Raw genomic sequence first — 51,575 nt, 5'->3', positions numbered from 1 at the left:
CATTCTCTGGATGGCCGGCGTGGCCCTTGACCCACTGCCAGTCGACCTTATGCTGTTGTGAGGCGGCATCCAGGCGCTTCCACAGGTCGACATTTTTCACCGGGGTGCGGCTGGCCGTCATCCAGTTCTTCTTCTTCCAGCCATGGATCCACTGGGTGATGCCCTGGCGCATATACTGGCTGTCACTGGTGAGCACTATGTTGCATGGCTCTTTCAGGCTCTCCAGGGCGATGATGGGACCCAGAAGTTCCATGCGGTTATTGGTGGTGAGCGAGAAGCCGTCGGAAAGCTCCTTGGTATGATGTTTATATTTCATCACGATGCCATATCCGCCCGGGCCCGGATTGCCTAAACAAGATCCATCGGTGAAGATATGGATTAGTTTGAGTTCAGTGTTCAAGTTGTTACCATAGCCATGAATTTCGGCCGAGTATAACCAAAAATACCTTAAAGAAGCTGCAAAATATTATGAATATCATTTCCAACGCGAGCCGTCAGGTCATACTGGATACAGAAACCACGGGTATGAATCAGGGAAGCGGCGCGATTTACCTGGGGCATAGGATCATCGAAATAGGCTGTGTCGAGGTGATTAACCGCAAGCTGACCGGGCGACATTTTCATGAGTATATCAACCCTGAGCAGCTGATCGACGAGGAAGCCATCGCGGTCCACGGGATCACCAACGAGGCGGTGGCGGGCAAGCCCAAGTTTCGTGACATTGCCAGGAGCTTCATCGACTTCATCGACGGCGCCGAAATTGTCGCCCATAACGCCAACTTCGACGTCAGCTTCATGGATCACGAATTTTCCCTGTTGCAGCCCCAGGGGCCCAAGACGGCGGAGATCTGCCAGGTGCTGGATACCCTGGAGATCGCCAAGTTCTTGCACCCAGGGCAGAAGAATAACCTCGATGCCCTGTGTAAAAGGTATGGCATAGACAACTCCCGCCGCGAACTCCACGGCGCCTTGCTCGATGCCGAGATCCTCGCCGACGTCTATCTGATCATGACCGGCGGCCAGACCAAGTTCAACCTGTCCAATGAGCAGGCGGGTCAGGAGGGGGGAGGCATCCAAAGATTGGACCCACTGAAATCTAAGCTTAAAGTGATCTCTGCCTCGGCCGATGAACTCCTTATGCATGAACAGAGACTCGACTTGGTGGCCAAGTCGGGGAAATGCCTTTGGAGAGGATAGACCGAGCGTGATGACCCTGCCTATGCGGCTTTTTGCCTTGCTCCTGTGTTGCTGCCTGCCCAGTACGGCCCTGGCCGTGACCCAGGCGACCCAAGCGGCCGAACTCAAGAACCGTTTTCGCATAGATCACATGGTGGACAGCGTCACCCTGTTGATCAAACGCGATTATGGCTCGGCGCCCGTGATCCTGATATTGCCCGATGGCAGCAAATGGTACCCCAGCAGGCACCCGGACACGGTCAAATGGGTCGATGGCCTCTCGGGAGACATGATCACCATAGCCAATCCCATGCCTGGCCCATGGCAATTGCTCGGCAGAGTCACCCAGGGGTCGACCATAGACAAGATTTCCAAGCTGGAGATCCAGGTCGAGCCGCTGCCGCAGCCGCTGTTTCAGGGGGAAAGAGTCAAGCTGGTGGCCAAATTGATGGGCGATGCCCAGCGGCTGCGGATGCCGGGATTGGACTATCTGTTCGAATGGTCGGCCAGATTCATCAGCACCCACCAGGCGGGTGATGAGAATTTTGCCTCGGGCACCCTGATAGTAGGTTCCTACAGTGACGATGGTGAAGGGCTGGATGAAAGGCCCGACGACGGGGTGTTTACCGCCAAACTCAATCTCAATCAGCCATGGGGCGATTATGTCTTCGAGGTGAAGGCCCATAACAGTGTGTTCGATCGCCAGGTGAACCTGCCGTTCAGCCTGTCGCCCAGCCCGGTCACTGTGACCTTGATGCAGCTCGATGGCACCGACAAGGACAGGCGCAAATTGCACCTGGAGATAGATGATACCCAGCTGGTGTTGGCGCAGACCCATGTCAGGTTCGAACTCTTCGGCCCGGCGGGACTGAGACTGCCCATAGTGCAGCAGGGCTTCAGTGAGGCGAGCAGCGACCTGTTGTTGCCCCAGGCGACCGAGTTTGGCAGTTACAGAGTCACAGGTTTTCTCGCCAGCACCACGCCCGCCGGCCGTGAAGTGGTCATAGACTTACCCGAGCATTTCTTTAACCTGATCGCCCCGCCGGATCCGCCACCGAGCGCCGCCGAGCTCGCCAGGATCGCGGCCAAGAAGGCGCAGGCAGCCGAGGCCAAGGCCAAGGATGATGCCATTTTCTGGATAATCACCATCAACATCAGCCTGTTATTGCTCGGAGTGCTGGGGTTGGTCATCTGGCGCAAACGCCAGAATCTGGCCCAAGCCTTGGCGGCCGCCGAGCAGAAAGCGCAGGCATCGGCGGCGGTATCGAAAGCGCCGTTGGCGTCGCAGGAGATAGATCTGACCCTGCCGGACGAGGATGATCTCGACGATTAGCCCGGCTGCAGGGGGAAATTGTCAGCCATTTTAAGTCGTTGGTCATTTTTTGACTCATCGGCAGGGGGCGGTGAAAAAACGGTTGACGCTGCCCGAGGGCAACCGTATTATGCTTCGCATCTCGAGTGGAGCGGTAGTTCAGTTGGTTAGAATACCGGCCTGTCACGCCGGGGGTCGCGGGTTCGAGTCCCGTCCGCTCCGCCAATCGAGTTTGATTGTTATGCCAGAATTTTTGCTAGGTCAGCCAGCTGACCCAGCAGTGCTGAAAAGCCAAGCCAGTTAATGGAGCGGTAGTTCAGTTGGTTAGAATACCGGCCTGTCACGCCGGGGGTCGCGGGTTCGAGTCCCGTCCGCTCCGCCAACTCAAGAGAAAAGCCTCATCGAAAGATGGGGCTTTTTTCGTTGTGGATTCTCCCCGGCCCATCTTACCCTCAGCCCAATGCTGCTTAGCCCCATGCCAGAGCTTGCCTGTTATGCGGAGCACTATGTAAAGAATGATGCAGAGCACGGCGCAAAGAGCGACGCCGAGAATAAGTTGGTGGCCCGGCGGGGAAAACCGCTATGATACAGGGTGTCGGCGCCGTCGCTGCCCTTGGGCATATAGGCAAAGACAGGATTGCACTCACCTAAGGAGAGCTTATGCTGGAAAGGATCACCGGGATGTTGGCACTCATAGGTGTCTTGTCCTTATTCTGTCAGTGGCTGGGATGGCGCCTGCGCTTGCCTGCCATTTTGCCGCTGCTGCTCTGTGGTTTGCTGCTCGGCCCCGGCTTCGGGGTGCTGGATCCCGATACCCTCTTCGGCGATCTCTTATTTCCCATCATTTCACTCGGGGTTGCGGTGATCCTCTTCGAGGGCGCCCTGACGCTTAATTTCAAGGAAATCAAAGATCATGGCCGCATGGTCACCCATCTCATCACCATAGGCACTCTGCTCACCTGGGGCTGTGCCACTGTGGCCAGCCATTATCTGCTGGCATTCGACTGGTCATTGGCGCTCTTGTTCGGTGCCCTGGTGGTGGTGACTGGGCCGACTGTGATAGTGCCCATGCTGCGCAGTGTCAGGCCCAAGTCCCAGCTGGCGAGTATCTTGCGCTGGGAAGGCATAGTGATAGATCCCATAGGCGCCTTGCTGGCGGTCCTGGTGTTCGAATTCATCAGCGTCGCCGCCGCGCCCGCATCCCATGTCCTCTCTGCCCTGGGGTCCATGCTGTCGCTCGGGATAGGCCTGGGCGCGCTGGCAGGTTATCTGCTGGGCCAGGTATTGCGGCATAATCTGTTGCCGCATTATCTGCGCAATACCGCCGTGTTGACCCTGATGCTGGGGGTATTCGTCGGCTCCAACCTGCTGCAGGAGGAGTCGGGCCTCCTGAGCGTGACTCTGATGGGGGTGTGGCTGGCGAACATGCGCGGCGTCGACATAGCCGACATTCTCGAGTTCAAGGAGACGCTGACTGTGCTGTTGATCTCGGCGCTGTTCATCCTGTTGGCGGCCAGGCTGGACTCGGGTGCCCTCATGAGCCTGGGCTGGGGCGGCCTCGGGGTGCTGGCGGTGATCATGCTGCTCGCCAGGCCACTCAGTGTCTGGTGCTCCGGCATAGGCACCTCTCTGTCTGCGGCCGATAAGTGGTTTCTGTCCTGGGTGGCGCCGCGCGGCATAGTGGCTGCGGCGGTGTCTTCCCTGTTTGCCATCAAGCTGGAAGCTTTGGCCATTGCCGGCTCCGAGCTGATCGTGCCCCTGGTGTTTCTGGTCATCATAGGCACTGTGGTGATCCAGAGCCTGACGGCGGGGCGCTGGGCCGGCTTTCTAGGGGTCGAGGCGGGCTCGGCCCAGGGGCTGCTGATCTTCGGCGCCTCCAAGTTTTGCCGTGAGCTGGCGAAAGTCCTCCAGGCCAATGGGATCAAGGTCATCTTGTCCGACAGCAACTGGGACAATATTCGCCTGGCGCGGATGGACAATATCCCAGTGTATTTCGGCAACCCGGCTTCGGAGCATGCCGAAACCTATCTGGACTTGACCGGGATAGGCAGGGTGCTGATCATGTCGCCCTATCGTCAACTCAATCCGCTGGTGAACTTCCATTATCAGGACATGCTTGGGTCCACCAAGGTGTTTGGGTTGAACAATATCGACCCCGGCAGCGCCAGACATCAGCTGTCCGAAGCTTACCTCAAGCGCCTGTGCCTGTTCGGCGAGGCGGTATCCTACGCCAAGCTGGCCAGCCTGATGGCCAAGGGCGCAGTCATAAAGAGCACCCACCTGACGGAAAGCTTCGGCTTCAATGACTTCAAGCAGCGCTATGGCGAGGGGGCATTGCCACTGATCTATCTGAAGGATAACAAGCTGGTGGTGGTGACCGCCAATGAAGCCTTGCCCCTGCCTGACGACATAGAGCTAATCAGCCTGATCACAGTGGAAGCCCTGCAGGAGGCCAGGGAACAGGCCTTGCTGCAGCAGCAAGCACAGCAGCAAGCACAGCAGCAAGTGCAGCAACAAGAGGCCGAAGTCGCTGCCGGGGCAGAGGCGACAACCTGAGCGGTGCATGAGGCTCGGGCCCGACTCGGCGCGCTGCTGTGTTGGCATAGCAGGGGTGTTGGCAAAAAGCCCATAAAAAACGGATACCTCAGGTATCCGTTTTCAGTTGCAAGCGCTCGGCACTCGGTCTCTATTGGCTCAGCCAGAGACCATGCGCGGCGCGCTGATTAAGCGGCGAAGTTCTGGTTAACGAAGTCCCAGTTGACCAGCTGCCAGTAGTGCGCCAGGTACTCTGGACGCAGGTTACGGTAATCTATGTAGTAAGCGTGTTCCCACACGTCCACTGTCATGATAGGCGTAACAGACTCATCGGTCAGCGGGGTGCCGGCATTGCTGGTGTTGACTATGGCAACTGTGCCATCGGCCTTTTTCACCAACCAAGTCCAGGCGCTGCCGAAGTTGTTCACGGCAGAATCTGTGAACTGGGCCTTGAACGCGTCGAATGAACCGAAGGCGGCATCGATAGCGGCAGCAACGGCGCCTGTTGGTGCACCGCCACCGTTTGGTGACAGGCAGTTCCAGTAGAAGGTGTGGTTCCAAACCTGGGCCGCGTTGTTGAACACGCCACCGCTTGAAGTCTTGATGATCTCTTCCAGGCTCTTGCCTGCGAAATCAGTGCCTTCAATCAAACCATTTAATTTAACAACGTAAGTGTTGTGATGCTTACCATAGTGGTATTCGATGGTTTCTTGAGAAATGTGGGGTTCAAGTGCGTTCTTTGCATAAGGTAATGCGGGTAATTCGAAAGCCATTAGTATCTCTCCATGGACTTAGGTTATCGTTTTTTGACTTGCTCACTGCCAGCTATTGTACCGATAAAATCCCTTAAGTGAATCATTGTTTGGCTAATTGTCCAGATAGTCGGCGGTTAAAAATCAAATGCAGGCATAACCTTACAAACTGTGGGATTTTGTTCTCAGGTCAGCTGTCGTACAATATAGTCCATAAAGTCAATGTCGTCGTATTAGGAAAAGCAGATGGAAACAGTAGAGAAGATTAAACAGCAAATTGCCGAAAACCCTATCCTGGTGTACATGAAAGGTTCACCAAAACTGCCGAGCTGTGGTTTTTCATCTCAGGTAGCCCAGGTGATGATCAATTGCGGCGAACAGTTTGCCTTCGTCGATATTCTGCAGCATCCGGACATACGCGCCGAACTGCCTAAATTCGCCAACTGGCCAACCTTCCCACAGTTGTGGATCGAAGGTGAGCTGATCGGCGGCTGTGACATAGTGATGGAAATGTTCCAGAAGGGCGAGTTGCAACCTCTGATCAAAGAGACGGCCGCCAAGTATAAGACGGCCGAGTAAAGCCTCGCATCCGGCATACGCATGCGGGATAGAAAAAGCCCCGGCTCATTGAGCCGGGGCTTTTTTATGTCTGCGAACCTATGCCAGCGCCTGCGCCAGCGCCTGCGCCAGCGCCTGCGCCAGCGCCTGCGGCTGGTGGCCTAAGCCTGGGCCGCTGCCGCCAGCTTCTTGGGCTTAGGCAACAGGAGGTTCATCAGAATGGCGACTATGCCGCAGAGGCTGATGCCGGTCAGGCTGAATGAACCTATGCCGAATGCCATGCCGCCTATGCCGAACACCAGGGTGACGCCCACTATGCTGAGGTTGCGCGGCTCGTTCAGGTCGACCTGATTGCGGATCAGGGTATTGAGGCCGACGGCGGCGATGGAGCCGAACAACAGACACATGATGCCGCCCATCACAGGCACAGGGATGGTTTGCATCAGGGCACCCAACTTGCCGACGAAGGCCAGGGTGATGGCCGTGATGGCGGTCCAGGTCATGATACGGGGATCGAAGTTGCGGGTCAGGGTGACGGCGCCGGTGACTTCGGAGTAGGTGGTATTTGGCGGCCCCCCGAAGGCCGAGGCGGCTATGGTGGCTATGCCGTCACCGGCCAGGGTGCGATGCAAGCCGGGCTTCTTCATGAAATCTTTGCCGGTGACATTGGAGATCGCCAGTATGTCGCCTATATGTTCGACGGCGGGGGCGATGGCCACGGGGATCATGAAGGCGATGGCATGCCAGTTAAACTCCGGGGCGACGAAGTGCGGCATGGCAAGCCAATTGGCGTCAAGCACAGGGGCGAAGTCCACTATGCCATAGCCCAGACTCAGGCCGTAGCCGACCAAGATCCCACTCAGGATAGGCATCAGCCTCAACAGGCCCTTGGCGAAGATAGCCACGGCTATGGTGGTCATCAAAGATGCCAGCGAAATCACCAGCGCGGTATTGGCTTGTACCAGCACCAAGGTGCCATCGCCGCTCTTGCCCAGGGCCATGTTGACCGCAACCGGTGCCAGTCCCAGGCCTATGATGATGATCACCGGGCCCACGACCACGGGCGGCAACAAGTTGTGGATGAAGTGACTACCGCGCAATTTAACCAGCGTCGCCAGCCCCAGGTACACTGCGCCCGCGGCCATCAGGCCACCCATGGTCGCGGGTATGCCCCAGGTCTGGACGCCATAGAGGATAGGGGCGATGAAGGCGAAGGAGGAGGCGAGGAAGATGGGGACCTGACGTTTGGTCACCAGCTGAAACAGCAGGGTGCCTATGCCGGCGGTAAACAGGGCCACGCTGGTATCCAGCCCGGTCAACAGGGGCATCAGGACCAAGGCGCCGAAGGCGACGAACAACATCTGTGCGCCTTGTAGGGGTAAAGCCAATTTTTTCATTATGTTATGCTCATGCCAATATAAACCGGCCTATGTTAGCAGCTTGTGCCGCCAAGAACGAATGATCTCACTGGTTGGCGGATGTTATCCGGGATCTCCCGGCTTGACTGCCTGCGGGGGCGGCCTTAACCCAGGCTGACAGAAACACCTCTCAGGCTCGCTAACCCCGCCAACTATGATACACTTGGCGTCAATGTGTTCATTTTTCCTTTCCCAAAGATGCTGAAAATCTTATCAAAAGCCACCTTATTTCTGTGTGTGTATTCCTTGCTGTCGATTGGCAATGTCATGGCGATCGAAGTGTCACAATTGGCCGATGCCGAGGTGGCCGTCGCTTCCCGAGATGCGGGCGAACGGCATCAGGGGCTTAAAACGGCACTGCAACAGGTGATACTGAAAAACGCCGGCGATGAAGCCGTACTCGATAACGAGTTGATCCGGGCGCAGCTCAAGAGTCCGGAAGCCCTATTGAGCCAATACGGTTATGTCGAGCGTGACGCCAAGCTCTGGCTGCAGGCCAGTTACGATCGGAGCCGCATCATAGCCCTGCTGCGTCAGGCGAATCTGCCCGTGTGGGGCAGCCAGCGACCCTTGACCTTGGTCTGGCTGGCGATGGAAAACCAGGAAGAGCGTTTGGTGCTGGGGGATGCTTCTGCGCTCGCCGAGCGGCAGCAGTTCTCACAGTTTTCCGCCGAACGGGGCGTGCCCCTGTTATTCCCGTTGATGGATCTGGACGATGTGATGCGGGTCGGCGTGGCGGATGTGCGCGGCATGTTTACCGAGGTCGTCGCCTCGGCTTCGGCGCGTTACCAGGCAGATTTCTTCGCCATCGCGGCATTGGAACCTGTCGCGGGCAGCATCAAGTATCAACTCAGCCTGTTTCCCAAAGGCAGTGCCGGCGTAGGCACTCAGCCCGCCTTCTACCACCAGGGGGAAACCGCGGATTCGGCGGCGGCGATCAACGAGATGATGTCGGCGCTGAGCCGTTATTTCGTGGCCCAATATGCCATAGCAGATTCGGGGGAGAAGCAGCAGAGCAGCGTGACCTTCACCGGCATCAACCAGATGAAGCAACTGGTTGAAATTGAAAAGTACCTGCAGCAATTGAGCGTGGTGAATACCACCAAGCTGAGCCGAGTCCAGGGCGACACTGTGACCTTCAAGCTGGAGCTGTTCGGCTCCGAAGCCGATTTGCAGCGGCTGCTGAGCCTGGAGCCGAAGATCTCTGTGACCCAGGATGCGGCCCAGCATAACCCGCCGGCGCAGTTCTCTGCCGACGCCGCCCAGGTTTCGTCGGGTGCGCCCCTGCTCCTGTACCGCTGGCGCCTCCAGTGAGTTTTTAACATTCCAGGGGGCCTGTGTTACACTGGCCGCCGCAATTTTTTATTTTGATATCGAGACGTACCTGAGTGACACAAAACTCACCTCTGCAACTTTCCCTGCCGGTGCACTTGCCCGATGATGAGACCTTCAACAGTTACTACCCGGCCATGGGTAATGACGAGTTGATCCAGAAACTGCAGGCCAGTGCCCAAGGGCAAAGCGATGCGGCCATTTATCTCTGGGGGCCGGAAAAATCCGGGCGTACCCATCTGCTGCACGCCGCTTGTGCCCAAGCCAATGAGCGCGAGCGGCGCAGCTTTTATATTCCTCTGGGGATACATGCGAGCATCTCGACCGCCTTGTTGGAAGGCCTGGAAAACCTGGATCTCGTGTGTATCGACGATATTCATGCGATAGCCGGTCATCCTGTGTGGGAAGAAGCCCTGTTCGACCTCTACAATCGCGTTGCCGAGCATAAGCGTTGCGCCTTGGTGGTCAGTGCCAATTCTTCCCCCCTGGATGCGGGCTTCGGCTTGCCGGATCTGATCTCACGCATGCAATGGGGGCTCAATTACCAGCTGCAGCCCATGGCGGACGAAGAGAAATTGGCCGCCTTGCAGCGCAGGGCGGCGATGCGTGGCTTGCAGTTGCCCGAGGATGTCGGGCGCTTCCTGCTCAATCGCATGGCCAGGGATCTGCGTACCTTGTTCGATGTGCTGGATAAGCTGGATAAGGCCTCCATGGTGCATCAGCGTAAGCTGACCATACCCTTCGCCAAGGAAATGTTGCGCCTCTAGCCCTCTATCCCTCTAGTGCTGAGGTTGGCAGGTTAAACACAAAAAGCGCGGCCATTGGCCGCGCTTTTTGTTGTGTTTTCTCGTACTTTCCTCGAGTTTGCCCGGTGCTCATTGCCTACCTGCCCGAATACTGGGCTCATGAATGAGACTCAGGCATGAGACTCAGGAGCCGGCTTCAGTTGTTGAGCGGCTTATGCCTGTCGCCGCTTAACCTCAGTTCTGGGGTGGCATCCGGGGAGAGCCTGGATGCGACTCCCTGAGACTTGGGCTGGCTTGCCATGGGCGAGATGCCCAGGTTATCGCTCCAGGAGCGTCCCTGCGTCATGGCAAGCGGCTCGGGCAGGGCGGCTATGATGGCGGCGCCATTGAGTTCGGGCAGGATCCCATCTATGACGAGTGCGGCGCGGTCGGCAAGTTCGGGCGCGCCGATCCGCCCCCGCTGGCCCCAGTCGACCCTGATGCTGGATGCCGTGATCTGGGCAGGCTTATCCGTCACCGCCACATCCCTCAGTATGCCGTACCTGTGACTCATCATGGCTTCTTCGAACAACATGGCGGTATCTTCGCGGCTGCTGCTGTAAGCATAGAAGTCATTGGCCCTGTCATTCCGGAAAAATTGGCTGACATCGCCCGGAGTATAGGCCTTCTGGGTGGCGTTGGCGTCGGCGCCGAGGAAGTTGACCTCGGCCAGCGCCAGCATTTCGGCGCTGTTGAGGGGATACAGGTTGCTGACGCTATCCGAGAGCAGTGCCTTGGTGGCATCGCGGCGCCGATAGTCATCCACCAGGGTCGGTCCGCTCAGGCCGGCGTGGATGCTGCGGGGGAAGAAATCGTTGGCGTGGCCCAGTTCATGGTAGAGCAGGGAGGCCAGATCCGGCTGGAGCGCCGTCAGGGTGCGGGCGGCTCTCTGGCTGCGGTCGTAGAAACGTGAGACATAGGCGTTATCTTTGACATAACGCCATGGCATCAGGAAGGCGAGCTCGTTGCCGAAGCCGGCGCGATAGTCAGGGGCTTCGTTGATGCTGTCGCGCTGAGCGGCCGTCAGCCAAAGATCCTCGGGATCCAGGTAGATGGCCCCGGTAGCCACCCAATAGAAAGAAGGCCGTATGTCGCTGGAGATCACCACGGCGGTGACGGCTTGCAGCAACTTGGCAAAATCACTGTCCGGATCCATTTGGGTCAGGAAGGCCTCGAAGTTTTCCCCCATCCAGTCGTGGGATACCAGCAACCGGTCCAGTATCGCTTCCCTATCCGTCGCCTCGGCCTGCTGGCCTATGAGCGGCAGTTGCGCCAGGGGGCAGGGGTCGCTGAGCTGATTGGAGTAGACACAGGGGGCGAGCGTGGCCGCATAGGCAGAATCTGCCCTGTAGGCATGGGTACGGGCGACCGGGGTGTCGAAATAGTTGGAGCCGATGGCGGGTGCCTGGGTGATCAGCAGATAGGCATTTTCGGTCAGGACATTGCCCGCCACTGTGGCGCTGACACTCAACTGACTCAGGGTGTCCCGATCGACTTGCGGTGCCTTGAACAGCGGTCTTTCCTGGTTGCTGAGATCGACCGAGAGATCCGGTCCGGCGGCGACACACCAGTCGATATCGGCGGCGACGGCATTGTCGACTCGTCCCAGGCGCAGGCTGACATCATTGCCTTCGACGACCTGCTGATCCTGGCGCACATTCAGTGACGTGCCGGCGGCGGCGTCGACCTGGATCTCTACCTCCTCGCTCACGTCCACCCCGGCGCCGGTGACGGTCAGGCGGAAACCATAGGCGCCGTCGAGCTCAGGGGCTAGCGCCAGCAGCGGTCCATGGCTGTCGGTCAGGCTCAGCGCCGGCCCCGCCGTTTGCTGCCATAGATAATTCAACCCCTGGCTGTCTCTGCCGGCAATGCTGGCCATTATGGCTCCGGCCTGGCCGGCAAGGTAATGGTCCTCCAGCTGGAAAGAGAGCTCGGAGCCTGTGGTCACGGTTTGCAGCGAGGCGCGGCTGTCACAGCGTTGCAGCTGGGTCTGCGTCGACTGGGCCGGCGGCGTGGGCGTTGGGGTGCTGGCAGCGCTGCTCGAACCTCCGCAACCCGCCAGTGGCAGTGTCATGACGAATGCGAGGGGCAGGGCTGCGAGTGGCAGCTGTCGGGTATGTCGCATGCTAGGGCTCCGGTGGTGAGGTGACGCCATTGTTGGATTTTTGTGACTAATTAGCCGATAAGCCAATATAGCATGCTGATCTGAAATGAGAAATGCCCGAGCGGAAGCAAATGGCAGAAATGAAAAAGCGCCCGTGGGCGCTATGGACATAGGCTGGCGGCCTTGGCGAATGCCGGCGAAAACCCGTTACTCCTTGGTCTTTTCCTTGAGCTTCTTCAGTCCCAGCCCCAGCTCACGGCCACGGATTCTGGCATAGAAAGGGAAGGCGACGAGCAGCGCGGCTATCAGGCCGACCTCTATCAGGGCAAAGGCCAAATCCGTCTCTGCGAGGTAGAGCAAGGTCAGGCCATGGAGCATATAGAGGCAGAGGATGAAACTCGCCCAGGCATAAGTGTATGGGTTACCCTTGATGATCCCCGCGAGGGGAAATAATAGAGGAATAATCCATAAGACACTGAACAGCACTGAGTACTCGCCGCGCACCCCCTGGCCGATGAACCAGGCCGACAGGAGCAACAGCAGAGCGATATAGCCGATACGGCCGAGCTGGAATAAACTGCTTGATTTCATTGTATTACCAGATTCAGAGAAGTGTGAGCACGTTTTCCGGCGGACGGCCCAGTGCCGCCTTGCCATTCACCAGGACGATAGGCCGCTCTATGAGCTTGGGATTGGCCTGCATGGCGGCGATGAGTTCGGCATCCGACAGCGCCGGATTGTCCAGTGCCAGTGCCCGGTATTCGTCTTCCTTGGTGCGCATCAATTCCCTGGGGCTGAGTTGCAATGCCGCCAGGATCTCGGTCAGTTCGGTGGCGGTCGGCGGCGTCTTGAGGTATTCGATGACGCTTAACTGGCAGCCCTGTTGTTCCAGCAGTGCCAGGGTCTGGCGGCTCTTGGAGCAACGGGGATTGTGGTAGATGGTCGCATGAGTCATATAGGGGTGAACCTCGATCTCTTGGATGGGTTAAGGGTTATGGCGGCATGATACCGAAAAAGTCCCGCCCCGTCAGCCGGCGAGGCGGGATGAGATTATTTTTTAAGCTCGTCGAACAGCTTCTGGGCCTGCCTGAATTGCCGGATCCTGGCTTCGATCCTCGCCAGCTGCAGCGGCTTGTTCTCGGAGAAGCGGTAGGCGTAGTTGAGCTGATCTATGGCCCCTGAGTAGTTGGCATTCAAGGCCAGGGATTCGGCGTTGACGAAGTGTTCCATCGCCTTATCGCCCATCTTGTTATAGGCGGCGGTGAGCAGCTGGTAGGGAAGCGGATTCTGCTTGTCGAGAAAGATCATCTCCTCCAGCAGAGGTATGGCCTTGGGCGCCTGATCCGCTTCTATATACACATTGGCCAGGTTGGCGTTGAGCACCTGAGAGCTGGGTTTGAGCCGGCGCTGGTGTTCCAGCAGGGCAATGGCCTCGGCGCTCGCCTGGCGTTCCAGCAGCAAATCCGTCTTGGTATCCAGATAGAAGAGGTTGTCATCGTCCCCTTGCAGCAGCTTATCCACTATGGCTTCGGCCGCAGGAAATTGTTTCAGTCGCATCAATGCCAGCGCCTTGCCATAGAGGGCGGCGCTCTGGAAGCTGTAGTTATGCTGCTTGAGCTGCTTGTCGAAGATATCCAGGGCGGCGTTGTCGCTGTAACTGGAGAAACGCACCTGGACCCTGGCCTTGGCCAGCTGAAAATCCAGGCTGTCGGCAATGCGTCTGTGGGGATATTGCGCCGCTCTGTTCCTGGCTTCCGTGATGCGCGACTCGGGCAGTGGGTGAGTCAGCAGCATCTGTGGTGGTTTGCTGGTAAAGCGATAACGGCTGGCGAGCTTGGCGAAAAAGTCTGCCGCTGCGTCCGGGTCGAAACCGGCCTCTACCAAGATTTGCATGCCGATGCGATCGGCTTCCTGCTCATGCTGGCGGGTATAATTGATCTTGGTCTGGGCCGACAGCGCCTGGGTGGTCGCCAATGCCGCCATGCCGACCTGAGGCACGGCTATGGTCAGGAGTATGGCGCCCAACATGCCGGCTATGGTGGCCGGGCTGCTTTTCTGTTGTGCTTCGAGGCTGCGGGCCATATGGCGCTGGGTGACGTGGGTGATCTCGTGACCCAGCACAGAGGCGAGTTCACTCTCGTTGTCGGCGTTGAGAAACAGCCCTGTGTGCACCCCGACATGGCCACCGAAGAAGGCGAAGGCGTTGATCTCATCGTTCCTGAGCAGGAAGAAAGAGAAGGGACTCTTGACGCCTGTGGCATGGGCCACCAGTTTATTGCCCAGCTCTGTCAGGTACTGGCTCAACACAGGATCGTTCAGCATGGGCGCCGATGAGCGGATCACCCGCATATAGGCATCACCATATTGGGTTTCTTTCTCTAAACTGAAGGTATTGACGGCGGCGGTGCCGAGATCGGGCAAATCGTTACCGGCAAAACTCGGGGCAACCAGAGTCGACAACATCAGAGAGGCGGCGCCCGCCATCCAGGATTTGGTTAATTTGGAGAGAGTCAAGTTATGCAAGCGGATCCTTTATATGTCCCGACCAGGATGTCAGCGAGTGAGAGTCTGGCTTGTAGTTTGTCTGGCAACTTAGGATAATAGCCTAGGTTTGTTCATAGCAAGTTCATTATGGTTTTTATTGATTTAACCTCATATCGTTGTCCCTTGCCCCTGGTGAAGGTGAAACTGGCACTGAAGCAGTTAGCTGTGGGCGAACAGTTGCAGGTCGTGTTATCAGACCCGGGATCCCGCATGGATGTTCCCCGGTTCCTAAAAAAACAGGGCCATGGGTTGCAGGAGCTGTACAATGACGCCAACAGGCTCACATTGAGGATCACCAAATCGGCCTGAGTTGGCTCAATGGCATAAGGCTAAAGGGTAAATCGGCACGAAACACTAGCCTGTCGCGACAGGATCTTTTGGCGAACAATTAGGATGGGTAGTTGGGATGTTTACATTTTTAGCTCGCTGGTATAAAGAACGTTTTAGTGATCCCCAGGCCGTGACCCTGATGTTTATCCTGTTGGGGCTGGCATTGTTGATTTATTTTGCCGGCGGCTTATTGGCGCCCCTGCTGGTGGCGCTGATCCTGGCCTTCCTGCTGGAGTGGCCGGTGGCCCAGATGCAAAGATGTGGCCTCAACCGTACCATGGGCGCCTCCTTGGTACTTGTGCTGTTTATCGGTGTCAGTTTGCTGATTTTCTTCGGCCTGATCCCCAGCCTGTGGCGCCAGGGGGTGGGGCTGATCACAGATTTACCCGGGATGCTGGATAAAGGCCTGCAGCTGGCTCAGAGCCTGGTCAATCAATATCCTCAGTTTATCAGCTCGGAGCAGCTGGATACCATGGTGGCCGAGCTGAAGAAACTGCTCGATACCCAGCATCTGTTCGACATAGGCAAGCAGCTGCTTGGCTACTCGGCTTCGCTGCTGGTGTGGATGGTCTACGCCATCCTGGTGCCACTGCTGGTGTTTTTCTTCCTCAAGGACAAGGACGAATTGCTTCGCGGCAGTAAGCGTTTCTTCCCCAGCAACAGGGGCTTGGCCCGTCAGGTCTGGTTCGAGATGGATCAGCAAATTTTCAACTATATCCGCGGCAAGGTGATAGAGATCATCATCATAGGGGTGGCGAGTTACGTCTTCTTCGCCTTGATGGGCTTGAGGTATTCGGCACTGCTGGGGGTATTGACTGGGCTGAGCGTGTTGATCCCCTATGTGGGGGCGACTCTGGTGACCTTGCCCATTGCGCTGGTGGCCTTTTTCCAATGGGGCGTGAGCCCGCAATTCGGCTATCTGATGCTGGGCTATGGCATCATCCAGGCGCTGGACGGCAATGTGCTGGTGCCTATCCTGTTTTCGGATGCGGTGGACTTGCATCCTGTGGTCATCATAGCGGCGGTGCTCATCTTCGGCGGCCTCTGGGGAGTACTAGGGGTGTTCTTCGCCATTCCTCTGGCGTCTCTGGTGAAAGCCGTGATCAACGCCTGGCCCAAGCACCAGGACAACATGTCACAGGAAGAAGCCACCGAGCAGGCGCTGCCGGAGCAGTCAGAGCAACCAGAGCAGCAAACGCAGAACAGAGCATAGCGGGCGCTATCCTCTGGCCTTATATGCCTGACTCGGTGGATATGGGCTGACAGCTTGAGCAGCTGGATAAAGTGGCTTGAGCAGATGAAACAGCTTGAGCAGAAAGAGTCGCTTGAGTGGATGAAACAGCCTGAGCGGATAGAGTGGCGTGAACGGATGAAACAGCTTGAGCGGCGTGAGCAAATGAAATAGTTTGACAGCAAAAAGGCCCACTAAGGGCCTTTTTTCATCATGTAAATGAATTGCTTGCCGCGGCTTTGCCGGGCTTACTTGCCCAGTTTGGCCAAGACGACCTGATGATGGTCTTTGGTCTTGAATTTATCAAACACATGAATGATCTTGCCTTCTGTGCCTATCAGGAAGCTGAGTCTGTGGATGCCATCGTAAACCTTGCCCATAAACTTCTTCTCGCCCCACACGCCGAAGGCGTCGGCGATGGCATGATCTTCATCGCTGAGCAGGGGGAAGTTGAGCTGGTGCTTGTCGGCAAATTTTGCCAGTCGGGCGACGGGATCCGGGCTGATGCCAAGTACCGTCACCTGCAGGCTGTCCAGGTCGGGTTTGCTGTCACGCAGGCCACAGGCCTGCACTGTGCAACCCGGGGTCATGGCCTTGGGGTAGAAGTATACCAATACCGGGCCTCGGCTCAGGCAATCCTGCAGCGACACCTCATGCTGGTGCTGATCTTCTAGGGTAAAGAGTGGGGCGTTATCGCCCGCCTTTAAGGTCTTCATCTGGTTTCCTTCTATTGGGATGGCGACTGGCATTCCCATCGCCATTGGCTACTTCCGGTGGCACTCTTGGTTAGGGCGCAGCAATGCCTTGCATGCGTTTGATGCTGCAGTCGAGCGACATATCCTGGGCCAGCTGATGTATGCTCTGCTCCAGTTTTTCCAGCTCGACTTTCTCGGGAATATTGATCGACAGGTAAACATGCTGGATCTGAGTGTCGGCCGACACTTCTTCCGAGTAGGAGCGTACGGCGGCGAGATCCAAGGATCTGTCGGCGAGGAACTGGGTGATGCGTTTCATGGTGCCGCGTTGATCTTTACCGTTGAAGTCGACTTCGATGCGCGAGATATAGTTCTGTGGCGTGTGCTTGGAGGTGCGTTTCATCACCGTCATCAGCTCCAGCTCAACGCTGAGACTTGGGAGTGTGCTTTCAATTTTCGTTATCGCCGCCCAGGAGCCAGATAACATCATGATCAGGGTAAATTCGTTACCAAATAATGCCATGCGGCTGTCGACTATGTCGCAGTCGCAATCACTGGCGAGTCGGGCAAGTTTACTGACGAGGCCGGGACGATCGACGCCCATAGCCGTTACGACCATATAGTTGGTCATGTATTTTCCTCACTTTTCGAGATCATGGAGCGAAAACTCAGGCGCTAAAACTGAGTTTGGGTGCGGGAGCTAATGCTAGCATAACTAAATCGATTTGAGAGCCCCGTTAATGCTTGTCATTAGAGGTTGGCCTAAGTACCATAGCGAATCCTGAAATCTTGGGGAAGCCAGATGATAAACGGAAGCATCGTAGCCCTTATCACGCCAATGTTGCGTGATGGCGCAGTAGATTTTGCAAGTCTTGAAAGATTAGTCGAATTCCATATAGACCAGGGCACTGATGCCATAGTGGCCGTGGGTACCACAGGGGAGTCGGCGACCCTGCCTATGTCCGAGCATCTCGAGGTGGTCGCCCAGATACTCAAATTCGTTGCCGGCCGCATCCCTGTGATTGGCGGCAATGGCGGCAATGCCACCGCCGAAGCCATAGAATTGACCAAGGGCCTGACCAAGATAGGCGTAGACGCCATGCTTGGGGTCACGCCTTACTATAATAAGCCGTCGCCCAAGGGATTGATTGCCCATTATAAAGCGGTCGCCGCCAGCACAGATATTCCGCAAATTCTTTACAATGTGCCTGGCCGTACCGCAGTGGATATGTTGCCCGAAACCGTGGCCGAACTGGCGAGTGTCGACAACATCATAGGCATCAAGGAAGCCACAGGCGACTTGAGCCGGGTGGCACGGCTGCGCGAACTGTGCGGTGCCGATTTCAAGCTCTACAGCGGCGATGATGCCAGCGCCAGGGAGTTCCTGTTGCTCGGTGGTGACGGGGTGATCTCGGTCGCCAACAACCTGGTCCCCAAGGCCTTCAAAGCCATGTGTGACGCCGCCCTGGCCGGCGATGCCGAGCTGGCGCTGACGCTGGATACCCCGCTCAGGGGCCTGTACAGTGCGCTCTTCTGTGAAGCCAATCCGATCCCGGTGAAATGGGCCGCCCACCGCATGGGTCTCATCAGCCATGGACATATTCGTTTACCTTTGACTGAACTTTCTGAGCAATGTCATGGTCTTCTGTTAGATGCAATGACAACCGCCCGGATAGAGGTTAAATAATTAATGTTAAAGCAAGTCACTCCACTCATGTTGATCGCCGCCGTTGCCGCCTGTAGCTCGCCACTGGACAGAAGGCAGGTCAACGACAACGACGCCTATGTCAACACGGCCACGTCCCCCGAGTTGGTGATCCCGGCCGGTTTGCATAAGCCCAGCTACAACCAGGAATACAATATCCCGGCGATCGGTCCCAAGGCCGATCCCCTGTTGGTCGGCAAACGTCTGGACGTACGCCCGCCACTGCAGGTATTGCCCATGGCCGAAGGCACCCATGTGGAAGAGGGCAGCGACAACATCAAGATAGTGGTCGAGTCCATAGACAATAAGGTGGATTTGAAGCAGGAAATCTTCTCTACGCTCAAGGGCTTCATGGCCAAGCAGGGCATAGGCAGCCGAAGCGAAAACTATGAGCAAGGCAGCATAGAAACTGACTGGATAGAGAGCCAGGAAGTCATAGAGTCCAACATGTGGAGTGCCGACAAGGTCTACCTGCTGCGTCAGCGCTACCGGTTCAATGTCGAAGTCCGCCCCCATGGCCGTACCGGTAATGTGACCATCGACCTGGTAGAGCATGAAGAACATTACAACGGTGTCGAGCAGGACATACTGCTCAGTGGCGAAGATAAGCGCCGTTATACCGTGGATATGCTCAACAGCGCCGTGTCTTACATGAGCATCAAGCGCGAGAAAGCCATCAAGGCCGCCCGTCTGCAGCAGAGTCTGGGGATAGAGGTCTCTCTGGTCGAGCCCCAAGCCGGCGAAGGTGAGCAAGCGGGTCAGGCCTATTGGTTAGCCGCCGCGCCTTACAAGCAAGTGTGGGACCGGCTGCGTATCGTCCTGCCGGAAATGGGCTTCGAGATTGCCGACATGGACAGCAACAAGGGGCTGTATTTCCTGAGCTTCAACGATAACTCCGGCTTCTGGAGCTCGCTGTGGGGCGATGACAAGTTACCGCTCAAGGAAGGCAATTACCGCATCTTGCTCGAAGATGGCGACGCATCTGAGCAGACCAAGATAGTGCTGCGTGATGCCCAAGATGAGCCGCTGAGCAATGAAGTGGTGGCAGGTGTCTACCAGGCGTTGGCTAACCTGATGAAAGAAGATCGTAACCAGCGTTAACACTGGCGCTGTTAGTCTGAGAAATCCCTCGCCCAGGCGGGGGATTTTTTTATGGCGTGCGGGCAAGGCAAGCCTGTGTGGGCCGCCGGCATTGACGCTCCAGAGTCACAGCCGGATGAGGTCATCTTTGGGAAACAATGCTATGCGGTAATCTTCATGCAACAATCAGATGCGACAATTTTATGCGAGAATACTGTGTGCTGGCGCTGGCTCTGGCTCTTGCTCTTGCTCTAGCGTTTGAACTTGGTTTCCAGGATCACCGCCGAGGTCGTGCGTTCCACGCCATCCAGATTGCCTATGTCATCCAGCAGGTGACTGAGCTGCTCTGTGGTTTGGGCCTGTACCACGGCGATGAGATCGTATTCGCCGCTGATGGCGTATAGCTCGGAGATCCTATGCATCTTCTTCAGCTCGACATTGGTCTTGGTGGTGAACTTTTGTCGCACCTTGATGGACACATGGGCCGACACCAGGTTGCTGATATAGGCCTCGCCGTATTCGACCCCATAGCCCTTGATGACGCCTGTCTGCTCCAGGCGGGCGATGCGGGTTTGTACCGTCGAGCGTGACAGATTGAGCTCCCTGGCCAGATCCGACACGCTGATGCGGGCATTGTTTTTGAGCAGTGCCAGCAGGCGTTCGTCTTCTTTGCTTATCATATTGCTAAATATTTCCGTCAAATTATCGAATTTACTGTGAAATTAGTTCCTATTGCTGCTGCATTTTGCTATATCTGCTCAATATAATAAAGGAATAACGAGATATCCGGTCAACCGGTCCCTTATGAATGAGTCAAGAGGTTTGTATGCAGATAAGCAGAAGTATGTTCGATGAAGTGATGGTTCCCAATTACGCGCCGTCTCCCATTATCCCCGTCAAAGGCCAAGGCTCCAGACTCTGGGATCAACAGGGACGCGAGTTTATCGATTTTGCCGGCGGTATCGCGGTCAACTGCCTGGGTCATTGCCACCCTGTGCTGGTCAACGCCCTGACCGAACAAGCCAACAAGCTATGGCACCTGTCCAACACCATGACCAACGAGCCTGCGCTGATGCTGGCCAAGCAGCTGGTGGATAACACCTTCGCCGAGAAAGTGTATTTCGCCAACTCGGGCGCCGAAGCCAACGAGGCGGCCCTCAAGCTGGTACGCCGCGTGGCCCTGAATAACCATGGTGCCGAGAAGTCCCAGATCATCGCCTTCAAACAAGGCTTCCATGGCCGTACTCTGTTTACCGTATCCGTCGGCGGCCAACTTGCCTATTCAGATGGTTTCGGCCCCAAGCCGGCGGACATAGATCATGCCGAATACAATAACCTCGACAGCCTCAAGGCGTTGATCTCGGATCGTACCTGTGCCGTGGTGCTGGAGCCACTGCAGGGCGAGGGCGGCATCATCAATCCGACCCCGGAATTCATCCAGGGCGTGCGTGAACTCTGCAACCAATACAATGCCCTGCTGGTCTTCGACGAAGTGCAAACGGGTGTCGGCCGTACCGGCGAACTCTACGCTTACATGGGACTGGGTGTGACCCCGGACGTGTTGACCACGGCCAAGGCCCTGGGCGGCGGCTTCCCCATAGGCGCCATGTTGACCACCACTGAGCTGGCCAAGCATCTGGTTGTCGGCACTCACGGCAGCACCTATGGCGGCAACCCACTGGCCTGCGCCGTGGGCCTGGCGTCGTTCAACACGGTCAACACGCCCGAAGTCCTGAATGGCGTCAAGGCGAGGGAACAGCTGTTCCGCGACGGCCTGATGGCGATCAATGAAAAATACAAGGTGTTCAGCGAAGTGCGCGGCAAGGGCTTATTGCTCGGCGCGGCGCTCAATGCAGATTATGCCGGCAAGTCCCGTGATTTCATGCTGGCGGCCGCTGAAGAAGGCCTGCTGGTGTTGATGGCCGGCTATAACGTAGTGCGTTTCGCTCCTTCCCTCGTGATCCCCGAGCAAGACATAGAACAGGGCCTGGCCCGTTTCGAGACCGCCATCGCCAAGTTGGTTGCGGCCAACGCCGGCTAAGGCATCTCGCGTCCGGGGTCGCCGACACCAGCGGCCCTGGACGCCTCTCATCTTTACCTTAGGGAAAAACATATGTTATTGATCCGCCCAATTCAGGGATCGGACTATCCTGCGCTGCTGAATATAGCCAGAGAATCGGGGGCAGGTTTTACCTCTTTGCCACTCGATGAGCAGAAGTTAACCCAAAAAATTACTCACTCTGAGCATAGCTTCGCCGCCGACATCAGCCAGCCGGGCGATGAGGGCTACCTGTTTGTGCTCGAAGACACGGACACGGGCGAGATCCTCGGCACCACGGGCATAGAGGCCGCGGTAGGCCTGAGCACCCCCCTGTATCATTTCCACAAGAGCACTGTGGTCCATCAGTGCAAAGAGTTGGGGGTGTTCAATCCGGTAGAAGTGTTGACGGTCGGCAACGACTACACAGGGGTGACGGAAATTTGCACCCTGTTCCTGCGTGAACCCTACAGGGTCGGCCTCAATGGCCGCTTCCTGTCCAAGGTGCGCTTCATGTTCATGGCCGAGCAGCCCAAGCGTTTCGCCAAGCTGGTGATCGCCGAGATGCGCGGTGCGGCCGACGAACAGGGGCAGCCGCCATTCTGGAATTGGTTACAGAGCAACTTCTTCAACATGGACTTCAGCGCCGCCGATCTCCTGATAGGCGTAGGCAACAAGGGCTTCATCGCCGATCTCATGCCGCGTTATCCCATCTACGTCAACCTGTTGCCCGAAAGCGCCAGGCGGGTGATAGGCCAGGTGCATGAAAATACCGTGCCTGCGCTCAAGCTGCTCGAGAATGAAGGCTTCAATCACAGGGGCTATGTCGACTTATTCGATGCCGGCCCGACTGTCGAAGCCCAGTTGAAGCAGATCAAATCTGTCAGGCAGAGCCATAGAGCCAGGGTAGTGATCACCGCCGACGCCGACGCGCGCCGGGGTCAGAACCAGTTGGCCGTCTGCAACTGTGAAAGCCAGGCATTTCGTGCCACCGTCAGCGACGATTGCCGGTTCGACAGCGAGTCCCATAGCCTGTGGATGAGCCCGGCGATGGCGGATGCATTGAATGTCAACGACGGCGACGCCGTGCGTTATTTAAATCTCGACAAGGGGGCCAAATGAGCTCAGCCACACAAACGAATAAAGCGCAATTGATCAACGGCGAGTGGCAACAGGGCCATGGTGGCCTGTTCGCCTCAATCAACCCGGCCAACGGCGAACTCGTCTGGCAGGGCCATGGCGCCGATGCCGCCCAGGTGGACGCCGCGGTCAAGGCCGCCCGAGTCGCCTTCTATCACTGGTCGGCCCTGTCTCTGGCCGAGCGCCTCGAGGTCGTCGAAGCCTTCGCCGCACAGCTGACCGCCAACAGCGACACCATGGCACGGCTGATCGCCGAAGAAACCGGCAAGGCGTTATGGGAGAGCCGCACCGAAGTGGCGGCCATGACGGGCAAGATAGCCATTTCCATCAAGGCTCACAAGGAACGCACAGGCACAGTGGAAAATCCCATGGCGGGCGCGCGGGCCTTCATACGGCATAAGCCCCATGGGGTAGTGGCGGTATTCGGCCCCTACAACTTCCCGGGTCATCTGCCCAACGGCCACATAGTGCCGGCATTGATCGCCGGCAATAGCGTGTTGTTCAAGCCATCTGAGCTGACCCCAAAAGTTGCCGAATACACTGTGCAGCTGTGGCAAGAGGCGGGACTGCCGGCCGGCGTCATCAGCCTGTTACAGGGCGAAGTCGCCACCGGCAAGGCGTTGGCCTGTCATCCCGGCATCGACGGTCTGTTCTTCACCGGCAGCTCCAACACGGGCCACCTGCTGCACCAGCAGTATGCCGGTCAGCCGGGCAAGATATTGGCGCTGGAGATGGGCGGTAACAACCCTCTGGTGCTCAAGGATGTGGCCGATATCGACGCCGCGGTGCACGATATAATACAATCTGCCTTCATCAGCAGCGGCCAGCGTTGCACCTGTGCCCGGCGCCTGTTTATCCAAAACAGTGCCAATGGCGATGCCATCCTGGCCAAGCTGGTCGAGGCCAGCCAAAAGATCAAGGTGGGGCAGCCGTTCGCCGAGGAACAGCCTTTCTATGGTGCCATGATAAGCGCCAAGGCCGCCGCCGGCATGGTCAAGGCCCAGGCCGAGATCCAGGCAGCTGGCGGGGTGTCGTTGCTGGAACTGAGGCAAATAGATCCGGCGCTGGGTTTCGTCACCCCGGGGATCATAGATGTGACCCGGGCCGCACCCTTGCCGGACGAAGAACATTTCGGCCCGCTGCTGAAAGTCTATCGTTTCGATGACTTCGATGCCGCCATCGAAGAGGCCAATAACACGGCCTTCGGCCTGTCGGCGGGCCTGCTGGCAGATGATGAAGCCGATTATCGGCACTTCTTCGGCCGCATCCGCGCCGGGATAGTCAACTGGAATAAACCTATCACGGGAGCGTCGAGCGCCGCGCCATTCGGCGGCATAGGTGCCAGTGGCAACCACAGGGCGAGTGCTTATTATGCGGCGGACTACTGCGCCTATCCCGTGTCATCGGTAGAAGCCGACAGTGTCAGCCTGCCGGCCAGTTTGAGCCCGGGTCTGAGCATTTAGGCTCGGGCATAGGCGATACGGCGACAAGCGTCGACGTTTCCGCCGCAAGATAAATAAAACCATTAGTATCAACAGTTAAAGATAGGATTTATATGCATACTCAGGTCAACGAGCTTTTCGCACACTTATGGCAAAACTACCTGACGGTCACGCCGTCGGCAGACAAGATCCATGCCTTATTGGGATCTTCCCAGCAAAATGATGTGCTGAACGACCATATCGCACTGCGTACCTTCAATCTGGAGAAGGTCAACCTGGACAAGCTGGCGGCGCATTTCCTGGCCCTCGGCTATGTCGAGTGCGGCGAATACCATTTCGAGGCGAAGAAGCTCTATGCCAAGCATTTCGAGCATCCGGATGCCAACCAGCCCAAGGTGTTTATCTCCGAGTTGTTGCTGGAGAAATGCTCTCCCGAGCTGCAGGCGATAGTGAGCCAATTGGTTGAGCAAATGGATCCTGAGGCAGTGACCGCGGATAACTTCCTCTATTCCGGCCGTCATTGGCAGTTGGATCAGGCGGCCTACCGTACCCTGTTGGCCGAGAGTGAATATGCTGCCTGGCTGGCGGTATGGGGCTTCAGAGCCAACCACTTCACTGTGTCTGTCAATGCACTGCAAAACTTCGAGACCCTGGACTCGGTCAACCAGGCCCTGAAACAGGCAGGTTTTGCGCTCAACACCTCAGGTGGTGAGATCAAGGGCAGCCCAGAGCAGATGCTCAAGCAATCTTCGACCCTGGCCGACGAGGTCATGGTGGAGTTCAGCGATGGCAGCGCCATGATCCCCAGCTGTTTCTACGAGTTTGCCCGTCGCTTCCCCGGGGCCGACGGCAACTTGTACTCTGGTTTCGTTGCCGCCTCGGCCGACAAGATCTTCGAGAGCACCAACGCCCGCTAAACCGGATGCGCTCTGCATGCCGGCCAAATCCCCCGCTCATTGCGGGGGATTTTTTTTTGCGCCCTCACAGAGGAGATTGAACCGACGCGGACCCAAGCGAAGCGCTTAAGCTATGTGCGTAATTTGTAAGTAAAAGTAAAACGGGTTGATACGCGAACATGAGCCGGTAAACTAGCCGCATTCTAGCCTGTTGTCTCATGGACCCTCGATGAAAAAAATAATACTCATACTCGCCGTATTGGCCCTTGCCTGGCTCGGCTATCGGCAGTTCCAGCCCCAGACAAGCTTGCCGGCCAAGGTGAAAGCCATCACTAAGGTGGTGGTGGCCAAGGCGGCGCTGGTCGCCATCCGCGATGAGGTCGAAGCGATAGGCACCAACAGGGCCTATGACTCGGTGAGCATTACCCCCAAGGTGACAGATCGGATCACCGCCCTTAATTTCGACGACGGTGACCTGGTCAAGAAAGGGGACCTGTTGGTGCAGCTGCAAAATGCCGAGCAGTTGGCCAAGGTGAAAGTCACCAAGGTGAAGGTGCAAGATCATATACGCGAACTGAACCGGATCCGCACCCTGGTGACCAGTCAAACGGTGGCCGAGCTGGAACGCGATCGCTTGCAGACCCTGATAGATACCACCAGGGCAGAGCAGGAACAGGCGGAAGCGGCGCTGCGAGACAGGCATATCACGGCGCCCTTCGCCGGTCGTCTCGGCCTGCGCCAGGTCAGCGTCGGCAGCCTGGTGACCCCGGGCACGGAGATCACCACCCTGGACGACATCTCCCGCATCAAATTGGATTTTTCCGTGCCCGAGCGCTTCATTCAGGATCTGCAGCCGGGCAAGGTTGTCGAGGCCAGGGCGGTGGCCTTTCCTGAGCAGGTGTTCAAGGGACTGGTGACCTCCATCGACAGCCGGGTCAATCCCACCACCCGCGCCGTTATCGTCAGGGCCGAAGTTGCCAACCCCAAGCTGCAGCTGCTGCCGGGGATGCTGATGAAGGTCAAGTTGATCAAGCAGAGCCGCGACGCTGTGCTCTTGCCCGAGTCGGCGATCATCCCCATTCAGAAACAACACTTCGTGTATTTCGTCAACGCGGAGAATAAGGTGGAGCGCCGCCGGGTGAGCATAGGCTTGCGGACCCGGGGTTGGGTCGAAATCACCGACGGCGTCGCGCTGGGGGAACAGATCATCATCCGCGGCCTGCTCAAGGTGCGCCCGGGCGATGAGGTGAAAGTGGAATTTGCCGAGCAGTTCAGCTTCAAAGACGATGCCGATACGGAGTCGCGAGTATGATACTGACAGATCTCTCGGTCAAACGGCCGGTATTCGCCTCGGTTATCAGCCTCTTGCTGATCGCCTTCGGTTTGGTGGCCTTCGATAAGCTGCCGCTGCGGGAATATCCCAACATAGATCCGCCGATAGTCTCGATAGAGACCAGCTACCGCGGCGCCGGTGCCGCCGTGGTAGAGAGTCGTATCACCCAGCTGATCGAAGACAGGATCAGCGGCGTCGAAGGCATACGTCATGTGAGTTCCTCCAGCCGGGATGGCCGCTCATCCGTCACCCTGGAATTCGACATAGGCCGCGACATAGAGGCCGCCGCCAACGACGTGCGCGACAGGATCTCAGGTCTGCTGAATAACCTGCCGGAAGAGGCGGATCCACCGGAAGTGCAGAAAGCCAGTGGCGGTGACGAAGTGATCATGTGGCTCAATCTGGTGTCGGATCAGATGACCACGCTGCAACTGACGGACTATGCCCGCCGCTATCTGGTGGATCGCTTCTCCGTGGTCGATGGGGTGGCCAACATCCGCATCGGCGGTGGCAAGGTTTACGCCATGCGGGTGTGGATAGACAGGCAGGCGCTGGCCGCGCGCAACCTGACGGTGGCCGATATCGAATCGGCGCTGCGCTCGGAAAACGTCGAGTTACCCGCGGGCTCGATAGAGTCCAAGGAGCGCCACTTTACCGTGCGCCTGGAGCGCGGCTTTCGCACCGCCGAGGACTTCGCCAACCTGGTGATCACCCAGGGGGAAGACGGTTATCTGGTCAAGTTGGGGGATGTGGCCAAGGTCGAAATAGGCTCGGAAGAAGAGCGCATCATGTTCCGCGGCAACAAGGAGGCCATGATAGGCCTGGGGGTCTCCAAGCAGTCGACCGCCAACACCCTGGAGGTGGCCCGTGCCGCCAATGCCTTGGTGGACAAGATCAATCCGACACTGCCGGCGGGGATGTCCATCAAGCGCTCCTACGACAGCTCCGTCTTTATCGAGGCGTCGATCAAGGAAGTCTACCAGACACTGTTTATCGCCTTGAGCCTGGTGATAGTGGTGATCTATCTGTTCCTCGGCAGTGTGCGCGCCATGTTGATCCCGGCGCTGACCGTGCCCGTGTCCTTGCTCGGCACCTTCATAGTGCTCTATGTCATGGGTTACACCATCAACCTCTTGACCCTGCTGGCGATGATCCTCGCCATCGGCATGGTGGTGGATGATGCCATTGTCATGCTGGAAAATATCCATAGACGGGTGGAGGAGGGGGACTCACCGCTGAAGGCGGCGTTTCTCGGAGCCCGCGAGGTGGCGTTCGCCGTGGTCGCGACCACGCTGGTGCTGGTGGCGGTGTTCATGCCCATTACCTTTCTCGAGGGGGATCTGGGCAAGTTGTTCAAGGAATTTGCCGTGACCATGAGTGCGGCGGTGATCTTCTCCAGCCTGGTGGCGCTGACCCTCAGCCCCATGATGTGTTCCAAGCTGCTCAAGCCTGCGGTCGAGGATGCCTGGCTGGTGCGCAAGGTCGACGGCATCATGGCGGCGCTGCAAGCCAGCTATCGCAAGGGGCTGCAGCAGGCCATGCATAGGCCGCTGCTGATAGGGGCCATAGTGCTGGCGGCATTGGCGAGCAGCGCCTACCTGGTGCAGAAGGTGCCACAGGAGTTCGCTCCCCAGGAAGACAGGGGTTCCCTGTTCCTCATGGTCAACGGCCCCCAGGGTGCCAGCTATGAGTACATAGAATCCTATATGAACGAGATCGAAAATCGCTTGATGCCGCTGGTCGACAGCGGCGACATAATGCGCCTGCTGATCCGGGCTCCCAGGGGCTTCGGCCAGGCGGCGGACTTCTCCAACGGCATGGCCATCATAGTGCTGGAAGACTGGGGCAAGCGCCGGCCGGTGAAGGAGATCATCGCCGATATTCGCAGCCGTCTCGCGGATCTGGCGGGGGTCAGGGCCTTTCCCATCATGCGTCAGGCGTTCGGTCGCGGGGTCGGCAAGCCGGTGCAGTTCGTCCTGGGTGGCCCCAGCTACGAAGATCTGGCCAACTGGCGGGATATCATTCTCGAGCAGGCGGCGAAAAACCCCAAGCTGATCGGTTTAGATCATGATTATCAGGAAACCAAGCCACAGCTGAGGGTCGTCATAGATAAGGACAGGGCCGCCGATCTCGGGGTCTCCATCTCCCACATAGGCCGTACCCTGGAGTCCATGCTGGGTTCGCGCCTGGTGACCAGCTTCATGCGTGATGGTGAAGAGTATGATGTCATCATAGAAGGCAACAGGGAGAGCCAGAATACGGCGAGTGATCTGCAAAACATCTATGTGCGCTCGGAGCGCAGCAAGGAGTTGATCCCCCTCTCTAACCTGGTCTCTGTGGAAGAGTTTGCCGATGCCAGCTCCCTCAATCGCTACAACCGCATGCGGGCCATCACCATAGAGGCCAGCCTGGCGGACGGCTACAGCCTGGGTGAGGCGCTGACCTATTTGAACGGGCTTGCCAGTACCTATCTGCCGGCGGAAGCCGTGATCAGCTACAAGGGGCAATCGCTGGATTATGATGAGTCAGGGGCTTCAATCTACTTCGTGTTCGTCCTGGCGCTCGGGGTGGTCTTCCTGGTGCTGGCGGCGCAATTTGAAAGTTATGTGCACCCTGTGGTGATCATGTTGACCGTGCCCCTGGCGACGCTGGGCGCCCTGATAGGCCTGTGGTTGACGGGCCAGAGTCTGAATATCTACAGCCAGATTGGCATCATAATGCTGGTGGGGCTGGCGGCCAAGAATGGTATCCTCATCGTCGAGTTTGCCAATCAGCTCAGGGACAGGGGCATTGACTTCGATAGCGCCATCATCCAGGCATCGAGCCAACGGCTCAGGCCCATATTGATGACGGGTATCACGACCGCGGCCGGCTCTGTGCCTCTGGTATTGGCGGTAGGCGCCGGCGCCGAGACGCGTTTCGTCATAGGGGTGGTGGTGCTGTCGGGGATCTTGCTGGCAACCCTGTTTACCCTGGTGGTGATCCCTGTGGCTTACGGGGTGTTTGCCCGCGGCAGCGGCTCGCCCGAGGCGATTGCCCGGCAATTGGAGCAGGAGTTGGCGGACTGAGGTGGCGATTGTCTAAGCCTGGTTTCAAAAAAGGGGCGCCGCCGGCGCCCCTTTTGGTTTCCACTGTGTGACCGGCCACATGCGCCTTACTCTTGCACTGCAAAGTCGGTCACTTAAGCCGGACGCTAAAGACACTAAGCAATTGACTGCAAAGGGGATGCTATTCAAGTGACGCCATGTCTTATATACTGTCACTCTTGTGTTCTATTATGCCGGCAAGCCGGTGTCTGTATCTGCTCATGAGGCTAAGACTTATTTCTGCATCCTGTGTTAATTTAGGCGTTGGCTGTCTGCTGTTGCTCGGCTGTGGCCTGTTTGGTGCGGCCATGGCTAAGCCCCAGCCCCAGCCGGCGCAGCAGATACGCTATTTTCAGACAGATCTCAGATATCAATATCGGATCGAACTGCTCGAGCTGGCGTTACGCAAGAGCCAAGCCGCCGAAATCGCAGCTCCTGAAACAATAGACACTGAAACCACAGCCACAGAGAGCGCAGCAAACGGCTTGCCGTTGCAGCCGCTGACGACGGCCGTGACCCAGAGTCGCGGCATCGCCATGCTGGAGCAGGGGGAGGTCGATGTGGCCTTCCTGCCTACCAGCCGGGAACTCGAACAACGGCTGCTAGCCGTACGCATTCCTATCATGCAGGGCTTGCTGGGCTACCGAGTGTTGCTGATCCATAGCCGCAACCAGGCCAAGTTTGCCAAACTGGAGACGCTGGAACAGCTGCAGCGCCGTTTTGTGGCCGGTTTCGGTGCCGATTGGACCGACTTGGCGATATTGACCCACAATCGGCTGCAGGTTCAGAGGGTGACTCAATATCAGAACTTGTTTCCCATGCTCAATGCCGGCCGCTTCGATTATGTGCCCAGGGGCATCAACGAGGTCTGGGACGAGATGGCCGTCATGGGACCGCAATACCCTGGGCTGTTGGTCGATAGCCAACTGGCGCTGCATTATGACTATCCCATCTATTTCTTCGTCAATAAGGCGAACCGGCAATTGGCCAATCGCATAGAGAAGGGCCTGCGCCTGGCTCTGGCCGATGGCTCCTTCAAGCGCCTCTTCCTGAGCTATCATGGCCAGCTAGTGACCAGGCTGAGGAATAGACGGGTGTTCGAGTTGACCAATCCCACCTTGCCCGCCGACATGCCGGCGATAGACACAAGTTGGTGGCAGCCGCCGGCGCATTAGGCCGTCCACATCTCGGGCCATGTTTCTGAACCCGTCTGCTCAAGCTATGCCCCTGGCTTATGCTACTGAGCTTATGTCTCTGAACCTATGCTACTGAATCTATGCCCAGTGCGACTGCCAAGTGCGAGCTTAGCCGACTGTCGCAAGCGCGCTTTATGAACTAGGCTGATTATGCATGTCAGGCGGCCAGGGTTTATCGCCGGGGCCGCCTGAGCTGGCACTCTGTGCCTGAATGCACCGGCCTGTTAGGCCAAATACAAGACCAAGATGATGAACCCTATCGGAAAGGAAGTGTTATGGCTGAGCTTAATGTGATTGCTATCTCCGGCAGCCTGCGCCAAGGCTCATACAATTCGGCGACCCTCAGGGCGGCGCAGACATTGGCGCCCGCCGGCATGAAGATTGAGATTGCCGACATTTCGGATATACCCATTTATAATCAAGACATTAAAGATAAAGGCATACCGAAAAGCGTCGAGACGCTGGTGGCACAGGTGCTGGCGGCCGATGCCATACTGTTCGCGACCCCAGAGTACAATTACTCGGTCAGCGGGGTACTCAAGAACTGCATAGACTGGCTGTCGCGCTGCAACCCCATGCCGCTGGCTGATAAACCCGCGGCCATCGTCAGCGCCAGCATAGGACGTTTCGGTGGCGCCAGGGCCCAATACGACTTGCGCCGCATCCTCATCTACCTGGATGTACACTTCGTCAATAAACCCGAGGTGATGATCGCTTCCGCCGGCACCCATTTCGACGCCGATGGTCATCTCATCGATGTGGACACCCGCGAGCACCTGACGCGGCTGTTACAATCCCTGGCCACCTGGACGGAACGACTCCAAGCCGCTAAGCCAGCAACTAAGCCATGAGCCGGTTCGTTAAAGCGGGTGAGGTCCATTGAACACAGTCACTTGTTATGAACGTCTTGTTAGTTACCGGTGCTACTAAAAGCTTGCTTCAACCCAAGCACTACAATTGTAGTACCACATAGATAATTAAACTTAGCTTTAAACTTGTTAAATGCATTTGATACGGTTGGCGATGAGAGCAGCAGTGCAACCGAACCGTACCAAATTGTGGCGATAGCTAGTACAACACCGAGCATGGCAATCAGAGTAGAAATGTTAACACTTGAAGGAGCCGCCGCCGAGAACACCGCCGCATAAAACGCTATCGATTTTGGATTGACAATATTAACGACTATGCCACTTCTAAAAGATGACATAACGCTGTTGTGCATAGACTTAGAGCTAAGATTTTCTTGAACGATATTGGCACTTTTAATTAATTTAAACCCGAACCAGATTAAATATACGGCCCCTAAAAACTTGGCACCCAATGCGACCCATGGGAACAATTTAAAAACAGTACCTAAACCAAGTAATGCACTTGCAGCCCAAAACAGGTTCACAAGTACGATACCTGCAACAAGGGCTAATGCATGCTTTCTCGAAGATGATATAGCTGTGTGGGTCACTGCGACAAAATTAGGACCAGGAATGACAACCCCAACTATGTAAATATAAAAAACGACTAAAACCGAATTCCATTCAACCATCTCATTTCCTTTTTTGTAAGCAATTAACGCCGTACGCTAGCGAATCCCCCCGACAATTCCTTTGGGATTCAGAATGGTAGACACGTATAGTGTTGTTTTATACAATCAATTTCGCACTGTTTGTTGAATTCATTGGCTCTTGCCAACAGATCCTGCTCCATGCGCCTGTCTACCTAAATGAGTCCATATCTTATACGATTTACTCAAAAACAATCTCTTTACTCTTGTTGATAAAGACGGTACAAAAAACCTAATTCTCTGATGGCTGCCACTTAGGCCTTGCTCGATTGCGCCTATTTCAGGCCAACAGGACAAGTAGCAGGGCAGTATTATCGATCGTCTGGCTTGGGAAGTCCGGCTGCGAGCCAACATTTCAGTTAAAAAGAGTCAGATTAAAAGAGTCGACTCTTAGTTGGGCTATGATGGAATACATCAAACGGGTTCATGCCGGAGGCATGCCTGGATTATGAGGGGATCCTCCAGCGCCTTACTAATGGGCGCAAAAATGCTTGGCTAAAATTAGCGACGAAGGAGCGCAATCCAAGCGTTTTGCGTCCTTTTGAGTAACTTGTTAGCTGTATAAACTTGCAGATACAGCTTTTAAACTTTCTATGAAAGATGGCAAATAACTTTGATCGAAAGCAAAACCAAAATAAATATTCTGTTGAATTTCACCATATTCCAGAAACTCCCCAGTAACTTCAATATGCCCTAATGATTTAGCTTCAAATTTAATATAGTCACTTTCATGGTGAAACCTTAATTCAGCAGAGCCTTTTAGTTTTGAGTACATAAACTCTAGATTTTCTATAAATTGGGGGAAACCTTCAAAGTAGAACTCTTTTTCAGAGTAAGTCAGCTTACTACTGACAATATTAATGGCTGCACAACATGAACCGTCCAATTGCTTCTCAAAAGAGGATAAAGAGATTTTTCTATTTGTATCGACGATTAACTCAACTTCCATGATTTCCCTGTACAGCTAACATTTTAATAGCGCGCATGCGCATATGTACATTAGTCCAATGCAAACCACGTTACCACAAGTTACTGTTGTGTAAAGCATTAAGTTTGGTTTAAGTCCAATGTCTTCCGGCTAAACGCGCATGCGCTTTTACACAAATAACGAGATCTCGTTATTTCAATACAGTCTTCTATAACGCACTGAGTTATAAGGTTATTTTATTACGCTCTTGTGCAAACGCGCATGCGCGACACATTGATGAGCACGCCCAAGGCTGCAACCTAGCATCTATCGGCAGCATTATGACGGTAGCGTCAGTCGGCCGGCCAGTCTCTGCTGAGTCAGGTCACACGAGAAAGGCAAAACCGGAGGCCATGGCTACCGCAGGACGCCATGGTTATTGTATGGCATCTGGATTTTTAACAACCAGCGGTCAAGGCATTTTTGTCGGCAAGCTGTGAAGGCGGCCTGCAACAGGGCGGCTGCGTGGCGGGACAAAGACATGGGGGGATTGGCAGTTTTGCTGGATCTCTTCCCTGGATCTGTGTCCTTGGCCTGAGCCTTATGCTTGTGAATACCCTCATGCTTACGAACGCCCTTATGCTTGTAAATGCAGGGCGGCCGCAAAAGATTGCCATCAAGATTACAATAACAACAATAAGTTAACAAGTAGTAGGGGGAGACCGGGGAAAGATGATAGGGGTAGGGGGCAATACGCCAGAGTGCTATCTGTAAGAGTTGCTATCTGTCAGGAGTGCCAGCCGTCAGAAATGCCAGCCGTCAGAAGTGCCATGGCTGCATCCGTAGCAGGCTCAGCGACGGTCGTTAGCGGGAGCCCGCATCCAAGCGGGATAGTGCGAACCACTCGCGGGTCGTACCTGCTAGCTCTTGGGTTGTTGCGTTTTGGGATTTTCATTACTGGGCTGAGATTGGCTTGCCTCTGCGTCTCTGTCTGCCGAAGCTTCGACTGGCTCTGCCTTGTCTGCTTTGCTGTTCGCTGAGGAGGCATCCTTCGACTCAGCATCTTTCGACTCTGCATCCTCGGTCGGGGCCTTGGTTTCAGGCAGGGCTTCGGGCTTGGTCTTGCCCTTGGTCTCTGGCCCAAACTGTGGCAGCTTGAATTTGGCGTTGTATCTCAGGACCACGAGGTTGCTGGCGATGACGCCGACCACAAGCAGGATGATGATCCACACTTCCCATGATGACATGCTCTAACCTCGCGTATCTCAGTGTTGTTAACGCGCCTGTGCGGGGTTTGCCGCAAGCGCGTTATTAAAGGCCGATCCGGGTTCCTGTTCATCAAGGCAACAGGAACCCGGTCAAGCTAGTCTACCGCCAGGCGTTGTTCGCACTTGCGGATGTCTTCCGGGGTATCGACTTCCGGCGAATCGAAGGCACTGATGGCGACCTTGATCTTATGGCCGTATTCCAGTGCCCGCAGTTGCTCCAGCTTCTCCAGATCTTCCAGACGTCCCAGCGGCAGGCTATTAAACAGCTTAACGAAGCGACGCGTGTAGGCGTATACCCCCAAATGCTTGTAGACGGGGTAGTCCTGGGTATCGCGGCCGAAGGGAATACGGGCGCGGGAGAAATAGAGGGCATTATAGTCGTTGTCGAATACCATCTTCACATGCATGGGATCGTCGAGCTCGGCCTTGTCGATTATCTCAAAGCCCAGGGTGGCCATTTCGAATTCGCCCGGATGGCGCTCGAACAGGCTGATGATCTGCTCAATTGAGATAGGATCTATCAGTGGTTGATCGCCCTGGAGGTTGATCACCAGATCGTCATCGTCCAGGCCCAGCTGAGTGATGGCATCTTCGATCCTGTCCGTCCCCGATGCCGCTTCGGCCGAGGTCATCACCACCTTGCCGCCGAAACCTTCGACCGCATCCTTGATGCGCACGTCGTCGGTGGCAACATAGATGCTGGTCAGGCCCTTGGCCAGTCCGGCTCTCTCGTAGACGTGTTGGATCATCGGCTTGCCGTTAATGGGTGCCAGCGGCTTGCCAGGAAAGCGGCTCGAGCCGTAGCGCGCCGGGATCAACAGAGTAACATTCATCAAATTTACCTACTTTACTTAGCGAGGCTAAAGTGAAATGGGCTCCCAAAGGAGCCCCAGAATAAACGCAGCGTCTCTAAGACTAGATACGGCGGAATAGCTTAGTCAACATTTCATCCGTGACTTTCTCTTCCCAGGTCGGACCGTAGACGTTGGCCCACAGTGGCCCCATGCTCTTGGTCACGGCAACCATCTTGGCTATGGTCTCATCCGGCAAGTCTTTGCAGATGTTCTTCGGCAGGGTGATGTTGTGCTTCTTCAGCATCAGACGGAACTCTGCCACCCCTTCAGGGTAGAACTCTTCCAGCACGTCGAAGGCGATACAGTTGCCTATGCCGTGATGGTAGCCGAGGATATAGCCCAGGCCATAAGACACGGCATGACAGGCGCCGACCTGGCTGTAGGCTATGCTCATGCCGCCCATGAAGGAGGCCATCATCAGCTTGTCGTCTTTCTCCGGATGATCGTCCAGGTACACCTGGCGACACAGATCCATGGCCTTCTCGGCATAGGACTTGGAGAACTCGTTGAGGAAGGTGCCCTGCAGTGACTCGACGCAGTGGATATAGCAATCCATGCCTGTGTAGAACCATTGATCCGTTTCTACGCCGGCTATGAGCTCAGAGTCCATGATGATCTGATCGAATACAGTGTAATCCGAGTTCAGTCCCAGCTTGCGCACCGGGCCGCAGAGCACAGCGGTGCGCGAGGCTTCGGCGCCGGTACCCGAGATAGTAGGAATGCCGACATGGTGCACCGCCGGGTTCTTGATAAGATCCCAGCCCTGGTACATGGCGGAGCCGCCCGGGTTGGTGAGCATCAGAGACACGGCCTTGGCCACATCCATGGTGGAGCCGCCGCCCAGACCTATCACGCTGACCGGTAACTTGGCGTTGAAGGCCTGCACCTGTTCGGTGAGGGTGTCTATCTGCACTGTGCTCGGCTCTTCGTCGACGTTGACCCAGATCACCAGATCCTGGGCCTTCTTGGGAATACGGGCTTCCAGCGGCTTGCCCTGATGCACGTCGTCGACCAGGAAGACCACGAAGTCTTCGGCTGTCTTGCGCTCGGCGGCCAGCACTTCGTCCAGCTGGGCGAAGGAGCCCCGGCCGAAGATCATTTTTTCAACGACTTTAAAATTCTTGAAACTCATTGCAATACACTCCCTGGGAATTATTGGCCTGAAATTATTGGGCGAAGGCTTTCTTGATGTTTTCGATACGCGCCATGATCTGCTCTTCCGTCCATGACAGCTTGATCAGCATGGAGATGGTGCGGCTCATGATGGCATCCGACTTGGGCACTGACACCTGGGTGTAATCGGGTCTGTCCTGGACCAGCATGATGGGCAGGGCGGCCGGGGACTGCAGCTCCTGGATATGCTTCCAGTTTTTCAGGTAATGCCAGTTGTTCACATACCAGTAGAAGCAGCCATCGACGCCGTTGGCGGCCAGCTTCTGGCTGATCTCGGCAGTGCGCTCTTCGGTTGGCAGCATGAAGCTCAGGAAACCGGCTGAGTCGCCTTCGGGATCCGGGATCAGGCGGAAGCTGACTTCCGGGATGTCGGCCATGGCATCCTTGATCATCTTTTTGTGCTTGCGCTGGATTTCTATGATGGTGTCCAGCTTGCGCAGCTGGGCGACACCCACGGCGGCGTTCATTTCCGAGATGCGGAAGTTCAGACCCATGATGGGGTGCGATTCGGCGCCGCGATCGTTGCCGACATGGTCGTGGCCGTGGTCGGAGAACATGTGGGCATGGTTGTAGATAGTGGTGTCGTTGGTCAATACGGCGCCGCCTTCACCACAGGTGATGGTCTTGACCGAATCGAAGGAGTAGCAACCCACGTCGCCCAGGGTACCCAGGGCCTGGCCCTTGTAGCTGGCGCCTATGGCCTGGCAGGCATCTTCCAGCAGCACCAGGTTGTGCTTCTTACAGATGGCCTTGATCTCGTCCATCTTGGCCATGGAGCCACACATCTGCACCAGGTTAACCGCCTTGGTGCGTGGGGTGATGGCGGCTTCTATGCCTTCGGGTGACAGACACAGGGTCTCGTCGATTTCGGCAAATACTGGGATGGCACCGGCCATGAACACGGCTTCGACCGAGGCGACGAAGGTGAAGGGTGGCACTATGACTTCGTCACCTGCGCCTATGCCGGCGGCCATCATGGCCGTCTGCAGTGCGGCCGTGCCGCTGGATAACAGGTGCACGTGCTTGACGTTCATCTTGTCGCAGAGCATCTGTTCCATGTCGCGGGTCTTCCAGCGATCGTTACGCATATGGTCAAAGTTGTAACGGAAGGTGAAGCCGTGTTCCATTACGTCAGCGACTTCCTGCTTCTCTTCAGGACCAAATAATTCAAAACCGGGCATGGAAGTAATCTCCTCAGAATGCGTTGCGCGTCAGATGCGCTCCAATAAACCGCCAGATTATAACTGGGATGAAGTGCTATCTGCGATGTTTTATTAAGGAAAATTTATCGATAAAGGAAAAAGTCTGCCCTGGGGCAGACTTTTTATTGGGATGAGCCGGGCCATGGAGCAGCGGCTGTCATGTCAACGGGTGCCGGCGAGCCCCAGGGTGCGGTCCACTGTCACGTCCAAATCCGTCAACAGGCCATTCTGGACGCTGTAGATCCAGCCATGCACAGCCACTTCCTGACCGCGCTCCCAGGCTTCCTGGACCAAGGGCGAGCTGGTGACATTGGCCACTTGTTCTATGACGTTGAGCTCACACAGGCGATCGAACCTGGCCTGCTCGTCGAGCATTGTCAGTTCTTCCTGATGCAGGCGATGTATGTCCCGCAGGTGACCTAGCCAGTTATCTATCAACCCCAGGCGTTGGGTGCCCATGGCGGCGCGTACACCGCCACAGCCGTAGTGACCCACCACCATTATGTGCTTCACCTTGAGCACGTCGATGGCGTATTGCAGCACCGACAGGCAGTTGAGATCTGTGTGGATCACCATGTTGGCTATGTTGCGGTGAACGAAGACTTCGCCGGGCATCAGGTCGATGATCTGGTTCGAGGGCACCCGACTGTCGGAGCAACCTATCCACAGATACTCGGGATTCTGTTGGGTCGCCAATTGCTCGAAGAAACTCGGGTTTTCCTGGCGAATGCGGCCGGCCCATCGGCGATTATTATCGAATAGCTGTTTAAGTAGTTTCATTGATACCTGTGATTTTTTCTATGCCAGCACTCATGCTTTGAGTTGCTTGAGTGGGACTCGGGCCGTTCTTCGGGCCCATTGTCTGCTTAGTGTACCAGCAATTTTTCGCGCTCTGGTCTATCCATCCAAGCTATCCATCCAAGCTTACAGCCAACTTCATGTCGAGGTTGCAGGTTTTCTGCCGAAAATATATCCCATCTTATTGTTTTTTTAGAATGTTACATTGGTTTATTTCTGTGCATTTATCCTGAAGGGTAAAGGATGAAATAATTTAATCCAAGCTTGAAAACCTTTAGTTAAAAATGGCTTAAACATAAATATACAATTGATTAACAATGGTTTTATTCGATCAAGATTTTTGCTGCATCCAGTACTGGCATCAGTGCAGCGGCGACAGCCAAGCTCATGGGCGGCTCAGGAATTGACCGAGTCTGGCGGTGACGACCTCGGCTTGCTCCAGGGTGGCGAGATGCCCCGCGTGTTGCAGCTGGACGTATTCGCTGCCGTCTAGGGCATCATGCATCAGGTAACTCTCGAGCACGGTACGCAGCCGGTTCTCGCATCCCACCATGATGAGGCAGGGCAGTGCCAAAGCTTCGACCTCCTCGAGCAGATCCCGGCGGCCAAACAGCATGCGTCCTAGGCGAACCAGGCTGGCGAGTGGCTCTGCACTATTAGTCGCATTATGAGCTTCACTATTAGCTGAGTCGTGAGCTGCGTTATGAGGAGCCGTGCCATGTGTTGTGCCATGAGTTGCCAGAGAATGGCAGAAATCCTGATACAAGTCGGGCGCTCGTGTCCGGGTGTCTGCGGCAAAAAAGAGCGGCGCCATGCTGTCTATCATGGCACTCGGGAAGTGACCGACAGCCGCGGCCTCATCCAGCAGGGCGAGATACTTGTCGCGGGTGACTTCGGGCTCGAAGCCGATGAAGCTGTTGAGCAGCACCAAAGACCTGACTCTTCCCGGTGCCAGCAGGGCCAGCTCGGTGCCCCAGATGGCGCCCATGCCGTGGCCCACGAGCTCACAGCTGTCTATCTTGAGCAGATCGAGCAGCGCCAGCATCTGCTTGGCCAGATCCTGCAGATTGCGGCAGGACGCAGGCAGGGCACCAGAGTGACCATGGCCCCAGAGATCCGGCACTATGCAGCGATAATCTTGACTCAGCTGCGCCAGTTGTGGCGCCCAGATACGGCTGTCACACAGGTAGCCGTGGCCGAACAGGAGTGTCGGCCCCTGGCCTATGTCCAGGTAACTCAGTTGCTGTGCATCCAGGGTAACTTGGTGACGGCAGGCAGAAAAATCCATAACAGTGACTCACAAAAAAGTATTAAATAAGATTAAAAATAACAGGTTAACCCGTTCTATTTCCGGCCATGATCTCGGCTACGGCTACGGCTACGGCATGGCCGTCGGCGCAGGTGCGATTCTAAACACGTATTCGTCGACCAAATCATGAAGCCGTGCCAGCACCTGGGGCTTGAGGGCCAGTTCGGCGCGCTCCAGGATGAGATACAGGGCCTTGGGATCATAATCTGCCAGCCAGCCCGATGCCACAGGGAAGTAGCTCAGATGCCAGGGCTCGGGGCTGACGCCGCTGAGTCCTGCTTGGTAGGGGAAGTAGAAGCCGAAGCGCCCGGCATTGGCCTGCAGCCAGGCGTGCAGGGGCCCACAGGGGCCTTGAGGCAGATACTCGTCGCTGCTGAGCCTGAGGGCTTGCCTGGAGATGGCATTGGCATCGAACAGGTCGATATCCGTGCCCCAATGATGGCGCGAGGCGCCGGGCAATGCCGACCAGAGCAAGATCAGCTCGACCAGCCTGGCATGGCTCAAGCCTTCTGGGTTCACCGGCCGGGACAGGGCGTCGAGCAGCGGTCGTCGGCCTGTCGCCTTGGCGTTCCAGATCTGCAACTGGCGCTCGAAACTGCGATAGCCGGAGCAGATGGCCAGCGCCAGGCCGGCGTCTTCGGCGGCCCGTGCCATGTTGGCGAAGGCGGCTGCGGTGTTCGCTTCGAGCCAGTGTTCCTGATACGGGATCAGCTGCGTCCCTTCTTCCAGGGCATCAGGCCCCAAGCCGTACAGTTCGGGGCGCTGCAACCCCGGCGGCGCGCCGGTGGCTAGCACAGGAGTCTTTCCAGTATGCCCTGGTAACACTTGGCCAGCAGCTCGAGATCTTCGACCCGCACGCACTCGTTGACCTTGTGGATGCTGGCGTTCACCGGCCCAAGTTCCAGCACCTGAGCGCCGGTCGGGGCGATGAAACGGCCATCCGAGGTGCCGCCGGACGTCTGGGGATCCGTCTCGCTGCCCGTGACCTCGCGAATGGCGTCACGGGTGGCGTCCAGCAGGGGCCCTTCACCCGTGAGAAAGGGCAGGCCGTTGAAGGTCCAGTCGAGATCGTAATCCAAGCCATGGGCATCGAGGATCCCCAAGACCCGCTGGATCAGCAGCTCGGCGGTCACTTCGGTGGAATAGCGGAAATTGAACATCACCTCCAGGGATCCCGGGATCACATTGGATGCGCCGGCACCTGCATTGATGTTGGCTATCTGGAAACTGGTTGGCGGAAAAAATTCGTTGCCCTTGTCCCAATGCATCTGCGCCAGCTCGGCCAGCGCCGGGGCCGCCTTGTGGATAGGGTTGTCCGCCAGATGCGGATAGGCTACGTGTCCCTGGATGCCGTTGACCGTCAGCTTGCCCGTGAGGCTGCCACGACGGCCATTCTTGACCACATCCCCGAGTTTGTGGGTCGAGGAGGGCTCGCCCACCAGGGCCCAGGTGATCTTCTCGTTGCGCGCTTCCAGGGTGTCTATCACCCGGGTGGTGCCGTTGATGAAGGGGCCTTCCTCGTCACTGGTGATCAGAAAGGCGATGGAGCCCTTGTGATCCGGGTGCTCGGCCACGAAACGCTCGGTTGCCACCAACATGGCGGCCAGTGAGCCCTTCATGTCGGCGGCGCCGCGGCCAAACAGATAGTCGTCTATTAGGGTGGGCTCGAACGGCGGGGTATGCCAGCGATTGAGATCCCCGGTCGGCACCACATCTGTATGACCCGCGAAGCAAAAGACCGGACTCTGACTACCCCTGCGGGCCCACATGTTGGTGGTGTCTTCGAACACCATGGGCTCGATATTGAAACCTGCGGCACCGAGGCGCTCGGCCATCAGGGTCTGGCAGCCTTCGTCCAGTGGCGTCACCGAGGGACGGGCGATGAGCTGCATGGCGAGCGCCACCACGTCCTGCTCGTGAACCGGCCGTGATTGACTCATAACTTGAACCACGCACTGTAAGCGGTGTCGGAGAAGCCTGTCTGCACCCGTTCGGCATCGACCAGCACGGGGCGTTTGATCAGCGTCGGCTGTGCCAACATCAAGAGGATCGCCTTGGGCGCGTCTATGTCGGCTTTATCTGCGTCGGACAGGGCGCGGTAACTTGTGCTGCGCTTGTTGAATACCGCTTCCCAGCCCAGGGCGTCGACCCAGGCACTGAGCAGCGTCTCATCCAGGCCTTGCTCTCGGAAGTCATGGAAGGGGATATCCAGTTGGTTTGATTCCAGCCACTTACGGGCTTTTTTTACCGTGTCGCAGTTTTTGATGCCATAAATCTTGGTGCCAGAGAGGGTCAAAGTGGGTTACTCCCTTGAATTGGTGTCGAAAGCCTATGTACAGGCAGTGCAGGCATTGTGGCATTGTGCGTTTGCAGTCACAAGTGCCGGCTGAGGGATTTACCGGCAATGGAGGTTATTTTATTACCGGCAAGAGCTCATGCCATCCGGGACTTGGGCCGGCCGGGCCTCAGACGCTAATGCCTGGGCATTTGGGTTAAGGGGTCATCGTCTTGGGCCGTCTAGGGGACAATAGGGCATTGATCTTAGAGCAAATAGTGTAAGATAGGCCGGGTACCTATGGCAGAGGCAATGGCAGAGGCAATGACAGGGGCAGGAGTGTTGGATCTGATCGCTGATAGGCGAAACTCGTCGATTCAGGCAGCACCTAGGCCCATCGAGTCTATTGACGTGAAGACAATAGGCTACCTCAGAGACAGTGGCTGTCGTGGGGTGAAGCTGCCTCTGCGCCTACAATGATAAAAACAGGCAAGTGTCGGGATTCATCTTTCTTCCACCCGGCTTGAAGCCCAGAAAAAGAGACAAAGAATATGTTAGCCGCCGTTAGCTTAGCGACAAATATTGAAGAAAAACCCTGGATACTGGTGAAATTTGCTCAAGCGCTTATCCGTCCCCTCAGTGCCGTTTGTATTTTGTTTGGTCTGACCGTCATTGCCGGGTACTTCGGCTCTGTCGAGGCCTTGTACCGGCCGGTCACGGGTGGACCGGCAACCAACCCTCTGACGGCAATATGCATGATTTTTATCGGCTTCAGCCTCAGGGCCAGTCGCGGCAAGGGGCGCGAACTCTGGTTGCAGCGCGCCCTGGTTTCGCTGGTGATCATCATCACCTCGCTGCGTTTCTTTGACATGCTGCTCGACTCGGACGTGTTGGCCTTGTTCACGCCTTTCCAGCAGCAAGTGGCGCTGGATCTGCAACTGGGCAAGAGCAACCACATGGGGGTCAATTCGGCGATCATGTTCTTTTGCATCGCCCTCAGCCTGCTACTCTATGGTTTTCAAAGAGTCACAGCCTCGCAGTTCATCGCCTTCATTGCGCTAGCCATACCCACCATCTCCTTCACAGGTTATGCCTATGGGATCGACCAATTCTACGGACAAATGTCCATGCTGACGGCATCCACCGGCTTTGCATTGGCGGTCGCGGCCTTGCTGATGACAGCCAACTCAGGCGCGGTGAAGGCGATTCTGAGTCCGTACATAGGCGGCAAGATAGCCAGGCTACAGACCATGGCCGGCTATGCTGTCCCGACCCTACTCGGGTACCTGTTGATTAAATCGCTCAATTCCAATGAAGGAGATTTGTTCGGTATTTTTGTCGTTACCATATGCTGGTTCATCATCTTGATGGTCAGCATGTCGGCCATATTCCAGGAAAAAATTGATCATGAGCGGCGCCGGGGTGAATTTCTGCTCACCCAGGCCGCCATGAACGATCAACTCACAGGTTTAGCGAACCGCAGGAAGTTCATCGAATTCGGCCAGGAGGAACTTAAGCGTCTCCAAAGTACCAAGAGCCTGCTCTGGCTGCTGCTCCTGGATGTGGATCATTTCAAGAAGATCAACGATACCTCGGGTCATGCCATGGGGGATAAGATACTGGTCGCGTTGGGCAAGACGCTGCACAATTCGGTCCGCACGGTCGATCTGGTTAGCCGCATCGGCGGTGAAGAGTTTGCCCTGGTGCTGGTCGATACCAGCCGCCAGGGCGCCGAACGGATTGCAGAGGACATTCGTGCCAGCATAGCCAGACTCAGCGTCGCGGGTTGGACGGATATACATGGCCCCATCACAGTGTCCATCGGCTGCGCGGCCAATGATGGCAGTCATACCCTGGAGAGCAGCCTGAACCTCGCCGATGAAGCCCTGTACCAGGCCAAGCAGAATGGCCGAAATCGGGTCTGTTTTGCCGATGCCAACAAAGGCCAATGATGCAAATGCTAGCAAGAGACTCGTCAGCGGCGCAACAGCGGCAGAACCCCTGGTTGGGCTTGGGTTGCGGCAATGTCAGCCTCAATAGCACTAGGGCAGTGCTATTGGGATTTGCCTTGCCTTTGTCGCTGTTTTTGCTTAAGTTAATCGTTAATCTAAACTACTTAAAGTTATTCCAAGGCGCGCCTTAAGTTATTCCAAGTAGCCTCAGAGCCTTAGGTCTACGCAAGGCCAGCACAAGACGCCGCAGTGCAATGGAAACAGACTCAGGATGAGCCGAAGCTAAACCTTATCTTGAATCTCCCGTTCCCCTTTTGCTTAACTGTCGTCCGGGCACTCTGGAAGCCGCAATCCCGTGCGGTAGCCTGCCCGAAAGCATCTGTGAGTGCCGGCTGCGTGAGTCGCTTAGTCGCTTAGTTGCTTAGTCGCTCAAGGGATCAATCGGCAGCCATGTTTAAACTGTCGAGTGGACTCAGGGTACCGGCGTAGTGCTGGCCTATCACATGAGTATAGATTTGGGTGCTGGCCAGATCGCTGTGACCAAGGAGTTCCTGCACAGTCCTGATATCTCGACCATTACGCAGCAGTTGGGTGGCAAATGAGTGCCTGAAGGTATGACAATTAATCTGCTTGTGATCCAGACCACATCGCTGCACAGCATGACGTAATATTTTTCGCGGCACCGAATCGTGTAAATGATGCCGGCAGAGAATATGCGCCAGCGGATGCTGGCACACACTGGTCGAGGGAAAAATATACATCCAGGCGGGTTGACGAAAGGCATTGGGATATTTCTTGTTGAGCGCAAAGGGCAATGACGGCCCAATACCTTGCAGATTGTCACGTCGCTGGAGATCAACGGCCTGGGTTATCAACTGTTGCAGCTCGGGGATGAGTGACTGGCTCAGCACTGTTTGCCTGTCTTTGTTCCCCTTGCCATCACGGACTGTGATAGCCGCATGTTCAAAGTCAACATCTTGAATACGTAAGCGCAAGCATTCGGTAATGCGCAAACCCGAGCCATAGAGGATGGAAAATATGCTCCTGTCACGGCCACTGAGTTGTCCCAAGATAAGACTAACCTCGCCAGGGCTGAGGACGACGGGCAAGCGTCTATGACGCTGGGCGTGACTGAACCCCAGCTCACCCAAGGGGCGTTGCAGGAATTTATTGTACAGATAGGCCAATGCGTTCAATGCCGTCTTCTGGGTATTGATAGCGACATGACGTCGATTCGCCAGATAGGACAGAAATGCCGTGACCTCCGGTGCCCCCATAGTGTCAGGATGCTTAAGGCGATGAAAACGAATGTAGCAGGCAATCCAATATAGGTAGGTTTTTTCTGTCCGCAGACTGTAGCCCAGCAATCTGAGGCTTTCACTTATCTGAGTGAGAAAGCGGCTCTTGAACATAAAATTTATTCGCATGAGTTATTGCACTGGAGTACTGGATGTTTATCCAGTTGATTTTTTAGTTTTAGCCTAAAACGGCGCGTTTGCACGGAAAATTATCTGAGCGATGCGTGTTTACACGCAAGCTGAATTAATTACACTATAAAATTCAGTGTTTTATTAAAAAAGTGTACAAATAACGAGATCTCGTTATTTGTGCAAACGCGCATGCGCGTTTAGCCTGAAGGCTCAGTGGAGTGAACAAGTTGAATGGTTTACAGAACAGTAAGTTGTGATAATCTGGTTTACATTGAACCAATGTACATATGCGCATGCGCACTATTAAAATGTTACATTACTAAGGAAGTATCGTGAATCTTCAGAATGTTTTAGATTTTGAGAAGTTTGTCAAAGGCGAAGTCAAGAAAGCAACTGAAGAACTTGCTGGGTTGCAAGACGGTAGTAGAAATCATTTACAGAAGTTGGTCTATACAAATTTAGTTGATCGTTTTGACGTGATGGTGGACAAAACTATTCTCGATAATGCGCTTCATGAACGATTACTCGATGATGCACTTAAAAAATTGGATTCCCCTGTATCGGAGGCGGATGTATTAAAGTTGCTGATGGATGGGAGTAATATTCATGAAGTGGTTGAGTCAAGAGTCCAGAATATTTTAAGAGACGGCGTTCTTCGAGGAAGGCATTCTAATAAGGTATCAAAGTTGTTTGAACTCATTGGCCTCGAAAGAAATTTGTGGACTAAGCCAAGAGTTAATATTTCTACGGGTAAAATTCTTGGGAGCTTTACACCGCAGAATAACAAAATCCCTACATCAGTTTGTGGTTATGCTGATTGGCTGTACTCGCGAAGAAACTCAATTGTACATGGCGGTGGAAGCTCCAAAATGCTGGATAACGACATAGCCCAACTTAAAAAGCTATTTAAAAGCGATGTAGCAAAAACTACTAGGTTAAGTTATAGCGCATTAGGCGTAACTTCTGAGTTTTATTTGGGGGTTGTCAAGCTTATAAAGGATGCCGAGGCGTAATGTAACAAGCGCATGTTGTCGGACTGGTTTTCCGCTGCGCTCCAAACCAGCCGCAAATGCGGGCGTTAGCTTCTATGCGGTGTTTGCAGATGTTTGAATTGTACGTTTAAGGATAATTAATGGATCGTTTACAAGTCGCACTAATAGCTTTATTCGTAGGGTGGGGATTATCTCAACTTACAGACGTAATAAAGTCAAAATGTAGAATAAACAAACTGAAACTAGCAATATCAACAGAACTGAAAGATCTTGAAGTTCTTCTTACAGAACGTACGAGGACAGCTAAAAAGTCATCTGTCGAATACGGGCATGATGGGTACTATGCATGTAGTCTTGGGGCTCCAGTATCGACACCAGTATTAGATGCTTATTATTATGAGGTAGCAGAAAGCTTCACTGAGGAGCAAAGGTACAATATCCGAGTATTAAGGGATCACATTCGTGCATACAGTACTATTGTGGAGTGGGTTGAAAATAATACATCAGGCAAAGCAACTCAAAATGAAATAGTATTCAAGTTATTTGAGGCGTATAAGCAAGCCGCATTCGCATCTGTATTCATAAAGGCCGCAAATGAAGTTGGTGGTAAAGAAAAAATTATTGATGAGCATGAAAACTTAAATGAACTACGAGAAGAATTTAAGTTATTAACTCCTCAACTAGCCTTAAGAAAAAGCTAACAAGTTGCTGCACGCGGACTCGATACAGTTGTCGCGGTTTTTGCTCAAAACCAAAAGCGGCAAAAACAGCACCAACTTACTCGCCGGTGAGCAAGGCGTTGATATGATTCCCTTTGTCAAATAGGCAAATAGTGTCCTTACCGGAAACCCAAAAAATTTCCGGTAAGGACACTCTGACAGTAGGCTTTGGCCAGTAAGTGTCGGCGGTTGACCTTGCTGATATCCGCGGATTTTAACCGCATTACTTGTTTGCGCCGCTGGAGCCTTGCCTCAGTCTAGGAGCGCGGATGTGACCGCTTAACGCCCTCGAGGGTTGCTCTCACCGCTGCCGCCGCCTTTACTGTCAGAGTGTATTCGTAACGCTAAGAGCTGGATTAGTAAGCCGTTATCGGCTTATCCACCTCAAATTCCCGGGCAATGTCCCAAAGGTAGCCCGTCAGTTCCCGGGCCACCGCGGTGACAACCTTGTTGTATTCCTTGCCTCGTGCTTTCAGGGCATGGAAGCGGTGGCATAATCGCTGCTGTACCTCCCAGGCACGTGTTTGCAGCCGGATTGAGTGCCCTTGTTGCCGACTCTCCAGCTCCCGAGAGACTTTGGCTGGAAAACGATAGGCCCAGGCAGACTCTATTAAAATGCGTCGTACATGGCCATTGCCGCATTTGGTGATCCCGCCGCGTCGCTCCCGCTGTCCGCTTGAGCGCTCACTGGGTGTCAGGCCAACAAAGTTCATCAAGGAACGCGGTGAGTCAAAGCGTCGTAAGTCGCCCAGCTCGGCCATAATGGTCATAGCCGACAAGAAACGGATCCCCCGCAGCACGGTAAGGCGCTGCACCAGCGGATACCAACGCCAGCTTTCTGCCAGGCTTTGCAGCTCCAGTTCCAGCTGTTGCAGACGTTCGTGACGCTCGGTGACTATGTTGACGTAATGCTGGAAGGTGAGCTTGGTGGCACTTTCCTGGAAGCTAATGTCGGCCAGATGACGCCGATATGCCTCGGTCCAGTTTTGTCGGCCACTGCAGGGGTGACCATGGCGCAGCAGGAAGGATTTCAGCCGCTGCCGTGCCTGACGCAAATCGAGCATGGCGTCTTCCCGACAGCGGATAAGATCGCGAATGGCCTCGTCCCGTTCGTCCGGAACATAGATGGGCTTAAGATCACCACTGCGTGCTAAAGATGGGACATCCAAATCTTTTTGTGCTTTTGGGCCTGTCTGACTAGGCTTTGAGTTACTCCCTTTTGCCTGCCGAGGCTTGCCATGACTACTGCTCGTCGCCAATTGATTGATGCCGAAAGCACGCCCTTCTACCATGTGATTAATCGCTGTGTCCGAAGGGCATTTTTATGTGGCGAAGATGTGGTCACCGGGCGCAGTTACGAGCACAGGCGTGGCTGGATAGTCGATAAAATCAGGCGGTTGTCGTCGGTATTCTGCATTGATGTCTGTGCTTATGCTGTGATGTCAAATCACTATCATCTGGTACTGAAAATCGACCTTGCCGCTCAAAAGGGCCTGTCTCAATTTGACGTGGTTGCACGCTGGACGACGCTGTTTGCCGGTAATGCCATTGCTACCCGATTTCTTAAAGGCGATAGCTTGTCCGAAGGCGAGCGAATGCTGCTCGACAGCCTGATTGCCGAATGGCAAGAGCGGCTTGGCAGTGTGAGTTGGTTTATGCGCTGCCTCAATGAAGAGATTGCCCGTAAAGCCAATCGGGAAGATGGCTGCAAAGGGGTATTCTGGGAAGGGCGCTTTAAATCCCAGGCACTACTGGATGAGCAGGCGCTGCTTGCCTGCATGATGTATGTGGATTTAAATCCTATTCGTGCGGGTATTGCAGACTCGCTGCAAGAGTCTGATTACACTTCGATTCAGGAGCGGATTGAAGCGCTTGCGCAACAGAAGCCAGTTCGTGTGTCACTCAAACCTTTACTGCCTTTCGAGGGCGCGGCCGTAGCCGCCGAGCAAAGCGGTATTCCATTCCACTTTGCCGATTATCTGGAATTGATTGACTGGACCGGTCGTGCTGTGCGCGAAGATAAGCGTGGCTTTATTGATAGCACCCGCCCCAAGCTGCTCACCGAACTGGGTATCGGCGAAGATGCCTGGGTCACTTCCGCCAAAGAATTTCGCCGTCAATACAGCGGCATCAGTGGTAGGTGGGATGCCATGTGTGCCATGAAAGCCAAATCCGGTGGCAAATGGTGCCGAGGTAAACGGCAGAGTGAAGCACTGCATCCAGGTTAACTTTCCAGTCCTTGATGGAGGCATTTTTACGACGACTGAGGTTTATCAGGGCGCTTGTGCACTCAATCCTTGGCGCATTAGCCATCTCAGTCCCCGACAACCTTACCTTTGATGCGTTTGCTACCTCGTGACTGATGAGTCAGGGACTGACGGACTCTGTTCAGGATGTGTTATTACCGGGCAAAAGTGTTTAGGCTGTCCTCATACTCTCATAGACGCTCATAGACGCTCATAGACGCTCATAGACACTGCGTTCAAACGTTAGGCTGATGCTGGGAATTATGAAATGCATAAAGCCGCAATTCATCCCCAACAAATCAATGTTTTAGTGATGGCGCTGTGATCTTTGAACTTTAGCAATTCAACAAAGGCTTTACCTCTTACAACCATAACTTATAGGAACTAGCAGAAGTACATCATGGAAAATCATCACAATAACCGCCTTTACGGTTTGGACACACTACGCGCTGTCGCCATTATTATCGTGCTGATCTATCACTATAAAGTAGTGGTAAGCAGCGAAAATATCTTCGGATTTATGAGCCAATTGGGCTGGACAGGTGTTGATCTTTTTTTTGTGCTGAGTGGCTATTTGATTGGTAATCAGGTGCTTTCGGCAATTGCCAAAGGGCAGGAGTTTTCGCTCAAGTTGTTTTATATTCGCCGTTTCCTGCGAACCTTACCTAACTATTATTTTGTACTCGCACTTTATTTTATCTTCCCGGTTGCATTGAGCGGCACAGCAACTGCATCGCTCTGGTCTTTTCTGACCTTCACGCAAAATCTGGGTATGCGCGCAGGAGAGACCTTTACCCATTCCTGGTCGCTGTGTATTGAAGAGCAGTTTTATTTAATTTTCCCCATAGTTACACTGTTTACTACTTACATCAAACGTTCTATTACACTTGGTTGGTTCGCGATTATTGGTGCTATGTTGTTAGCTATATTTTTGCGCGGATTTAATTGGTTCGAACATGGTGAGGCGGCAATTTCTGCACAATCTTTTATGGAGCATATTTACTACACCAGCTTTACCCGGTTTGATGAATTATTGCCCGGTGTGGCGATTGCATTACTTAAGAACTTTCATCCCACAACCTATGCAGCAATATTGCGTAGAGGTAACCTTTTATTGGTAGTCGGCTTGGTTAGTGTGGGAATGATATTTTACGTGTTTCAAAACTATGCTTACATCGAAGGCTATGGTCGCACGTTTCATGTGGTGACTTTTGGCTATTCATTCCTAGCTATCAGCTTCGCAATTCTGGTACTCGCCGCACTGAGCCCCAACTCAGTGCTGTACCATATACGAATTCCTGGGGCTGCGAGCCTCGCGCTTTGGTCTTATGCAATTTATTTGATCCATAAACCTTTGTTCCAAATATTAAAAGCACCCGTTACGGAATATGATATTGATATTAACAGCGGGCTGGGAATAGCAATTATTATGGCAGTGAGTATTTTTTGTGGTTGGGCACTCTACTTTTGTGTTGAAACGCCGTTTATGAAATTGCGGGCACGTTTTTTCCCATCCAATACAAAAACAACCGTCATCCCCCTAAGCAGACAGCAAGTGGTTTAGTGGTGAATCAGGCCACCCACGGTAAATGGCGTGCATTATGTATCCCGGTATCGGAAGCAATCTATGAAAAAAATAGAAACTAAAATTCAGATTGAGGCATCGTTAGAGAGCGTATGGGGCATATTCTCAGACTTTAAAAGATACCATGAGTGGAATCCATTTTTAACTGAGATCCAAGGGTCGCTTAATGAAGGTGAATCCTTAAAAATTAAAGTTGTATTATCTAATGGCAAAGCTAGATTCGCTGATCCAAAAGTAGAAAAAGTTCTTTATGGTAAAGAAGTCTGCTTTCTTGCTAAGAGTGGTATTCTGTTTGCTGGAAAACATTATTTTATTTTTGAAGCCATTTCCCCAGTTGAAACGCGAGTTATTCACGGAGAAATATTTTCAGGCATTTTGCCATTTTTTCTTTGGCATAAAATTGAAAAAGTATTTACTGCTTCGTTTGAAGGAATGAATAAAGCTTTAAAGTTAAGGGCAGAAAAGCACACATAACAAAGCCATAATGGAAGGCAGGGCAAGATCATGAACGTTTTTTTGCCTACCCTCTAAACAGTATTGACCCACGGAGTCCTCTGTGATCTTATGTCTCCTTTTTTTTGGGGCATGAGCATGAATATCGACATTATTAAGCAGCATT

General features: G+C 55.0%; 46 protein-coding genes, 2 tRNA genes and 1 pseudogene. 26 read left to right on the top strand and 23 right to left on the bottom strand.

Annotated elements, in window-relative coordinates; translation table 11 throughout:
- A partial coding sequence (rnhA, locus tag HC757_RS18100) for a ribonuclease HI (protein WP_169565851.1) occupies positions 1-400 on the bottom strand: 400 nt, incomplete at its 3' end.
- Between the two features lie 68 nt (positions 401-468).
- Here rnhA and dnaQ point away from each other — a divergent pair.
- The 5 genes from dnaQ to HC757_RS18075 all read left to right on the top strand — a co-directional run bounded on the left by dnaQ (position 469) and on the right by HC757_RS18075 (position 5,044).
- Positions 469-1,197 (top strand): DNA polymerase III subunit epsilon, encoded by a 729-nt coding sequence (dnaQ, locus tag HC757_RS18095; protein ID WP_169565850.1) that lies wholly within the window; start codon positions 469-471, stop codon positions 1,195-1,197.
- Positions 1,198-1,207: 10 nt separating this feature from the next.
- Positions 1,208-2,509 carry a TIGR03503 family protein gene (locus tag HC757_RS18090; RefSeq protein ID WP_244623596.1) on the top strand — a complete coding sequence of 434 codons (1,302 nt, stop codon included), beginning with the start codon at positions 1,208-1,210 and terminating at the stop codon, positions 2,507-2,509.
- Between the two features lie 127 nt (positions 2,510-2,636).
- Positions 2,637-2,713: transfer RNA gene (locus HC757_RS18085), tRNA-Asp, on the top strand.
- Between the two features lie 80 nt (positions 2,714-2,793).
- Positions 2,794-2,870 (top strand) — tRNA-Asp (locus HC757_RS18080).
- Positions 2,871-3,148: 278 nt separating this feature from the next.
- Entirely contained in the window at positions 3,149-5,044 is a 1,896-nt protein-coding gene (locus HC757_RS18075) for a cation:proton antiporter (RefSeq protein ID WP_169565848.1), read from the top strand.
- A 167-nt stretch (positions 5,045-5,211) separates the two neighbouring features.
- Here HC757_RS18075 and sodB read toward each other — a convergent pair whose 3' ends face one another.
- Positions 5,212-5,796, bottom strand: coding sequence for a superoxide dismutase [Fe] (sodB, locus tag HC757_RS18070; RefSeq protein ID WP_169565847.1), 585 nt, complete (start codon positions 5,794-5,796; stop codon positions 5,212-5,214).
- A 225-nt stretch (positions 5,797-6,021) separates the two neighbouring features.
- On the opposite strand from sodB, the gene HC757_RS18065 reads away from it, so the two are divergent.
- Positions 6,022-6,354, top strand: a complete 333-nt coding sequence (locus HC757_RS18065) for a Grx4 family monothiol glutaredoxin (RefSeq protein ID WP_169565846.1) — start codon at positions 6,022-6,024, stop codon at positions 6,352-6,354.
- 140 nt (positions 6,355-6,494) lie between these two features.
- On the opposite strand, the gene HC757_RS18060 is transcribed toward HC757_RS18065, so the two are convergent.
- Positions 6,495-7,730 carry a uracil-xanthine permease family protein gene (locus HC757_RS18060; RefSeq protein ID WP_169565845.1) on the bottom strand — a complete coding sequence of 412 codons (1,236 nt, stop codon included), beginning with the start codon at positions 7,728-7,730 and terminating at the stop codon, positions 6,495-6,497.
- A gap of 288 nt (positions 7,731-8,018) precedes the next feature.
- Here HC757_RS18060 and HC757_RS18055 point away from each other — a divergent pair, with 288 nt between their 5' ends.
- Together HC757_RS18055 and hda are read left to right on the top strand one after the other, a co-directional pair.
- Positions 8,019-9,065 carry a DUF2066 domain-containing protein gene (locus tag HC757_RS18055; RefSeq protein ID WP_244623593.1) on the top strand — a complete coding sequence of 349 codons (1,047 nt, stop codon included), beginning with the start codon at positions 8,019-8,021 and terminating at the stop codon, positions 9,063-9,065.
- 74 nt (positions 9,066-9,139) lie between these two features.
- Positions 9,140-9,850, top strand: coding sequence for a DnaA inactivator Hda (gene hda, locus HC757_RS18050; RefSeq protein WP_169565844.1), 711 nt, complete (start codon positions 9,140-9,142; stop codon positions 9,848-9,850).
- A gap of 175 nt (positions 9,851-10,025) precedes the next feature.
- Here the strand turns inward: hda and HC757_RS18045 are convergent, their stop codons facing one another.
- From HC757_RS18045 to bepA, 4 genes are all read right to left on the bottom strand, one after another.
- A complete protein-coding gene (locus HC757_RS18045; protein WP_169565843.1) occupies positions 10,026-11,993 on the bottom strand; it encodes a hypothetical protein in 1,968 nt (655 codons plus the stop codon).
- A 186-nt stretch (positions 11,994-12,179) separates the two neighbouring features.
- Positions 12,180-12,563 (bottom strand): DUF2069 domain-containing protein, encoded by a 384-nt coding sequence (locus tag HC757_RS18040; RefSeq protein ID WP_169565842.1) that lies wholly within the window; start codon positions 12,561-12,563, stop codon positions 12,180-12,182.
- A 13-nt stretch (positions 12,564-12,576) separates the two neighbouring features.
- A complete protein-coding gene (gene arsC / locus HC757_RS18035; protein ID WP_169565841.1) occupies positions 12,577-12,927 on the bottom strand; it encodes an arsenate reductase (glutaredoxin) in 351 nt (116 codons plus the stop codon).
- A gap of 95 nt (positions 12,928-13,022) precedes the next feature.
- Positions 13,023-14,456, bottom strand: coding sequence for a beta-barrel assembly-enhancing protease (gene bepA, locus HC757_RS18030; RefSeq protein ID WP_169565854.1), 1,434 nt, complete (start codon positions 14,454-14,456; stop codon positions 13,023-13,025).
- Positions 14,457-14,603: 147 nt separating this feature from the next.
- Here bepA and HC757_RS18025 point away from each other — a divergent pair, with 147 nt between their 5' ends.
- The gene (locus HC757_RS18025) at positions 14,604-14,825 is read left to right on the top strand and encodes a sulfurtransferase TusA family protein (protein WP_169565840.1); all 222 of its coding nucleotides are present in this window, start codon (positions 14,604-14,606) and stop codon (positions 14,823-14,825) included.
- A 97-nt stretch (positions 14,826-14,922) separates the two neighbouring features.
- Positions 14,923-16,059 carry an AI-2E family transporter gene (locus tag HC757_RS18020; RefSeq protein ID WP_169565839.1) on the top strand — a complete coding sequence of 379 codons (1,137 nt, stop codon included), beginning with the start codon at positions 14,923-14,925 and terminating at the stop codon, positions 16,057-16,059.
- 266 nt (positions 16,060-16,325) lie between these two features.
- Here the strand turns inward: HC757_RS18020 and bcp are convergent, their stop codons facing one another.
- Entirely contained in the window at positions 16,326-16,793 is a 468-nt protein-coding gene (gene bcp / locus HC757_RS18015; RefSeq protein ID WP_169565838.1) for a thioredoxin-dependent thiol peroxidase, read from the bottom strand.
- Positions 16,794-16,863: 70 nt separating this feature from the next.
- Positions 16,864-17,403, bottom strand: coding sequence for a glycine cleavage system transcriptional repressor (locus HC757_RS18010; RefSeq protein ID WP_169565837.1), 540 nt, complete (start codon positions 17,401-17,403; stop codon positions 16,864-16,866).
- A gap of 171 nt (positions 17,404-17,574) precedes the next feature.
- On the opposite strand from HC757_RS18010, the gene dapA reads away from it, so the two are divergent.
- Entirely contained in the window at positions 17,575-18,459 is an 885-nt protein-coding gene (dapA, locus tag HC757_RS18005; protein WP_169565836.1) for a 4-hydroxy-tetrahydrodipicolinate synthase, read from the top strand.
- A 3-nt stretch (positions 18,460-18,462) separates the two neighbouring features.
- Positions 18,463-19,578, top strand: coding sequence for an outer membrane protein assembly factor BamC (gene bamC / locus HC757_RS18000; RefSeq protein ID WP_169565835.1), 1,116 nt, complete (start codon positions 18,463-18,465; stop codon positions 19,576-19,578).
- Positions 19,579-19,808: 230 nt separating this feature from the next.
- Here bamC and HC757_RS17995 read toward each other — a convergent pair whose 3' ends face one another.
- Positions 19,809-20,237: an Lrp/AsnC family transcriptional regulator gene (locus tag HC757_RS17995; protein WP_169565834.1), complete on the bottom strand. Its 429-nt coding sequence runs from the start codon at positions 20,235-20,237 to the stop codon at positions 19,809-19,811.
- A gap of 146 nt (positions 20,238-20,383) precedes the next feature.
- Here HC757_RS17995 and HC757_RS17990 point away from each other — a divergent pair, with 146 nt between their 5' ends.
- The 8 genes from HC757_RS17990 (at position 20,384) to HC757_RS17955 (ending at position 31,539) form a co-directional block, all read left to right on the top strand.
- Positions 20,384-21,598 carry an aspartate aminotransferase family protein gene (locus HC757_RS17990; protein ID WP_169565833.1) on the top strand — a complete coding sequence of 405 codons (1,215 nt, stop codon included), beginning with the start codon at positions 20,384-20,386 and terminating at the stop codon, positions 21,596-21,598.
- 72 nt (positions 21,599-21,670) lie between these two features.
- Positions 21,671-22,717, top strand: a complete 1,047-nt coding sequence (gene astA / locus HC757_RS17985) for an arginine N-succinyltransferase (RefSeq protein ID WP_169565832.1) — start codon at positions 21,671-21,673, stop codon at positions 22,715-22,717.
- A complete protein-coding gene (gene astD, locus HC757_RS17980) occupies positions 22,714-24,198 on the top strand; it encodes a succinylglutamate-semialdehyde dehydrogenase (RefSeq protein WP_169565831.1) in 1,485 nt (494 codons plus the stop codon). Before astA ends, astD begins: the two co-directional genes overlap by 4 nt.
- A gap of 92 nt (positions 24,199-24,290) precedes the next feature.
- Positions 24,291-25,094, top strand: a complete 804-nt coding sequence (locus HC757_RS17975) for a DUF1338 domain-containing protein (protein ID WP_169565830.1) — start codon at positions 24,291-24,293, stop codon at positions 25,092-25,094.
- A 208-nt stretch (positions 25,095-25,302) separates the two neighbouring features.
- Entirely contained in the window at positions 25,303-26,385 is a 1,083-nt protein-coding gene (locus HC757_RS17970; protein WP_169565829.1) for an efflux RND transporter periplasmic adaptor subunit, read from the top strand.
- On the top strand, positions 26,382-29,474 hold the full coding sequence (locus HC757_RS17965) for an efflux RND transporter permease subunit (protein ID WP_169565828.1): 3,093 nt from the start codon (positions 26,382-26,384) through the stop codon (positions 29,472-29,474). The genes HC757_RS17970 and HC757_RS17965 overlap by 4 nt, the downstream gene beginning before the upstream one ends.
- Before the next feature lie 326 nt (positions 29,475-29,800).
- A complete protein-coding gene (locus HC757_RS17960) occupies positions 29,801-30,667 on the top strand; it encodes a type 2 periplasmic-binding domain-containing protein (protein WP_169565827.1) in 867 nt (288 codons plus the stop codon).
- Positions 30,668-30,963: 296 nt separating this feature from the next.
- The gene (locus HC757_RS17955) at positions 30,964-31,539 is read left to right on the top strand and encodes an NADPH-dependent FMN reductase (protein ID WP_169565826.1); all 576 of its coding nucleotides are present in this window, start codon (positions 30,964-30,966) and stop codon (positions 31,537-31,539) included.
- Positions 31,540-31,598: 59 nt separating this feature from the next.
- Here HC757_RS17955 and HC757_RS17950 read toward each other — a convergent pair whose 3' ends face one another.
- The 11 genes and pseudogenes from HC757_RS17950 to HC757_RS17900 form a co-directional block, all read right to left on the bottom strand.
- Complete coding sequence (locus tag HC757_RS17950) at positions 31,599-32,228, bottom strand: LysE family translocator (RefSeq protein ID WP_169565825.1); 630 nt, start codon at positions 32,226-32,228, stop codon at positions 31,599-31,601.
- 571 nt (positions 32,229-32,799) lie between these two features.
- On the bottom strand, positions 32,800-33,195 hold the full coding sequence (locus HC757_RS17945; protein ID WP_169565824.1) for a WapI family immunity protein: 396 nt from the start codon (positions 33,193-33,195) through the stop codon (positions 32,800-32,802).
- 968 nt (positions 33,196-34,163) lie between these two features.
- Positions 34,164-34,400, bottom strand: a pseudogene (locus HC757_RS17940) (DUF2897 family protein); the annotation flags it as partial.
- Positions 34,401-34,516: 116 nt separating this feature from the next.
- A complete protein-coding gene (gene kdsB / locus HC757_RS17935) occupies positions 34,517-35,254 on the bottom strand; it encodes an 8-amino-3,8-dideoxy-manno-octulosonate cytidylyltransferase KdsB (RefSeq protein ID WP_169565822.1) in 738 nt (245 codons plus the stop codon).
- Between the two features lie 82 nt (positions 35,255-35,336).
- A complete protein-coding gene (gene kdnB / locus HC757_RS17930; RefSeq protein WP_169565821.1) occupies positions 35,337-36,407 on the bottom strand; it encodes a 3-deoxy-alpha-D-manno-octulosonate 8-oxidase KdnB in 1,071 nt (356 codons plus the stop codon).
- Positions 36,408-36,441: 34 nt separating this feature from the next.
- Positions 36,442-37,629: an 8-amino-3,8-dideoxy-alpha-D-manno-octulosonate transaminase KdnA gene (gene kdnA, locus HC757_RS17925; RefSeq protein WP_169565820.1), complete on the bottom strand. Its 1,188-nt coding sequence runs from the start codon at positions 37,627-37,629 to the stop codon at positions 36,442-36,444.
- 183 nt (positions 37,630-37,812) lie between these two features.
- A complete protein-coding gene (gene can / locus HC757_RS17920; RefSeq protein WP_169565819.1) occupies positions 37,813-38,430 on the bottom strand; it encodes a carbonate dehydratase in 618 nt (205 codons plus the stop codon).
- Between the two features lie 403 nt (positions 38,431-38,833).
- Positions 38,834-39,736 (bottom strand): alpha/beta fold hydrolase, encoded by a 903-nt coding sequence (locus tag HC757_RS17915; protein WP_169565818.1) that lies wholly within the window; start codon positions 39,734-39,736, stop codon positions 38,834-38,836.
- A 90-nt stretch (positions 39,737-39,826) separates the two neighbouring features.
- Positions 39,827-40,552 (bottom strand): M15 family metallopeptidase, encoded by a 726-nt coding sequence (locus tag HC757_RS17910; protein ID WP_425313983.1) that lies wholly within the window; start codon positions 40,550-40,552, stop codon positions 39,827-39,829.
- Positions 40,546-41,697, bottom strand: coding sequence for a succinyl-diaminopimelate desuccinylase (dapE, locus tag HC757_RS17905; protein WP_169565817.1), 1,152 nt, complete (start codon positions 41,695-41,697; stop codon positions 40,546-40,548). The genes HC757_RS17910 and dapE overlap by 7 nt, the downstream gene beginning before the upstream one ends.
- Entirely contained in the window at positions 41,694-42,053 is a 360-nt protein-coding gene (locus HC757_RS17900; RefSeq protein WP_169565816.1) for an ArsC family reductase, read from the bottom strand. Before HC757_RS17900 ends, dapE begins: the two co-directional genes overlap by 4 nt.
- A gap of 584 nt (positions 42,054-42,637) precedes the next feature.
- Here HC757_RS17900 and HC757_RS19165 point away from each other — a divergent pair.
- Positions 42,638-43,984, top strand: a complete 1,347-nt coding sequence (locus tag HC757_RS19165; RefSeq protein ID WP_169565814.1) for a diguanylate cyclase — start codon at positions 42,638-42,640, stop codon at positions 43,982-43,984.
- Positions 43,985-44,421: 437 nt separating this feature from the next.
- Here the strand turns inward: HC757_RS19165 and HC757_RS17890 are convergent, their stop codons facing one another.
- Positions 44,422-45,396 carry an integron integrase gene (locus HC757_RS17890; protein ID WP_169565852.1) on the bottom strand — a complete coding sequence of 325 codons (975 nt, stop codon included), beginning with the start codon at positions 45,394-45,396 and terminating at the stop codon, positions 44,422-44,424.
- A 350-nt stretch (positions 45,397-45,746) separates the two neighbouring features.
- On the opposite strand from HC757_RS17890, the gene HC757_RS17885 reads away from it, so the two are divergent.
- The gene (locus HC757_RS17885) at positions 45,747-46,427 is read left to right on the top strand and encodes a hypothetical protein (RefSeq protein WP_169565813.1); all 681 of its coding nucleotides are present in this window, start codon (positions 45,747-45,749) and stop codon (positions 46,425-46,427) included.
- A gap of 119 nt (positions 46,428-46,546) precedes the next feature.
- A complete protein-coding gene (locus HC757_RS17880; protein WP_169565811.1) occupies positions 46,547-47,107 on the top strand; it encodes a hypothetical protein in 561 nt (186 codons plus the stop codon).
- Positions 47,108-47,481: 374 nt separating this feature from the next.
- On the opposite strand, the gene HC757_RS17875 is transcribed toward HC757_RS17880, so the two are convergent.
- A complete protein-coding gene (locus HC757_RS17875) occupies positions 47,482-48,294 on the bottom strand; it encodes an IS110 family RNA-guided transposase (RefSeq protein ID WP_169565810.1) in 813 nt (270 codons plus the stop codon).
- A gap of 69 nt (positions 48,295-48,363) precedes the next feature.
- On the opposite strand from HC757_RS17875, the gene HC757_RS17870 reads away from it, so the two are divergent.
- The 3 genes from HC757_RS17870 to HC757_RS17860 all read left to right on the top strand — a co-directional run bounded on the left by HC757_RS17870 (position 48,364) and on the right by HC757_RS17860 (position 51,430).
- A complete protein-coding gene (locus tag HC757_RS17870; RefSeq protein WP_169565808.1) occupies positions 48,364-49,353 on the top strand; it encodes a transposase in 990 nt (329 codons plus the stop codon).
- A 418-nt stretch (positions 49,354-49,771) separates the two neighbouring features.
- Complete coding sequence (locus HC757_RS17865; protein ID WP_169565806.1) at positions 49,772-50,935, top strand: acyltransferase family protein; 1,164 nt, start codon at positions 49,772-49,774, stop codon at positions 50,933-50,935.
- Positions 50,936-50,998: 63 nt separating this feature from the next.
- Positions 50,999-51,430, top strand: a complete 432-nt coding sequence (locus HC757_RS17860; protein ID WP_169565804.1) for an SRPBCC domain-containing protein — start codon at positions 50,999-51,001, stop codon at positions 51,428-51,430.
- Positions 51,431-51,575 lie beyond the last annotated feature (145 nt).

Origin of the sequence: Shewanella salipaludis (assembly GCF_012911865.1) — a bacterium.
In the GTDB taxonomy this organism is placed as follows: Bacteria; Pseudomonadota; Gammaproteobacteria; order Enterobacterales; family Shewanellaceae; genus Shewanella; species Shewanella salipaludis.
The sequence above is the reverse complement of the archived record's forward strand: the minus strand, read 5'-3'. Positions and strand labels throughout refer to the sequence as shown.

What these genes read in the sequence shown, in the direction of transcription:
- dnaQ (WP_169565850.1), top strand. Translation starts at nt 469, where the DNA reads ATGAATATCATTTCCAACGCGAGCCGTCAGGTCATACTGGATACAGAA.
- HC757_RS18090 (WP_244623596.1), top strand. Translation starts at nt 1,208, where the DNA reads ATGACCCTGCCTATGCGGCTTTTTGCCTTGCTCCTGTGTTGCTGCCTG.
- HC757_RS18075 (WP_169565848.1), top strand. Translation starts at nt 3,149, where the DNA reads ATGCTGGAAAGGATCACCGGGATGTTGGCACTCATAGGTGTCTTGTCC.
- sodB (WP_169565847.1), bottom strand. Translation starts at nt 5,796, where the DNA reads ATGGCTTTCGAATTACCCGCATTACCTTATGCAAAGAACGCACTTGAA.
- HC757_RS18065 (WP_169565846.1), top strand. Translation starts at nt 6,022, where the DNA reads ATGGAAACAGTAGAGAAGATTAAACAGCAAATTGCCGAAAACCCTATC.
- HC757_RS18060 (WP_169565845.1), bottom strand. Translation starts at nt 7,730, where the DNA reads ATGAAAAAATTGGCTTTACCCCTACAAGGCGCACAGATGTTGTTCGTC.
- HC757_RS18055 (WP_244623593.1), top strand. Translation starts at nt 8,019, where the DNA reads ATGGCGATCGAAGTGTCACAATTGGCCGATGCCGAGGTGGCCGTCGCT.
- HC757_RS18045 (WP_169565843.1), bottom strand. Translation starts at nt 11,993, where the DNA reads ATGCGACATACCCGACAGCTGCCACTCGCAGCCCTGCCCCTCGCATTC.
- HC757_RS18040 (WP_169565842.1), bottom strand. Translation starts at nt 12,563, where the DNA reads ATGAAATCAAGCAGTTTATTCCAGCTCGGCCGTATCGGCTATATCGCT.
- arsC (WP_169565841.1), bottom strand. Translation starts at nt 12,927, where the DNA reads ATGACTCATGCGACCATCTACCACAATCCCCGTTGCTCCAAGAGCCGC.
- bepA (WP_169565854.1), bottom strand. Translation starts at nt 14,456, where the DNA reads ATGGCGGGCGCCGCCTCTCTGATGTTGTCGACTCTGGTTGCCCCGAGT.
- HC757_RS18025 (WP_169565840.1), top strand. Translation starts at nt 14,604, where the DNA reads ATGGTTTTTATTGATTTAACCTCATATCGTTGTCCCTTGCCCCTGGTG.
- HC757_RS18020 (WP_169565839.1), top strand. Translation starts at nt 14,923, where the DNA reads ATGTTTACATTTTTAGCTCGCTGGTATAAAGAACGTTTTAGTGATCCC.
- bcp (WP_169565838.1), bottom strand. Translation starts at nt 16,793, where the DNA reads ATGAAGACCTTAAAGGCGGGCGATAACGCCCCACTCTTTACCCTAGAA.
- HC757_RS18010 (WP_169565837.1), bottom strand. Translation starts at nt 17,403, where the DNA reads ATGACCAACTATATGGTCGTAACGGCTATGGGCGTCGATCGTCCCGGC.
- dapA (WP_169565836.1), top strand. Translation starts at nt 17,575, where the DNA reads ATGATAAACGGAAGCATCGTAGCCCTTATCACGCCAATGTTGCGTGAT.
- bamC (WP_169565835.1), top strand. Translation starts at nt 18,463, where the DNA reads ATGTTAAAGCAAGTCACTCCACTCATGTTGATCGCCGCCGTTGCCGCC.
- HC757_RS17995 (WP_169565834.1), bottom strand. Translation starts at nt 20,237, where the DNA reads ATGATAAGCAAAGAAGACGAACGCCTGCTGGCACTGCTCAAAAACAAT.
- HC757_RS17990 (WP_169565833.1), top strand. Translation starts at nt 20,384, where the DNA reads ATGCAGATAAGCAGAAGTATGTTCGATGAAGTGATGGTTCCCAATTAC.
- astA (WP_169565832.1), top strand. Translation starts at nt 21,671, where the DNA reads ATGTTATTGATCCGCCCAATTCAGGGATCGGACTATCCTGCGCTGCTG.
- astD (WP_169565831.1), top strand. Translation starts at nt 22,714, where the DNA reads ATGAGCTCAGCCACACAAACGAATAAAGCGCAATTGATCAACGGCGAG.
- HC757_RS17975 (WP_169565830.1), top strand. Translation starts at nt 24,291, where the DNA reads ATGCATACTCAGGTCAACGAGCTTTTCGCACACTTATGGCAAAACTAC.
- HC757_RS17970 (WP_169565829.1), top strand. Translation starts at nt 25,303, where the DNA reads ATGAAAAAAATAATACTCATACTCGCCGTATTGGCCCTTGCCTGGCTC.
- HC757_RS17965 (WP_169565828.1), top strand. Translation starts at nt 26,382, where the DNA reads ATGATACTGACAGATCTCTCGGTCAAACGGCCGGTATTCGCCTCGGTT.
- HC757_RS17960 (WP_169565827.1), top strand. Translation starts at nt 29,801, where the DNA reads ATGGCTAAGCCCCAGCCCCAGCCGGCGCAGCAGATACGCTATTTTCAG.
- HC757_RS17955 (WP_169565826.1), top strand. Translation starts at nt 30,964, where the DNA reads ATGGCTGAGCTTAATGTGATTGCTATCTCCGGCAGCCTGCGCCAAGGC.
- HC757_RS17950 (WP_169565825.1), bottom strand. Translation starts at nt 32,228, where the DNA reads ATGGTTGAATGGAATTCGGTTTTAGTCGTTTTTTATATTTACATAGTT.
- HC757_RS17945 (WP_169565824.1), bottom strand. Translation starts at nt 33,195, where the DNA reads ATGGAAGTTGAGTTAATCGTCGATACAAATAGAAAAATCTCTTTATCC.
- kdsB (WP_169565822.1), bottom strand. Translation starts at nt 35,254, where the DNA reads ATGAATGTTACTCTGTTGATCCCGGCGCGCTACGGCTCGAGCCGCTTT.
- kdnB (WP_169565821.1), bottom strand. Translation starts at nt 36,407, where the DNA reads ATGAGTTTCAAGAATTTTAAAGTCGTTGAAAAAATGATCTTCGGCCGG.
- kdnA (WP_169565820.1), bottom strand. Translation starts at nt 37,629, where the DNA reads ATGCCCGGTTTTGAATTATTTGGTCCTGAAGAGAAGCAGGAAGTCGCT.
- can (WP_169565819.1), bottom strand. Translation starts at nt 38,430, where the DNA reads ATGAAACTACTTAAACAGCTATTCGATAATAATCGCCGATGGGCCGGC.
- HC757_RS17915 (WP_169565818.1), bottom strand. Translation starts at nt 39,736, where the DNA reads ATGGATTTTTCTGCCTGCCGTCACCAAGTTACCCTGGATGCACAGCAA.
- dapE (WP_169565817.1), bottom strand. Translation starts at nt 41,697, where the DNA reads ATGAGTCAATCACGGCCGGTTCACGAGCAGGACGTGGTGGCGCTCGCC.
- HC757_RS17890 (WP_169565852.1), bottom strand. Translation starts at nt 45,396, where the DNA reads ATGTTCAAGAGCCGCTTTCTCACTCAGATAAGTGAAAGCCTCAGATTG.
- HC757_RS17880 (WP_169565811.1), top strand. Translation starts at nt 46,547, where the DNA reads ATGGATCGTTTACAAGTCGCACTAATAGCTTTATTCGTAGGGTGGGGA.
- HC757_RS17870 (WP_169565808.1), top strand. Translation starts at nt 48,364, where the DNA reads ATGACTACTGCTCGTCGCCAATTGATTGATGCCGAAAGCACGCCCTTC.
- HC757_RS17865 (WP_169565806.1), top strand. Translation starts at nt 49,772, where the DNA reads ATGGAAAATCATCACAATAACCGCCTTTACGGTTTGGACACACTACGC.
- HC757_RS17860 (WP_169565804.1), top strand. Translation starts at nt 50,999, where the DNA reads ATGAAAAAAATAGAAACTAAAATTCAGATTGAGGCATCGTTAGAGAGC.